46 protein-coding genes, 2 tRNA genes, 1 other RNA gene and 2 pseudogenes (2 of these 51 cut by a window edge) are annotated in these 57671 nt (G+C 57.3%); 39 read left to right on the forward strand and 12 right to left on the reverse strand.

Annotated features, from left to right (window positions below; translation table 11 throughout):
* The 14 genes and pseudogenes from IB266_RS24645 to IB266_RS24710 all read left to right on the forward strand — a co-directional run.
* Positions 1-2858: the 3' portion of an efflux RND transporter permease subunit gene (locus tag IB266_RS24645; protein ID WP_192263005.1), read on the forward strand. Its footprint begins 226 nt before the window's first position; 2858 of the gene's 3084 nt are visible here — the last part of the coding sequence; its start codon lies off the left edge, out of view; its stop codon occupies positions 2856-2858.
* Positions 2859-2976: 118 nt separating this feature from the next.
* Positions 2977-3442 (forward strand): annotated as a pseudogene (locus IB266_RS24650) (integrase); the annotation flags it as partial.
* 144 nt (positions 3443-3586) lie between these two features.
* Positions 3587-4024: pseudogene (locus tag IB266_RS24655) on the forward strand (asparagine synthase-related protein); the annotation flags it as partial.
* 136 nt (positions 4025-4160) lie between these two features.
* Positions 4161-5294: an MFS transporter gene (locus tag IB266_RS24660; protein WP_225613642.1), complete on the forward strand. Its 1134-nt coding sequence runs from the start codon at positions 4161-4163 to the stop codon at positions 5292-5294.
* A gap of 1127 nt (positions 5295-6421) precedes the next feature.
* Positions 6422-7507, forward strand: a complete 1086-nt coding sequence (locus IB266_RS24665; protein WP_192263009.1) for a DUF262 domain-containing protein — start codon at positions 6422-6424, stop codon at positions 7505-7507.
* Complete coding sequence (locus IB266_RS24670) at positions 7494-8462, forward strand: hypothetical protein (protein ID WP_192263011.1); 969 nt, start codon at positions 7494-7496, stop codon at positions 8460-8462. The genes IB266_RS24665 and IB266_RS24670 overlap by 14 nt, the downstream gene beginning before the upstream one ends.
* A gap of 720 nt (positions 8463-9182) precedes the next feature.
* The gene (locus IB266_RS24675) at positions 9183-10988 is read left to right on the forward strand and encodes a class I SAM-dependent DNA methyltransferase (RefSeq protein ID WP_192263013.1); all 1806 of its coding nucleotides are present in this window, start codon (positions 9183-9185) and stop codon (positions 10986-10988) included.
* The gene (locus IB266_RS24680; protein ID WP_192263015.1) at positions 10988-12076 is read left to right on the forward strand and encodes a BsuBI/PstI family type II restriction endonuclease; all 1089 of its coding nucleotides are present in this window, start codon (positions 10988-10990) and stop codon (positions 12074-12076) included. The genes IB266_RS24675 and IB266_RS24680 overlap by 1 nt, the downstream gene beginning before the upstream one ends.
* Before the next feature lie 48 nt (positions 12077-12124).
* Positions 12125-13006 (forward strand): HAD family hydrolase, encoded by an 882-nt coding sequence (locus IB266_RS24685; RefSeq protein ID WP_192263017.1) that lies wholly within the window; start codon positions 12125-12127, stop codon positions 13004-13006.
* A 2-nt stretch (positions 13007-13008) separates the two neighbouring features.
* A complete protein-coding gene (locus IB266_RS24690) occupies positions 13009-13908 on the forward strand; it encodes a hypothetical protein (protein WP_192263019.1) in 900 nt (299 codons plus the stop codon).
* Positions 13909-15230: 1322 nt separating this feature from the next.
* Positions 15231-16631: a YfjI family protein gene (locus IB266_RS24695; protein WP_192263021.1), complete on the forward strand. Its 1401-nt coding sequence runs from the start codon at positions 15231-15233 to the stop codon at positions 16629-16631.
* The gene (locus IB266_RS24700) at positions 16624-16977 is read left to right on the forward strand and encodes a hypothetical protein (RefSeq protein WP_192263023.1); all 354 of its coding nucleotides are present in this window, start codon (positions 16624-16626) and stop codon (positions 16975-16977) included. Before IB266_RS24695 ends, IB266_RS24700 begins: the two co-directional genes overlap by 8 nt.
* The gene (locus IB266_RS24705; protein ID WP_192263025.1) at positions 16961-17941 is read left to right on the forward strand and encodes an integrase domain-containing protein; all 981 of its coding nucleotides are present in this window, start codon (positions 16961-16963) and stop codon (positions 17939-17941) included. The genes IB266_RS24700 and IB266_RS24705 overlap by 17 nt, the downstream gene beginning before the upstream one ends.
* Entirely contained in the window at positions 17938-18207 is a 270-nt protein-coding gene (locus tag IB266_RS24710) for a hypothetical protein (protein ID WP_192263027.1), read from the forward strand. Before IB266_RS24705 ends, IB266_RS24710 begins: the two co-directional genes overlap by 4 nt.
* Positions 18208-18327: 120 nt before the next feature.
* Here IB266_RS24710 and IB266_RS24715 read toward each other — a convergent pair whose 3' ends face one another.
* The 8 genes from IB266_RS24715 to IB266_RS24750 form a co-directional block, all read right to left on the reverse strand.
* Positions 18328-19584: an integrase domain-containing protein gene (locus IB266_RS24715; protein WP_192263029.1), complete on the reverse strand. Its 1257-nt coding sequence runs from the start codon at positions 19582-19584 to the stop codon at positions 18328-18330.
* 187 nt (positions 19585-19771) lie between these two features.
* Positions 19772-20168: a transfer-messenger RNA gene (gene ssrA / locus IB266_RS24720) on the reverse strand.
* 94 nt (positions 20169-20262) lie between these two features.
* The gene (locus tag IB266_RS24725; RefSeq protein ID WP_192263031.1) at positions 20263-20541 is read right to left on the reverse strand and encodes a hypothetical protein; all 279 of its coding nucleotides are present in this window, start codon (positions 20539-20541) and stop codon (positions 20263-20265) included.
* Positions 20542-20667: 126 nt separating this feature from the next.
* Positions 20668-23478: an FAD-binding and (Fe-S)-binding domain-containing protein gene (locus IB266_RS24730; protein ID WP_192263033.1), complete on the reverse strand. Its 2811-nt coding sequence runs from the start codon at positions 23476-23478 to the stop codon at positions 20668-20670.
* Positions 23475-24146: a LutC/YkgG family protein gene (locus IB266_RS24735; protein WP_192263035.1), complete on the reverse strand. Its 672-nt coding sequence runs from the start codon at positions 24144-24146 to the stop codon at positions 23475-23477. Before IB266_RS24735 ends, IB266_RS24730 begins: the two co-directional genes overlap by 4 nt.
* Entirely contained in the window at positions 24143-25612 is a 1470-nt protein-coding gene (locus IB266_RS24740) for a LutB/LldF family L-lactate oxidation iron-sulfur protein (RefSeq protein ID WP_192263037.1), read from the reverse strand. The genes IB266_RS24735 and IB266_RS24740 overlap by 4 nt, the downstream gene beginning before the upstream one ends.
* Positions 25609-26433 (reverse strand): (Fe-S)-binding protein, encoded by an 825-nt coding sequence (locus IB266_RS24745; RefSeq protein ID WP_192263039.1) that lies wholly within the window; start codon positions 26431-26433, stop codon positions 25609-25611. The genes IB266_RS24740 and IB266_RS24745 overlap by 4 nt, the downstream gene beginning before the upstream one ends.
* A gap of 150 nt (positions 26434-26583) precedes the next feature.
* Positions 26584-28278, reverse strand: a complete 1695-nt coding sequence (locus IB266_RS24750; protein WP_060743082.1) for a lactate permease LctP family transporter — start codon at positions 28276-28278, stop codon at positions 26584-26586.
* 263 nt (positions 28279-28541) lie between these two features.
* On the opposite strand from IB266_RS24750, the gene IB266_RS24755 reads away from it, so the two are divergent.
* Positions 28542-29309 (forward strand): FCD domain-containing protein, encoded by a 768-nt coding sequence (locus tag IB266_RS24755; RefSeq protein WP_072411334.1) that lies wholly within the window; start codon positions 28542-28544, stop codon positions 29307-29309.
* 195 nt (positions 29310-29504) lie between these two features.
* On the opposite strand, the gene smpB is transcribed toward IB266_RS24755, so the two are convergent.
* The gene (smpB, locus tag IB266_RS24760) at positions 29505-29987 is read right to left on the reverse strand and encodes an SsrA-binding protein SmpB (RefSeq protein ID WP_042730880.1); all 483 of its coding nucleotides are present in this window, start codon (positions 29985-29987) and stop codon (positions 29505-29507) included.
* A 118-nt stretch (positions 29988-30105) separates the two neighbouring features.
* On the opposite strand from smpB, the gene IB266_RS24765 reads away from it, so the two are divergent.
* Genes IB266_RS24765 through IB266_RS24775 form a run of 3 tightly spaced genes read left to right on the forward strand, consistent with a single transcriptional unit; the run spans position 30106 to position 32259 of the window.
* Complete coding sequence (locus IB266_RS24765; RefSeq protein WP_192263041.1) at positions 30106-31509, forward strand: sodium-dependent transporter; 1404 nt, start codon at positions 30106-30108, stop codon at positions 31507-31509.
* Between the two features lie 7 nt (positions 31510-31516).
* A complete protein-coding gene (locus IB266_RS24770) occupies positions 31517-31960 on the forward strand; it encodes a type II toxin-antitoxin system RatA family toxin (RefSeq protein WP_060739231.1) in 444 nt (147 codons plus the stop codon).
* The gene (locus tag IB266_RS24775) at positions 31957-32259 is read left to right on the forward strand and encodes an RnfH family protein (protein ID WP_060739230.1); all 303 of its coding nucleotides are present in this window, start codon (positions 31957-31959) and stop codon (positions 32257-32259) included. Before IB266_RS24770 ends, IB266_RS24775 begins: the two co-directional genes overlap by 4 nt.
* 59 nt (positions 32260-32318) lie before the next feature.
* On the opposite strand, the gene IB266_RS24780 is transcribed toward IB266_RS24775, so the two are convergent.
* Positions 32319-32846 (reverse strand): outer membrane protein assembly factor BamE, encoded by a 528-nt coding sequence (locus IB266_RS24780; protein ID WP_060739229.1) that lies wholly within the window; start codon positions 32844-32846, stop codon positions 32319-32321.
* A gap of 97 nt (positions 32847-32943) precedes the next feature.
* On the opposite strand from IB266_RS24780, the gene fur reads away from it, so the two are divergent.
* Complete coding sequence (gene fur, locus IB266_RS24785) at positions 32944-33348, forward strand: ferric iron uptake transcriptional regulator (RefSeq protein WP_003197684.1); 405 nt, start codon at positions 32944-32946, stop codon at positions 33346-33348.
* Between the two features lie 75 nt (positions 33349-33423).
* On the opposite strand, the gene recN is transcribed toward fur, so the two are convergent.
* Complete coding sequence (gene recN, locus IB266_RS24790) at positions 33424-35097, reverse strand: DNA repair protein RecN (RefSeq protein WP_192263043.1); 1674 nt, start codon at positions 35095-35097, stop codon at positions 33424-33426.
* Between the two features lie 243 nt (positions 35098-35340).
* On the opposite strand from recN, the gene grpE reads away from it, so the two are divergent.
* The 8 genes from grpE to IB266_RS24830 all read left to right on the forward strand — a co-directional run bounded on the left by grpE (position 35341) and on the right by IB266_RS24830 (position 45819).
* Entirely contained in the window at positions 35341-35907 is a 567-nt protein-coding gene (gene grpE, locus IB266_RS24795) for a nucleotide exchange factor GrpE (protein ID WP_060739227.1), read from the forward strand.
* Positions 35908-36008: 101 nt separating this feature from the next.
* On the forward strand, positions 36009-37925 hold the full coding sequence (gene dnaK, locus IB266_RS24800) for a molecular chaperone DnaK (RefSeq protein WP_003177839.1): 1917 nt from the start codon (positions 36009-36011) through the stop codon (positions 37923-37925).
* A gap of 322 nt (positions 37926-38247) precedes the next feature.
* Entirely contained in the window at positions 38248-39372 is a 1125-nt protein-coding gene (gene dnaJ, locus IB266_RS24805) for a molecular chaperone DnaJ (protein ID WP_060739226.1), read from the forward strand.
* A gap of 9 nt (positions 39373-39381) precedes the next feature.
* Positions 39382-40188 (forward strand): 4-hydroxy-tetrahydrodipicolinate reductase, encoded by an 807-nt coding sequence (gene dapB, locus IB266_RS24810; RefSeq protein WP_192263045.1) that lies wholly within the window; start codon positions 39382-39384, stop codon positions 40186-40188.
* 255 nt (positions 40189-40443) lie between these two features.
* Positions 40444-41580 carry a glutamine-hydrolyzing carbamoyl-phosphate synthase small subunit gene (gene carA / locus IB266_RS24815; RefSeq protein ID WP_192263053.1) on the forward strand — a complete coding sequence of 379 codons (1137 nt, stop codon included), beginning with the start codon at positions 40444-40446 and terminating at the stop codon, positions 41578-41580.
* A gap of 105 nt (positions 41581-41685) precedes the next feature.
* A complete protein-coding gene (carB, locus tag IB266_RS24820; protein ID WP_109753481.1) occupies positions 41686-44907 on the forward strand; it encodes a carbamoyl-phosphate synthase large subunit in 3222 nt (1073 codons plus the stop codon).
* 2 nt (positions 44908-44909) lie between these two features.
* Complete coding sequence (gene greA / locus IB266_RS24825) at positions 44910-45386, forward strand: transcription elongation factor GreA (RefSeq protein ID WP_030139783.1); 477 nt, start codon at positions 44910-44912, stop codon at positions 45384-45386.
* Positions 45387-45414: 28 nt separating this feature from the next.
* A complete protein-coding gene (locus IB266_RS24830; protein WP_092328556.1) occupies positions 45415-45819 on the forward strand; it encodes an MFS transporter in 405 nt (134 codons plus the stop codon).
* 10 nt (positions 45820-45829) lie between these two features.
* Here the strand turns inward: IB266_RS24830 and IB266_RS24835 are convergent, their stop codons facing one another.
* Positions 45830-46138, reverse strand: a complete 309-nt coding sequence (locus tag IB266_RS24835) for a YhbY family RNA-binding protein (protein WP_003177852.1) — start codon at positions 46136-46138, stop codon at positions 45830-45832.
* A 106-nt stretch (positions 46139-46244) separates the two neighbouring features.
* On the opposite strand from IB266_RS24835, the gene rlmE reads away from it, so the two are divergent.
* The 12 genes from rlmE to rbfA form a co-directional block, all read left to right on the forward strand.
* Positions 46245-46895: a 23S rRNA (uridine(2552)-2'-O)-methyltransferase RlmE gene (gene rlmE, locus IB266_RS24840; protein ID WP_060739222.1), complete on the forward strand. Its 651-nt coding sequence runs from the start codon at positions 46245-46247 to the stop codon at positions 46893-46895.
* Between the two features lie 191 nt (positions 46896-47086).
* A complete protein-coding gene (gene ftsH, locus IB266_RS24845) occupies positions 47087-49000 on the forward strand; it encodes an ATP-dependent zinc metalloprotease FtsH (RefSeq protein ID WP_053118351.1) in 1914 nt (637 codons plus the stop codon).
* A gap of 8 nt (positions 49001-49008) precedes the next feature.
* Complete coding sequence (gene folP, locus IB266_RS24850; RefSeq protein ID WP_192263055.1) at positions 49009-49860, forward strand: dihydropteroate synthase; 852 nt, start codon at positions 49009-49011, stop codon at positions 49858-49860.
* A gap of 16 nt (positions 49861-49876) precedes the next feature.
* Entirely contained in the window at positions 49877-51214 is a 1338-nt protein-coding gene (gene glmM, locus IB266_RS24855) for a phosphoglucosamine mutase (protein ID WP_192263057.1), read from the forward strand.
* 66 nt (positions 51215-51280) lie between these two features.
* The gene (tpiA, locus tag IB266_RS24860; protein WP_060739219.1) at positions 51281-52036 is read left to right on the forward strand and encodes a triose-phosphate isomerase; all 756 of its coding nucleotides are present in this window, start codon (positions 51281-51283) and stop codon (positions 52034-52036) included.
* Between the two features lie 4 nt (positions 52037-52040).
* Complete coding sequence (gene secG / locus IB266_RS24865) at positions 52041-52424, forward strand: preprotein translocase subunit SecG (RefSeq protein ID WP_192263059.1); 384 nt, start codon at positions 52041-52043, stop codon at positions 52422-52424.
* Between the two features lie 21 nt (positions 52425-52445).
* Positions 52446-52531 (forward strand) — tRNA-Leu (locus IB266_RS24870).
* Positions 52532-52628: 97 nt separating this feature from the next.
* Positions 52629-52705 (forward strand) — tRNA-Met (locus tag IB266_RS24875).
* Positions 52706-52845: 140 nt separating this feature from the next.
* Positions 52846-53304 (forward strand): ribosome maturation factor RimP, encoded by a 459-nt coding sequence (rimP, locus tag IB266_RS24880; protein ID WP_053118762.1) that lies wholly within the window; start codon positions 52846-52848, stop codon positions 53302-53304.
* A 59-nt stretch (positions 53305-53363) separates the two neighbouring features.
* Positions 53364-54845, forward strand: coding sequence for a transcription termination factor NusA (gene nusA, locus IB266_RS24885; protein WP_003177868.1), 1482 nt, complete (start codon positions 53364-53366; stop codon positions 54843-54845).
* A 27-nt stretch (positions 54846-54872) separates the two neighbouring features.
* On the forward strand, positions 54873-57392 hold the full coding sequence (gene infB, locus IB266_RS24890; protein ID WP_060739218.1) for a translation initiation factor IF-2: 2520 nt from the start codon (positions 54873-54875) through the stop codon (positions 57390-57392).
* A gap of 159 nt (positions 57393-57551) precedes the next feature.
* Positions 57552-57671 carry the beginning of a 30S ribosome-binding factor RbfA gene (gene rbfA, locus IB266_RS24895; RefSeq protein ID WP_060739217.1) on the forward strand. The gene runs 282 nt beyond the window's last position, so 120 of the gene's 402 nt are visible here — the first part of the coding sequence; its start codon is at positions 57552-57554; its stop codon lies beyond the right edge, outside the window.

The raw sequence follows: 57671 nt of genomic DNA on the forward strand, positions 1-57671 counted from the left end.
GCATCAAGCACATCAGCACATCCATCGTCGACGGATTGGTCACGATTAACGTTGAGTTCATCCTCGAGAAAAAACTCTCCGATGCCCTGATTGAAACCAAAGATGCGGTGGACAAAGTTCGTTCCGATTTGCCTACCGACCTGGAGCAACCCTCGATCAGTGCGGTGCGGGTGGGCGGAGATGAAGCGACCTTGCTATACGCCGTGGCCTCTACGCGAATGGACGAAGAGGCACTGTCCTGGTTTGTGGACGACACCCTTAATAAGACCATCCTGGGCGTGCCCGGTATCGGCAAGTTCGAACGGGTCGGCGGTGTCCAGCGGCAAGTGCTGGTAGAAGTGGACCCCGCGAGCCTCGCCGCTATGGGGGCAACAGCCGCCGATGTATCACGGGCCTTGAAAACGGTTGAGCAAGAGTCCTCCGGCGGGAAAGGCCAGGTGGGTGGTACTGAGCAGGCGGTGCGCACCATCGCGACAGTACGCACGGCTGCGGAATTGAACAGCCTGCCCGTGGTGCTCGACAATGGTCGCCGCATCAACCTGGACCAGGTAGCGGTGGTTAAGGACCGCTATGCGGACCGCACCCAGATCGCCACGCTCGATGGCAAACCCGTTGTCGGATTCAGGATTTTCCGCGCCAAGGATTTTGACGAAACGCGCGTGGCAGCCGGTGTGGCCGAAGCGCTCGACAAGCTTCACAGCGCTGATCCAGGCCTCAGCTTTACCAAGGTTTCTGGAACGGTGGACTACACGCATGAGCAGTACGAAGGATCGATGCACATGCTCTACGAGGGGGCTTTATTGGCCGTCCTGGTGGTTTGGTGGTTCCTGCGCGACTGGCGTGCAACGCTGATCTCTGCCTCTGCTTTACCCTTGTCTATCCTGCCTACGTTCCTGGTCATGAGTTGGCTTGGCTATTCGCTCAACACTCTGACCCTTCTGGCGTTGGCAGTCATTGTGGGTATTTTGGTGGACGACGCTATTGTCGAGATTGAGAACATCGAGCGCCACAGTCGTATGGGCAAACCGATCAAACAGGCAGCCGGTGATGCGGTGACTGAAATTGCCTTGGCGGTGATGGCGACCACCATGACCCTGGTGGTGGTGTTTTTGCCAACCGCCATGATGAGTGGCATACCCGGACTGTTCTTCAAGCAGTTCGGCTGGACAGCGGTGGTGGCGGTGCTCTCGTCACTGCTTGTGGCCAGGGTGCTGACCCCAATGATGGCGGCCTACCTGCTCAAGACCCATAGCGGTCAAATGGAGTCCAAGGACGGTGTGCTGATGACACGCTACCTTGGCGCAGTGCGCTGGTGCCTCACCCATCGCCGCCTCACGTTGTTAGGTACGGTCCTCGTTTTCGCGGCTTCGATAGCGGTGGTGCCGCTGCTTGAGACAGGGCTGATGCCAGCCTCCGATAAGGGGTATAGCAATATCAATATTGAACTACCCCCTGGCAGTAATCTGGCTGCTACCCGAGTCACGACGGAGGCGGTGAGTCACTCAATCGGAAGGATTCCTGGCATCGAGCATGTAATGACTACCGTGGGGGTCGCTCAACCGGCGGGGCGCGGTCAGATACAAGCGGCAGAATTACGCAGGGCTACTATGACGTTGGTGCTTTCCCCTCGCGGCACGCGTCCAGCCCAGGCTGACATCGAGAACCAGATACGTGTCGCGCTGCTCGATGTGCCGGGTGCCCGGTTCTCAATGGGCTCCGGCGGTCTGGGAGAGAAACTGTCGCTCATTCTCTCCAGTGACGACAAAGCAGCGCTGAAAACTACGGCGCAGGCGCTGGAGCGGCAACTGCGCGATGTACCAGGGCTTGCCAACATCACCTCCACGGCAAGCTTGGAGCGCCCCGAGATCATCGTGCGCCCCGACGCTCAGCAGGCAGCGGAACGTGGTGTGACTACATCAACCATTGGTGAAACGGTTCGCATTGCAACCAATGGGGACTTTGACGCAAAAATGGCCAAGCTAAATCTGGACAACCGTCAGGTGGCGATTCAGGTACGCATTCCAGATACCTCAAGACAAGATCTGGACACGATAGCTAATCTTCGGGTTCGCGGCCGCGACGGCTTGATCCCGCTATCCAGCGTTGCCAGTCTGGCGGTAGAGAGTGGCCCTACGCAGATCGACCGTTATGACCGTCGCAGGTACGCCACGGTCACTGCTGACCTGGGCGGCATGCCGTTAGGACAGGCGCTGAACCTGGCTAAAGCTTTACCCGCGATCCAGGCAATGCCCACCAGCGTCAAGCTGATCGAAACCGGTGATGCGGAAATCATGGCTGAGCTGATGGGTGGATTCGGCATGGCCATTGTTATTGGGTTGTTCTGCGTGTACTGCGTCCTGGTGCTTCTATTCCGTGACTTCTTCCAGCCGCTGACCATCCTCTTCGCCATCCCGCTTTCGGTGGGTGGGGCCTTTGTCGCACTGCTCGTGACCCGAGGCATGCTAAGCCTGCCGTCCATGATAGGTCTTGTGATGTTGATGGGCATTGTGACCAAAAACTCTATCCTGCTAGTAGAGTACGCGGTGATGGGCATTCATCAGCAACGTCTATCCGTTTTCGAAGCGTTGGTTAACGCATGTCACAAACGTGTCCGGCCTATTGTCATGACGACATTGGCGATGATCGCTGGCATGCTGCCAATTGCGCTGGGTCTGGGGGCTGATGCCAGCTTCCGTCAACCCATGGCCATCGCCGTTATTGGTGGATTGATTACCTCAACGGCTCTGAGCTTACTAGTGGTACCTGTAGCGTTCACCTATATAGATGACCTGGAACGCTTACTGAGTCGCTGGTTCTCTCCCCAAGGAGATAAAGAAAAGGGCATGCCCTCCTTTTAGTCTCGTGCGCCACCCTGGAGCTTTGGTTCAAGCTGCAAACTATCTGGGAGGATTTCGTGATTTTGATCTCTCGTTTCTAATCGGCCTCCCAAACACCATCGATACTGCATCACTTACTCCTGAAGCGATCTTGGCGGACCTGCCTCGGCTGCAACGAGAGGCCCAATGGCTGGGCAAGATCAGTATCCAGGATGGCACCAAAGGTGGTCGGCCAGGCGCATCGGCACCGGGTTGGATTGCGGTCATGGATCAAGTCCGCGGTGCCTCGATAGGGCCATGGAGGTCTCACCCAAGGGCTGTCGAAATGTGTTGGCGCCGGACGAAAGCTACAAAGTCTTCATACAAAAAATCGTGCGGCCGGCACGGGACATTCTGCATGAGCAGGGATTGAAAGGCTTTCATGAACTGCGTGCGGCTTACGCCTGTGAGCGCTATGAGCAACTGACTGGTGTTACTGCCCCATTAGTGGCGGTCGTGATCACCGAGAAGATCGAGAGCTTGATCAGCATGTCCGTCAGCAGATCAGTCACGAGTTAGGGCGTAACTGCATTGATGTGGTCAGCTCCTACATCGGGGTGCGTTGATGAAGTTTGAGTTCGACATGGTGTTATTTCTGAGCCCGGTGCTCAAAGGTGCGCACGCCACGCGGCAGTGGCGCATTGCCAATGACTCTTTTAAATCATGGTGCACCTTTTTGGAATGCAATGGCTCGCATATAAATAATTTCGGTGCAGTCCCTGCTGGGCCGCAAGGGCCGTATGAGCATGGCGGTGGGGCTCGAACTTCGGGTGCCGTTCTGTGATCACCGGTTGGTGGAGTATCCCTTCAATGTTCCCTGGGAAATAGAAACCTTCGACGGCTGGGAGAAGAGTAACTTGCGTGCGGCGGCACGGGACTTGCTCCCGGATTCCATCGTGCAACGTATCAAAAACCCTTATCCAGCAACCCAGGATCCGGCCTACGAAAAAGAATTGAGTTCGGCCATGTCCAGTATTGCGGTGGACCCGAATGCACCAGTGCGCCAGCTATTGGACCTGGGCCGAGTCAAGGACACACTGGGCAGGGAGGCGGGGAAAGTCTCCCCGTTGCACGAACGAATGGGCACGGAGCGGGTGGCGGGCATGAACAGTTGGCTCGCCGAGTATGATGTGTCCGTGGATATCTAACGTAGAAGGTGTCGAACCCACCCGCGCAGCGCCGGCGACGCGAGTGGGTTCACGATGACTCAAAACTGAACAGGGATGGACATTACCGATGGTCAGCTCAGCCTTGCGGATATGGTGTGCAGTCAGTGTGCTGTGTATGGCCTCATTCACGATGGTGACGTCCGAGTTTGCCCCTATTGGTTTGTTGTCGCAGATATCATCTGACCTGGGTCAAACCCCGTCCACCGTCGGGCTGACGGTGACGTTGTACGCATGGATCGGGGCTGCCAGCGGCTTGCTATCCAACTGGCTGAACCGCTGGGTTCCCCGCAAGACGCTGCTGATCGCGTTGATGCTGATACTGGCCGTATCCAACGGCCTGGCGGCGTTATCCCCCGAATTTTCGACGCTGCTAGGCGCTCGCGCCTTCGGCGCATTGGCTCATGGTGTGTTCTGGGCAATCGTGGCTGCCACTGCCGCGCATATTGTGCCCCTGCATCGCATGGGGCTAGCCACTTCGATCGTGTTGGGCGGCATTACGATCGCCACGGTCATGGGCGTTCCGTTGATCAATCTGGTGGGCCAATACGATGGTTGGCGCACGGCCTTTGTTTGCCTGGCGTTGATGTGTGTTGCCAGCGCTGGTGCGATAGCACTGGTGCTTCCCTCCATGCAGATTCATTCGCTTGCCAGGGGGGGCGGTTTTGCAGCGGTACTGCGGCGTAAGGACCTGTTGATCACTTACGTCATCACCGGGTTGACTGCGGCTGCGCATTTTGGTGCCTACACTTTTGTCGAGCCGTTTATTGGCCAGGTACCTGGGATTACGGCGTACTTGATTGCTGTCTTGCTGTTCGCCTTCGGGGCCGCAGGTTTCCTGGGCAATCTGCTTAGTGCGCTCTTTATTGATCGCTACTTGAGCGCTTTCATTCTGATAGCGTTGATTGCGATGGCATTGGCCTTGGTTACCTTGGGTATTTACGGTCCTCTTCTGGGTATCGCGCCGGTGCTTATCTTGCTGGTGATCTGGGGGGTGGCCATTTCCGCTTTGTTTACCGGCCTGCAGACTTGGGTCTTGAGGATTGCCGGTGATCACACGGTACCGGCCACAGCAATCCATACAGCTGTACTGAATAGCGCGATCGGGCTGGGTGTGATTATCGGCGGAGGAGCGCTGAATGTGGCCGGCTTCAAGGGGGCGATGCTATCGGCCAGCGTGGTGATTGTCCCTGCCATCGTCCTGATGGTTGCCGCAGGCGTTCGCGCTCGGACAGAACCGGTGTTCTTGTGAAGCGGGAGGACGTAGTCCTTGTCTTTGGGTTTGACCGTCTTGAGCGGACGGTCCGAGAGGCGGGCAGTTTGAGCGCACATGGGATGAGCACCAGGGCGCCTTTTGGTATTCCCAGGATTAGTCCCAGGTAGCCGGAATATCACTGGGAATACCGGGATGGCTGGAACTCAAAAAACCGTTGCGGACCTAAAAAGTGGTGTAAGTCCTTGATTTAATGGATTTCAGGCACAAAAAAAGACGTCCGTGGACGTCTTTAGATGCCGGGGTAATTTGAATCAACCTTATATCTTATTGATTATTATGATGAATATCTTTTTTTTATTTTGATTGGAATACCAAAAGGAATACCTCACGAAATAGCATCCCATTGCCCCCGATTGTATTCGATCAGAACACCTTGCTTCGCACCGATGATAAGCCGTGATCTTCTTACCGCTGTCGAGATAACCCGCAGCACTCGCTCTGAATAGGAATGTGGCAACAGGCCGAAACTGGCCGAGATTGCGTAAAAACGTTTTCCTCCCCCATCGGCGCAAAGAGTCAGCTCAAAAATGTGTCCCAATTCTAGGTCTGTTACCTGAGCAAACACTGACAGATTTCACGTGGCGACGGAAATCTCAAGACCATGGATGCGTTTTTGCACACTCTGGGGCCAAAGTAGCCGTTCCGCTCAGGAGGCTGCTAAATTCGAAAAACGGGCAGTTCGCCGACGAAAGCTTAGCAGTGATATTTCATTGTAGAGTGATCTGAACGCCAGCCTAACCCCATGTCCGTCTGGCTAATGGGGCCGCTCCGATGGTGCTGTACCGTCCCCATCGGTATCCTAGTGTGATTTTTTGAAAAACCGGTTTTCTTTTCGTGAAAAAACCAAATTTATCAATAGGTTACCCTGTTTATCATGGGTGACTTATTTCGTAATCAGTACACTAGGGGCAAACGGGAAACCATCTCGATGCCGCAGCAAACGTTGCGTACACCCCACGACGCCTTCAGAGTTGGCGGAATAGACGCGCGAGTGTTGTATGGTGATGGGGTGCTTTACCGAGCAGGTGGGCAGCAGTGGAATAAATCAGCTAAAAAATTAAGCATGTAAAGTAAATTAACTATTAAATATAAAGTTGGTACTTATGAATCGAACTCTCACTACGCAAGATATTAGTTGGTTTTTGGATATTCACAGCAGAGGGCTTCTTAATTTAACTCCTCCTTATCAGCGGCGCAGCGTATGGTCTCCTAGAGATCAGAGGTTCTTCATAGACACTATATTAAACAATTATCCTGCACCGCCAATTTTTCTTCATAAAACGTTAGATACTGAAGGAAAAGCTACATATCATGTCGTCGATGGAAAGCAGCGGCTGCAGACGATATTGGATTTTACCAACAATAAAGTCAGAATTCCGGACGATTTTTCCGATATAAATATCCAAAAGCTGCGATGGAAAGATCTCGGTAAAAGCACAAAAGAACTTTTCTGGAACTATGTTCTTATTGTTGAAATGCTCCCAGATGTGAGTGACTCAGCTATCAGGAATATATTCGAGCGTATCAACCGTAATTCTAGAAAGCTGACCGCGCAAGAACTAAGGCATGCGAAGTACGACGGATGGTTCATAAATTTTGTTGAGGTCGAAGCTGCGAAAGTCGAGTGGAAAGCAACCGGGGTTGTTACGACTGCAAGAACTAAGCGTATGGCCGATGTGCAGTTCTTGTCGGAATTATTTGCAATCATATTGAGTGGGAAAATTCTTGGATTCGATCAAGATCGATTAGATGAATTATATGCTGAGTATGAAGAGGTTGACGAGTTGGCGTTGTTTGTTGAAGAGGACTTTGTCTCAGGGGTTGAACGAACCAAAAACGTTATATCAAAAATGCTCGCAATAAAACCAGACATATTGGACTTTACTAAAGTGCAAAGTCATTTTTATTCTCTGTGGGCTTATGTTTACCTAACAAATAAAAGTGACGCTGATGACTTGGTGTCGTTGGCGGAAAACTACACTGCTTTCATGTTGGCGGTGAACTCAATCGTAGCAGATAATCAAGCGAATATTACAGGGCTGGCGGGAAGCCCTATTTTAGAACACGCGACGCAATATGCGTATAATTCTAGAGGAGCAAGTACTGACCTCGCCCCGCGTACCAAACGACATGCAGCACTATTGCATGCTTTCGGAGATGCTGGAGCAGTCGAATATGAAAATAGTTAAAAATATTCGAGATTTGTATTCGGGTTGTATGCCTAGATACAAGCTGCTAGAAAATGAAGTTAATCAGATACTTAAGCCTTTGGTAGAAAATGAGGGTTGGTTTTTCATTTCCAGAGTAAAGGGCTTGGAAAGCTTTGCGCTTAAGATTGAGACCGGTCGAGTTTCATCCCCAGAATCCATGGAGGATTTTTTTGGTTGTACTGTTGTAGTTCCAACGTTAGGACATATAGAGCAGGCCGAGCTTTTGATTCTCAATAATTACGATCTTAAATATCGGAGGCCAGAGAACGATGTAACGACACATAAAGCCCCGTCTAACTTCACGTTCGACGATTTACGCGTTTATGTAGAAAGACGTCCGCTCATTAGTGGTCGGGATCCAGAGCTTGTTGGTATGTTATTTGAAGTTCAAATAAAGACAGTGTTACAGCATGCCTGGACCGTGGCAACACATGATTTGATATATAAAAGCAATACAGTAAATTGGCCGTTGGAACGTATAGCATTTCAGGTAAAAGCAATGCTTGAACATGCGGAAGTTGCTATCTCCGAGGCTAACAGATTGGCGGATGCACCCGCTGTTGCTAAGAGAGATAAAAATACTATTGGCATGCTAACGTTAATAGAGCAAATCAAGAGAATTTGGTCGGCGGAACGATTGCCTACAGATGTAAAGCGACTTGCCGATACAATTCACGCGCTTTTACAAGCATGTGATTTAATGCCGGAGGATTTTCAGGATCTGATCATGAATGAAAAATTAAGGATTGGTGTTCTGCCTACTGATCTTTCTCCGTACGCGATGACTGTGCAGGCGTTAGCTAATAAAGATGGGCTAGATCTAAGCCATAAAATCAGTCGAAGGCATATTCGGACGAAGTTAGTAATACACAGTGGTATGGATTTGCCTAAATGGATGCGTATAGCGCAACCTAAAATCGTTGATTTGGGCTAAAAAAAGGGCGGGCGGACACCAGTAAGCGCAGGCTGTTGAACTAGGTCTGTATTTCGACGAAACCATGCACTCGACTGGTGCTTTAGTCCCGTTGAAGCGATTATAAATGGTATCTGGCGGGTGTTCCGTGGATCAGATACAGCCATAGTTCGACGCAAACTGATATTGAGGACAGCGTGGCCGTCAAGTCGGCAATGGATGCATTCGAAGCCGCCTGTAAGGAATCTACGCAGGCTCATCCTCTCGCCCCCGGAGATATCGTTTTGGTCAACAACAGAATTGCCTTCATGGCCGATCTGAGGTTGGTGAGACGTATGAAGCGAAGTCCCGTTGGCTGCTCCGTATCTATGGCTTCGAAACCGCCAGCCTTGAGCCATCCCAATGGCAGTCAGGTAGCACGCAAATTCTTTTTCTATAAGTGATTGTGGCGGGGGCGTTGGTGTGAAATAGGTTTAAACCTATTTCAGGGCTAGACATTCATGGGCGGCCAGGAAGTGGATGGCACGCATCTGTGCTAGCAAATATTCCCACCTTATTGGATGAGCGCGACACACTTTGCATTTTACTGTATGTTTGTACAGTTTTTGAGCCTCTGTTATCTGCCGGGGGTATGCACAAGCTTTCAGCAAATTGATTCATTTCGGCATTTGCTTGGTGAGGTAAAGCGCCAAGTTATGAGCGCCATCGGGTAGAATCCGGCCCAACAGAGAGGAGGGGAATATGGCAAAAGGCTCGCAGGCCTCAGCAGCATTGCTTGAGGCGCACCATGCGGCAGAAACGGCTAATCAGGCGTTGGCTTCGGCAAAAGCCATGGCGCGAGCGTTTGTCAGCACTTTTCCAGAGTCGCACCAGCTAGCTGTCGCCCGCTCGTTTGGCTCCTTGCTAGTCAAATTTTGGTGGGAATCCCTGGCTGGTAGCACTTGCGAACTGACAGAGCTGCGGGAACAGATCGAGACATTCGAAACGGTAGACCTTCCAGAGACGGCTGTCTCGCTCGCGGAGGCAATCGGAAAAACTGCCGCAAGGTTTGATACGGAAACCGCAGCTTACGAAATCGGCCTGATTTACACAGGCATGCTCCCCTCGGAGCATAGAAGCAACTACGGAATATTTTATACTCCCCCAGCTCTCACCGAACGGTTAATCGACCTGGCATCTGCGTCAGGCCTAAACTGGGAATCCTGTCGCGTACTCGATCCTGCCTGCGGGGGAGGAGCTTTTTTAGCGCCAATTGCAGCTCGAATAATAAATAGTCTAAAAAACTGTAGTCCGAAGATCACGATCAGAAGTATAGCTAGTCGGCTGCGGGGTTACGAAATAGATCCATTTGCCGCCTGGCTCAGTCAGGTCACTTTAGACGCGGTCGTACTACCGGTAACAAGATTGGCAGGTACTCGTCTGCCTGTAGTTGTGACGGTCTGTGACTCCCTACGCAAGGTCGAATCAGTTGAACCATTTGACCTTGTTATTGGAAATCCGCCATATGGTAAAGCAAAGCTTGATCCAGAAATTCGAGAGTTATATAGACGCTCTCTCCATGGTCATGCAAATTTGTACGGTGTTTTTACCGATTTCGCGTTGAGGAATGTCAAGGCCGGCGGCACTATTGCATATGTAACACCTACTTCGTTTCTGTCGGGTGTCTATTTCAAGAACCTCAGGCAAGTTATGGGGAATAACGCTCCGCCTGTAGCGATCGATTTCGTTGAGGCGCGGAAAAATGTGTTCGATGATGTGCTTCAAGAAACCGCCCTCGCAATATATAAAGCAAGCAAGCACGCTATGCCAGTGCGGGTGTCTGAGATTTCTTTGTCCGTTGGCGGATTAGAAGTAACTCAAGTTGCGAGCGTAGACCTGCCTAACGATCTATCCATGCCATGGATCATGCCTAGGAATCAGACGCAAGGCGCGCTGGTCGGTAAAATGGCAAAAATGTCTTCGCGGCTGGTCGATTGGGGATATACGGTCAGCACCGGCCCCTTGGTTTGGAATAGGCACAAAAATCAACTCGTATCAGCTCCTGGGGCGAATCGATATCCGCTTATTTGGGCAGAAGCGATTACTTCAGACGGTAGGTTTGTATTTCGAGCAGAGAAAAAAAATCATGCGCCTTTCTTTAAGTTTGAAAGGGGGAATGATAGTTTGTTAGTTACTCGTCCTTGCGTGTTGCTTCAAAGAACCACCGCCAAAGAGCAAGCTCGTAGATTAATTGCGGCACTACTCCCGGCGGAGTTTATAGCTATGTATGGAGGAGTGGTTGTCGAGAATCATCTTAATATGGTTCGTCCGTTAAGTGATAATCCGGTTGTAAGCGCAGATGTTATATCTGCTTTTTTAAATAGCAGGGCTGCGGATGCAGCATTTAGATGTATTAGCGGCTCAGTGGCAGTGTCGGCATACGAGCTTGAGTCTTTGCCGCTGCCATCTCCCCGCGCTTTAGCTGAGCTGAAAAAATTAGTTGCAGCGTCTGCTTCTAAAGAGGTTGTTGATGCAGCGTGTGATAAATTATATGCAAGGAAAGCATGATGCTTCCAAAGTACGCTACGTGGGAGTTGGTGGCCGAGCGCCTGCCAACCATATTTCCTGAAGGAATAGCACAACGAAACTATTGTATTCGTGAGTTATCCGCTAAGACGATCTTTACTTTTTTGTATATAGGCGCAATCGAAGGTACAGACGTGTATCTTGGGCCTATCCATGTGTATAGAATGACCGATCGTCAGTCGAAGATGTCTTCAGATGATGAGAGGCTAGCATACCGCTCAAACATGCTTAAAAAGAGCTTTCACGTTGAGGGTGTACGGTGGTACGCCGACAACACCCGTGAGCCCATAAGAGACGAAACTCTCAGAGAGGGATTAATAATCGTAGGTGCTGTTGTAGAACGGACCGACGTTCCCACCACATCAAGCCGACCGCGATACGCGTTGAATAAAGACTTGGCTGATCTGTTTGATCCTGCTTTGACGGATTCCGCTTTAACCCAAGCGATTTTGGCTTGGCAAACCAAAAATCTTACTCCAAGCGCCCTCGCCAGAGTATCTTTACTTCGAATGGGAACCGCAGGGAAGACTGGTGTGCCTGTCCAATTTCCTAGTGGCGACACTCGAACTTTGTCGCCTGGTCCGAGCTCATTGATTTCAAAAGCAGTGGTCGAAGTTTTTGCGTCAAGGTTTTTGAAGCAGCCAGGAGTACTATGGCTTAGCGAGTCCAGCAACAAAGTCGCAGTTCAGGACGTAAAGTTGGCGACGGCAATAGGGCTTGATATTGTAGCGAAAAAAGATCTTCCTGACTTAATTCTTGTGGATCTCGGTCCAGTAGATCCGCTTATCATTTTTGTGGAGGTTGTCGCTACTGATGGCGCTATAACACCGAGACGTCAAAGAGCACTTTTTGAACTCACCGATAAAGGAGGGTTTGAGCGATCGCAAGTCGTTTTTCTCACCGCGTACGCGGATCGGGAATCACCAGGCTTCAAGAAAACGATCACAGGACTGGCGTGGGGAGCATATGTTTGGTTTATGAGTGAGCCAGACAATATTGTTCTGTTTCAGGAGGGAGGAGGATTGATTCCTAAGTCCGCTGGCGTCCTAAGTATGAATGGCGATGAATAAGAACTTTTATAATGTGTCTACCCGCCGTGATGGCGATTGGGGTTTGAAATGTCTTTGACGAAAAAGGTATTGATCACTGATTTGGATAATACGTTATTCGACTGGGTCGAGTTGTGGGTGCGGTGTTTTTCAGCAATGCTTGAAGAGCTTGTAGTCATAAGTGGCGTATCTAAAAGTCAGCTTCTACCGGAAATATCCACTGTTCACCAAAAACATGGTACGTCAGAGTACTCATTCTTAATTGAAGAACTACCGTCTCTGCAAAAGTTTCTTGCTGGACGAAATGCTCTCGAGGTATTTGCTCCGGCAGTAAACGCATTTCGGGAAAAGAGGGAGGAATATCTAGTCCTTTATCCTGGCGTCGCTGAGACTCTCCAAGAACTGAAAAATCGCGGGACTTTAATTGTAGGGTACACAGAATCTATGGCTTTCTACTCTAACTATAGGGTTAGAAAGCTAGGGCTGGATGGTGTTTTTGATTATATATTCTGTCCTGAGGATCATATTGTTCCTGATAATGTTGAGGAGACTAGGCGCTATCCTGCTGAACATTATGTATTGAAGTCCACCATCCAACATCACACGCCTAAGGGCTCAAAAAAACCTGATGTTGATGTACTGCAGTGGATAGTGTCGGATTTGAGCTTGAAAACCTCAGAGTGTGTCTACATCGGTGATAGTTTGATGAAGGACATCGCTATGGCCAATGATTGCGGAATTGATAGCGTTTGGGCGAAATACGGCGTAGCACATAAGCGTGATGAGTATAAGTTGCTCCAAGAGGTAACGCATTGGACACCAGCGGAGGTTGAACGAGAGCAGAAGATTAGGGAGCGTGAACACGTTTCGCCAAGTTTTGTCTTGGATGAGGGATTTGCGGAGCTTCTGTCGATTTTTGACTTTCAATCTTTTACTGGTGCACGGGGATAAGTATGTCAAGGGAAAGGGAGGCAGAAATTATCGAGGTCTGGAAGGCCGTTATAGACGTTCAGATTCATTTCAACGACATTGGGATGCGTATTCGTGGGATGTTTGTAACTATCATCCTAGCGCTTTTTGCTTCTCTTGGTTTTTTATTAGATAAGAAAATAGGGCTGGAGGCTGGGCGCCTAGTTATCCAATTTGCTGTGGTCGTACCTTTGTTTGGTGTGCTTGGTACTTATCTGTTCTACTTTATGGACAGATACTGGTATCACCGGCTGCTGATTGGTGCTGTTAAACAAGGAATAGTGATTGAACAGCTCGGAATTGGAACTATCCCTGAATTAAATCTCACGAAGGTTATTGGTGATGAAAGTCCGTATGAGCCTCGGGGGTTCGCTAAACTTTTTGCGGGCTGGATTGTAAGCCACCCCAAGCTTAAGACCACTGGGAAACTACACTCAGATGGTAAAATTGAGTTTTTCTATAAGTCGGTGATGGTCGCTTTGACTCTGACTGCGTTGCTCATAGCGTGCATGGGCGGTGTAGAACTAAAATCTTCATCGCCTTCTATACCAATAAAGGCTCCGGTCGTTGAATCCATCGGCAAGGTGGCGGGGAATGGAAGTTCTCAGGCAGGCGAAGGAAAGTTGAATTCGCTGAAAGAGACAGAGAACGCTATTAAAAGTACCGAGATTTTGTCAGATGCTAAGTCCAATACTGACAAATTTAAGGTTGATAAGGCTCCGGACGTTACTCAGCCATCTAAGATCGATGCTGCTGAGGGGCGTGCGGATAAAAATTCTAAAGACTTGCCACAATCAAAACATGATGCAGCTAACGATCATCATGGAAGCAGGGTAGATACTCCACCGAGTGTTCCTACGGAAGGCGCATCTGTCAGTAAGTAAAAGTCCTTTAATAAATATTGAGTTGCTTACAGTCTATGTAGATAACTTGCTGTGTCTGCTTTTTATTGTTTTTAGTATTAGGGTTTATAGGGTTTTCGTTGTTTTTACGCTTGATGTCTAGTTGCTTGGGATTGGTGTCTTTATTTGATGTTGCTATTGAGGTTTTGTATTGGGGGTCGTTTTTAGTTGGTGTGTGGTAGTGCTGTTGGGCGATGATTATGTTGCGTATTACATTCGGCTCAGTCACGTGATTTCGGGGTACTGCTTCTTCATCCGAAATTTTGTTAATTCGCCAAACCCTTCGATCCAGCGATCTCTGATCGCGCTGATCGAAGGGTTCACCTGCTTTTCCCGACTGTCCCCTCGGTTTTCCTATCACTATCCAATCCGTCCGCCGGCGCTGTCCGTCGTTTTCGGTTCGGTTCGGTGCGGCAGTAGGGCAGGCTCCACACCTGCCTGCGTCCGGTCTTCTTTTTACAGATATATAGTTAAGAAGGTGGCGACACCGGCGACACCGGCGACAAGCCAAGTCTCACGGGCCGGGAGGGTGGCGACAAAAGTGGCGACAGTCGCCACTTCTGAGGCAGTTTGCCTGGGCCACTTGACCCGTTTTTTGAGTCGGTATAACAATTACCACTCGGATCGCTGTCGTTGGCAGCACCAGCTCTGGTAGCCAGAACCTTCAAGGCTACGCCACTTATGTGGTGGTTCTCCCGAAGTGCGATTAGCATCCGGCGGCTCGCACGGTCACTCCGCAAGAGTGATGGATGCCCACTCGACTTATCTGCCCATTGCGGCAGACGATAGACCTACCTCGCTGCGCTGCGGCAACCTCACCTTTCTGCACACGTAGCTGCGCCAGACTGCGCCCGTCTCTTTCTTCTGGAAAGAGACGGGCGCTCGTACTACTGCTGCAAGCCACGTCGTACAGGGCATTGCCGCAACTCTCCTCGTGACAATCGGCCTGACAAATCCGATTCGTTGCCGTCCGCAATAACACAGGCACCGGTGCCGTAGCCTAAGGAAAGGCGGCACCTGACTGACAGTCAGGCATGCCCCAGGTGTCGATGTTGTTGCCTTCTCCCGCTCAGGATCTCCAGGTGTCGAACTCGTCAGTCGGCACAGCCTCCACCCGCCCGCATCTTCGGATGCGTCTAAGGAGGCCCGATTCATGGGTTCATGCCCTTGCTCCCGGTCGTAAGGAGCCGTTCGTTCCGCGTCAGTGAGCACCTCACAGGCCGCAGGGGCCTTGATCCCTGATAACACTCAACAACCGTGGCGGGACTACGTGAGGACAACCAGCAATGAACGAGGAGAGGGCCATGCAGCAGTTAGATCCGAAGCTTGAACTACCACGACCACCTCGACCGCTGATTGAGTCGAATCCCGTGGCCCAGCCTTATCCGGTGCAGGCACTGGGCGGGATTCTTGGGCCTGCGGTGCAGCGCATGGCCGAGGTCATCGGCGTGCCCCAGGCGCTGGCCGCGCAATCGGTGTTGGCAGCCTCGGCGCTGGCTACCCAAGGTCATGCGGGCTTACAGCTCGACGGGAGAAATTATCCTCTGTCGCTGTACCTGATCACGGTGGCCGCGTCCGGTGATCGCAAGACCGCGGCAGACCGATGTGCATTGCTGCCAGCACGGCAATGGGAGCGTGAGCAGTGGCAGCGCTACCGCGAACAACTTGCCCGCTACCGTGCCGCACAGCGAAAAGCGCAGCGGATCAACCCTGCCGATCCCGCCCCCACAAACAGTGTACCGCTCGAAGTGGAGCCTTCGGCCCCTCGGTTGATCACCACAGACCCTACGATCGAGGCCCTGATCAAGGGGCTCTGCCATGACTTGCCAAGCATGGGGCTGTTCTGTGACGAGGGCGGACAATTCCTTGGCAGCAGCACCATGAGCCGGGATAACCGTTTGAAAGCGGTCACCACCTTGTCGTCACTCTGGGACGGCAGTCCGATAGATCGCGCGCGGTCCATGGTGGGTGAAAGCTTGCGAGCTTACGATCGACGCTTAAGCCTGCACCTGATGCTGCAACCCTATCTAGCCATGCAGTTACTCAGTGATCCGTTGCTGCAGGGGCAGGGAATTCTCGGTCGCTGTCTGATGACCTGGCCCTATAGCCTGGCAGGACAACGCAGCTACCAGGCTGTCGACTTGTCGAAAGACGGCGACCTGAAGCGCTATCACTATCGCCTCTCGGCCCTGTTTCATCAGCCTTGGTCACTGTCTTCTGATGGTGCTTTGCAGTTATCGCCACTAACCCTCAGCCCGTTAGCCCGCCGTCGCTGGATTGATTTGCATGATGCTATCGAAGCTCAACTGGGTGAGTTTGGTGAGCTGGCCAGCGTGCGGCCCAGCGGTTCGAAGGCCGCCGACAACCTGTTGCGCGTCGCCGGCATTTTGGCCGTAGTGGAGGAGAGCAGTGTTGTGGAGGTCGATCACATCCAGCGGGCCTCAACCTTAGTTGGCTATTACCTCACCGAAATCCAGCGCTTGACCGAACAGGAGCCGGTGTGCCGAGTAAAAGAGGAGGCAGACCGGCTGCTGCGCTGGCTGCAGGTCAAGAATTGGAAACGCTTCAGTATTCGAGAGCTGAATCGCAACGGTCCCCGCTTTGCCCGCAAGAGCAGTCGTCATGCCGCCAAGCTGCTGGTCGAGTTGATTGATCATCAGTGGTTGATCACCGATGGCCACACCTTCGAGGTGCGCCATGTTTAATCTTGATGAAGCACTGCGCAACCATCTGGCTCAGCGTCAAAAGGAGCCCAAAGCTCGATTTGTCGCCGCTACTGTCGCCACTTTGTCGCCACGCGCAAAACCAGGCAGGACGAGGGTTGTCGCCGCTGTCGCCAGTGTCGCCACCACCCATAAAGCTATCGCCTCTACGACAGCCATTATTCAATGGTTGAAAGAGGAGGGGGCGCATCTTTACGTCACCGACAACACGCTGTGTTTTCGCCCGACTGATTGGGCGCAGATCCCCATCGTGAGCGCGCACTGGCGAGCCCTTTTTTATGAGCTCGCGGCAGTCGATCAGGAACAGAAAAATGGCTCGAGTTGGTAAGCGATCTGGGCGCAATTTCGGCTTTGGTCGCCAGCTCAGCTATGCCGGACCGCAAGCACTGAAAGATCTATTTGGCGATGGCCATTTTGCTACCGTCAAAGCCCATAGCGATCGGTGGCAGGCCTTCGTGCGTTGGTGTCTATCCGAGGAAGGGCCGAGGCTCAATGACGCGCGTCAGGTCGACCGCGAGATCCTCATGCGGTACGCCGCCTATATGAGGCAGCAGGTTGACCAGGGCAACGTCGGCATCGCCACCGCGCAGAACCGACTGTCAAGCGTGAACCGAACGATGGCTGCGCTGCGCGGTGATCAGTACGTCAAAATCCCCAGTCCGAGCAACGCGCTGGGTATGCAGCGCTCAAATGTGCGCTGGGAGGCACCGCAAGGCCAAGATCGTGCTCAGATCGAGTTGATTGCACGCGCACTGTCAGAGCGAGGTCAGCAACGAGTGACCGCAATTGTGCATCTGGCTCGGGAGACGGGTATGCGCCTGCGTGAAGCGATCTTGGCGGACCTGCCCCGACTGGAACGTGAGGCCGGGCAACTGGGCAAGATCAACATCCAAGACGGCACCAAAGGTGGTCGATCAGGCGCGTCAGCACCGCGCTGGATCGCGGTCACTGATCAAATCCGTGGCGCCTTGAATAGGGCCTGGGAGGCTTCACCCAGCGGCAGTCGGAACCTGTTGGCTGCCAACGAGAGCTACAAAGAGTTTATGCAATCAGTTGTGCGACCGGCACGGGACCTCCTGCATGAACATGGATTAAAAGGCTTTCATGAACTGCGAGCGGCTTACGCGTGTGAGCGTTATGAGCAACTGACTGGCTTTCCTGCACCCGTCAATGGCGGTCGTGTTCATCGCGAAGATCGAGAGCTTGATCTGCGCGCACGACAGCAGATCAGCCACGAGTTGGGGCATAACCGCATCGATGTGGTGAGTGCCTACATCGGAGGTCGGCGATGACGGCCGAGTTCGACATAGCGTTGTTTCTGCGCCCCGTGCTCAAAGGTGCACATGCCACGCAGCAGCGGCACATCAGGCAAGCAGAAAGGATGCACGAGGTGATTCGTGAGCGCTGGTGTTGCGCGACTCCCTGGTCCTGGAGAGAAAAGCACGTGAGATGGTTTCTGGAGCACTACCTGCGATGCTCAGCTCCAGCTACCGTCTACTACTACGAGTTAACAGCAGGGTTGATCCGCCTTAGAAAGGCAAAAGCCGTGGTTGCCTGATAGGCCTTTAAGCGTGAGCCCCTGAGTATGGGAATGCGGAGCCTTCCCATACTCAGGGGCTTGGCCGAAGAAGCGCTGGCAAGCTCCACTACACGGATAGCATGAACTGTCGCCGTGATGTCAGCGTATCGGCACCACCTTGCGGTCCCTGGTTTGATTGATGGCCGACGCTGACAGGCTGCCGGTAGCCGCTTTCTGGATATGTTCACTCCACCAGGCCATCATCGGCCGCCGACGTTCGATGTAATCCGCCCGGTTGTAGGCGCTCCGAACTTCGTCCTTGTCGACATGCGCTAGCGCGACTTCGATTAGCTCCGGATCCCATCCATGCTCGTTGAGGATTGTGCTGGCCATGGAGCGCATGCCGTGGCTGACCAAACGGTCCTGAAAGCCCATTCGTTTCAACGCCATGTTTGCTGTTTGGCTATTCGCGTGGGTGCGCGGGTTTCTATCTGACGGGAACACATATTCCCTGTGGCCGCTATGGGACTTAAGCGTCTCCAATAACGAGAGTGCATGTTCGGTAAGCGGGATTATGTGCGGACGACGCTTTTTCATTCGCTCCGCAGGGATTGTCCAGATGCGTTTGTCGAAGTCGATATCTGCCCATCGGGTGGTCGCCGCTTCGGAGGGGCGGGTCATGGTATGAAGCTGCCATTCGATCAGGCAGCGGGTGGTCCGCTTGATGCTGGCGTTCGCGATTTCCATCATGAGTTCCGGAAGCTCGTCAGGTGCTAGCGCGGCCATATTCTCTTTCTTGGGTTTCTTGAAAACCGCCCGAATGCCGCTGAGGGGGTTGGCAAAGATCATCCCGGAATTGACCCCATAGGCCATGATCTCGTTAAGGCGCTGGCTCACTCGCTTAACGGTCTCGAGGCTGCCTTTGGCCTCAATTGGGCGAAGGAGCTTAATGACCATCGGTGCATTCACTTCCGATAACGGTGTTGATTTCATGGTTGGAAATACATGCAGTGTGAGCGAGCGCCAGATGTCTTCGGCATACGCTGGCGTGACCGAGTCCTTCTTCAGTTCGAACCAAGCGGTAGCGACGTTCTCGAACGTGTGTTCCGTTTCCGCTCGTTTGGCTTCTAGCAGCTCATTGCGTTGAGCTTTGGGGTCGATGCCTTGTGCAAGCAGCTCTCTGGCCTCAACGGTTTTCTTCCTGGCTTGCGCAAGAGAAACCTCGGGATAGGATCCGAGTGCCATATTGATTCGGTTCTTGGTGACGGGATGCCGGTAGTTGAAATTCCACTGCATCGAGCGATTGACCCTGACTCGCAGCTGGAGCCCGTCGCCATCGGTGAGGACGTAATCTTTGTCTTTCGGTTTGACCGCCTTGAGCTGGCGGTCGGAGAGGCGGGTGGTTTGAGCGCACATGAGAAGTACTCCATGACACCTTTTGGTATTCCCAAGATTAGCGCCGGGTAGCCGGGAATACCATTGGGAATACCAAATCGCCTGGAACTCTAAAAACCTCGAAAGCCTCCAATAGCCATGAAACCCCCGTATTTACTGGATTTCAGGCACAAAAAAAGACGTCCGTGGACGTCTTTAGATGATGAAGTGGTGGAGCCGGGGGGATTTGAACCCCCGTCCGCCAGTACTCTGCTGTCGGTACTACATGCGTAGCCGTGTCTATTAAGTTAACCCTCAGCGACCCGACGGGCAGGGTGCTTTGGGCGAGTTGTGTAAGTTTTAGCCGCTTCGTCCACAACGTACTGCACGGCGATTCCGTTCTATATGACAATCACTTTGGGTTTACGGACATCCCCTAATGATTGCTGGACCCGAAGGTACCAGAAGCTCAGGATCTAAGGCTGCTTACGCAGCGATAGCGAATTCCTGGCCGTAGGTTTCGTCATTGGCAACTATAGAAGTTGCAACAGTGGATTTACGAGTTCTGTTACCAACTCGGCATGCACCTAAAGTTTCGCAACCGGCGTCGAATCCTAAACGGCCCCGAACCTGTCGTTCCATGAAGCTGTTGGAGCGGCAGGCATATGCAGTGTACGCCAATCCGCGTCTGAGGCCAACCCGAAGGTTGGCCGTTGGCGGTCAGGAGCTTTTACCGTCTTTGCTGACCTTCTGGATCTCCTGGATGGTCTGGGTGGTTTCGGAGATGCATTTCTCGGTGCCTTCCTTGGTATTCAGGTCTTGATGGGCCTTGGCTTGCTGGACGCTTGCCTCGACGCGGGCCTCGATATCCGAGCCCTGATACTGGGTCTTCGCGTTCTCGATGGTTTGCAGGTTGGTATCACAGAGATCGGCGGCAAACGAAGACGACGCCAGCATGGAGGCAGTAACGAACAGACCTAGCAGTACAGAGCGTTTCATATGTCTCTCCTTGAACTGAGGGCCCAAGCATCGCTGGCCATCAGGACGGCTACCAATTGAGGGAAGGTCCCGCTTTGCAGGACTTGATCAGTGGACTGTGACCGTTCGCCAGGGTTCTATTTTTCTTCAGGTCACCCTGGCCTGGGTCACGCGATCCACCAGGTAGACCAGCCCGTGGTAGTCGATTGCGCCGTGTTGTGTAAGACCGATCTCACAGGTGCGGCTGGTGGAAATCCCTTCGCTGCAATGTTGCACCGCGTCCTTCAACGAGCGCAGCGAGTGGGCGTTCAGCTCGGGTGTGGTGAAGCCCTTGTCGCCGGCGAAACCGCAGCAATGGATGCCTTCGGGGATGACCACGTTTTTACTGCACTTGCGCGCCAGGTCGATCAGCGCCTGGCTTTCGCCGAGGTGCTGTGTGCTGCAGGTGACGTGCACGGCGATGGGCGCCTCCTGGGGGAGGAAGTCGAGACGCTCCATCAAATGGGTACGGATGAAGCGCACCGGGTCATACAGATCCAGGCGCACGTCACCAAGGTCTTGGACCAAGCGCAGCGTGCAGGGGCTGGTGTCGCAGTAGATGGGGTCGAGCCCGCCGCGACTGGCGTGCAGCAAGGCACCGATCAGTTCCTGGCGCTTGTGCTCGGCCTGTTCTGTGTAGCCTTTGGAAGCAAAGGGTTGGCCGCAGCAGAGGCTGTCCACATTGTCTGGAAAGACCACCTGATAGCCGGCCTTTTCCAGCAGGCCGCGGGTCTTGTCGTACAGCGACATCTGCTCCTTGTCCGCCGCCGTCGGGCCCATGACCCGCGACACGCAAGCCGCCAGGTACACCACTCGCGGGCGTTCGTCCGACACGGTGGGGCTGAAACGGATGGTCTTTTCCGGCTGCGGCATGGCGCTGGTCCATTGTGGCACCTGGCCCTTGGACAGGCGCGTCAACGAGCCTGACAATTTCGCCAGGCGGGGGGCGCCCAGCAGCATGCGCGCACCGTTGGCGACGTGCAGGGCAAAGCGTGCGCCTTGCAGCGTGGTGGCGAAATTTCCTTCAATCCAGTTGGCGGTTTTCGTCTTCGTCGCGTCACGGCTGCGCAGTTTTTTCACCAGCTCGCCGGTATTGATGCCTACCGGGCAACGTTGCGCACACAGGCCCGTGGCGGCGCAGGTGTCGATGCCCTGGTATTGGTAGGCACGCTCCAGTTCGGTGGTGTTCGTGCCGGCGCGTTTTTTCGCTTGGATATCCCGCCAGATGACGATGCGCTGGCGCGGGCTCAAGGTCAGGTCTTTGGACGGGCACACCGGCTCGCAGAAGCCGCACTCAATGCACTTATCCACGATCTCATCGGCGGCCGGCAGCGGTTTGAGGTGCTTGAGGTGGATCTGCGGATCTTCGCTGAGCACCACGTCCGGGTTGAGGATGCCATTGGGGTCGAGCAGTCGTTTGAGCTGCCACATCAACTGGTAGGCATCACTGCCCCATTCCAGCTCGACGAACGGGGCCATGTTGCGCCCGGTGCCGTGTTCGGCTTTCAGCGAGCCGCCGAATTCAACGGCCACCAAGTGCGCCACGTCATCCATGAACGCCTGGTAGCGTGCGACTTCTTCGGCGCTGTTGAAGCCCTGGGTGAAGACGAAGTGCAGATTGCCTTCCAGCGCGTGTCCGAAAAGGATCGCTTCGTCGTAGTGATGTTTGTCGAACAACTCGATCAGGCGGTTCACGCCGAGGGCCAGTTGCTCCACCGGAAAGGTCACGTCTTCGATGATCACCGTGGTCCCGGTTTTGCGTACCGCCCCCACGGCTGGAAAGGTGTCTTTGCGGATCGCCCAGAGCCGGGCGTTTTCCCGTGGGTCTTCAGTAAAGTCGACTTGTTTTTCCACCGGGAAGCCGGCCAGGGAGGTCATGATTCGGGCCAGCTGTTCCTGTAGTAACGATGAAGAAGCCGCGCGGGATTCGATCAGCAAGGCGCAGGCATTTATCGACAGATGCTGTACGAAATCCGGCATGCCTGGTTTGTCCTGCACCGAGCGCAGGCTGCGGCGGTCCAACAGTTCCACGGCTGATACCGGTTGGCTTTTCAGCACGGTGACGGCGTTGCAGCAGGTTTCCACATCCGGGAAGACGATCAGCGCCGACGCCTTGTTCGGATGGTCGATGACGGTGTTGTAGGTCACCGCACTGATGAAGCCGAGGGTGCCTTCGGAGCCCACCAACAGGTGGCTCAAGATATCCACAGGCTCGTCGAAATCCACCAGGGCATTGAGTGACAGGCCGGTGGTATTTTTCAGACGGTATTTGTGGCGAATTCGGGCGGCCAATTCGGTGTTGGCGCGGGTTTCGCGACCGAGGGTGGCCAGGCGTTCCAGCAGTTCGCCATGGCTTGTACGAAAAGCCGCCACGCTGTTGTCGTCTTCGGTGTCCAGGCGTGTGCCATCGGCCAGTACCAGGCGGATGCCGGCCAGGGTGTGGTAGGTGTTCTGCGCGGTGCCGCAGCACATGCCGCTGGCGTTGTTGGCGACGATGCCGCCGATCTTGCAGGCGTTGATCGACGCCGGATCAGGGCCGATCTTGCGCCCGAACGGAGCCAGCCAGGCGTTGGCCTGGGCGCCGATCACGCCGGGTTGCAAACGAATCTGCGTGCCTTGTTCGCGAATCTCGCGACCGTTCCAGTTATCCCCCAGCACAATCAGTACCGAGTCGCTGATGGCTTGGCCGGACAGGCTGGTGCCGGCGGCGCGGAACGTGACCGGGACCTGGTCCCGTTGGGCCAGTTTCAGCAGGGCAATCACTTCATCTTCGGACTCGACGCGTACCACCAGTTTCGGAATCAGCCGATAGAAACTGGCGTCGGTGCCGAAGGCCAAGGTCGACAAGGGATCGTCGAAACGTCGCTTCTGTGGGATCAGCTGTTGGACGTCACGCAGGAAAGGGGCCGGAAGGGTCATTGGTCCTCCAGAATCAAGACCACCAGATCCTTCGGACCATGGGCGCCATAAGCCAGGACTTGTTCGATGTCGGCGGTTTTCGACGGGCCGGACACCAGTAGGGCATTGGTGGGCATGCCTTGGGCCCACTCGAATTCCTCTTGCACCTCATAAAAGTTGTCGCGGATCTCGCTGGCCTTGAGCAGGGCGAAATGCACCGGTGGTACCAGGCTCATCAGCCGTGGCTCTTCCCGCGTTGGCCACAGAATCAGGCTGCCGGTGGCGGCAATGGCGCCGAGGGTTCCGGTGAGGCTGGCCGGGGTGTCGTTGAACAACTCGGCTTTCCATTCCTCTATCGGTCGGTCGTAAGCCTTGAGAGTTGGCAGGTCCGGATTGTTCGCCCAGAACTGTGCGATTTTTTTCCCGTGTGCGGTGGTCGGGGCGATGAGCAGGCTCGGCAATTGACGGTCGCGCAGCAATTGCGCGAGCAGGGCCGGCCAGCCGTCCTCGGACGTCAGATGGATTTCCGTGTGCACCGCCTCCATCAGCTTGCGCAATTGCGGGATACGTTCCTCCGGCGCGTAGCGATAGGTTTGAGTCACCAGTTCGACATCGAAATTGTCGGCAACCGGCGTGGCGCCCGTCAGGCTTTTACGCAGCTTGGCGAGGATATTTTCCTTGGCGCTCATTGGCGGTCTCCCTGCTGGTTCAGGTGTTCGCGGGCCAGGTCATGCAATGAGCGGGCGGCGGGTTGGGGGGCGCTGTGGTTCTGGGTCCATGGGCCGACGTTTTTGGGTATCAGGGCGCGCAAGCGCGTGGCGAGGAACCCGAACAGTCGGTACAGCCGTGGCGAGCTGTTGAGCCAGGCCCAGGCATTCCAGATGAAGCGCTCCTTGGGCGAGTATTTGCTGCCCTGGCCGCGCATCACCTGGTTCGGGCTGTCCGGCGCCTTGACGTTTTCTTCCCGCAGTCGCCGCAGCAGCGCGGGGATCGGGATTTTCACCGGACACACTTCACCGCAGGCGCCGCACAGCGAAGAGGCGCTCGGGTGGTCCGGCACCTTGGCCAGGCCGACCATGTGCGGCGTGATGATTTTTCCGATAGGCCCCGGGTATACCTCGCCGTAGGCATGGCCGCCGATTCGGGTATAGACCGGGCAATGATTCATACAGGCGCCGCAGCGAATGCAGTTCAGCGTCTGGCGTAGTTCGCTGTCGGCAAACGCCTGGCTGCGGCCGTTATCGAGCAGGACGAGGTGGACTTCCTGGGGGCCGTCCAGCTCATCGGCCTTGCGTGGCCCGGAGATCATGTTGACGTAGGTCGTGATGGGCTGGCCGAGGGCCGAGCGGGTCAGCAGCGAGAGCAGTGGCACGACATCGCGCAGGTTCTCCACCACTTTTTCAATACCGGTCACGGCGATGTGCACCGGCGGCACGGTGGTGGACATCCGCCCATTGCCTTCGTTTTCCACCAGCAGTAGCGTGCCGGTTTCGGCGACGGCGAAGTTGACGCCGGAGACGCCGATGTCGGCTTCGAAGAATTTCTGCCGCAATACCTTGCGGCCGATCTGAATGAGTTGGTCGACGTCCTTGGTGTACTCCACGCCGAGTTTGTCGTGGAACAAGGACGCGACCTGACCGGCATTCTTGTGGATCGCCGGCATAATGATGTGTGAAGGCTTCTCGTGGTCGAGCTGGACGATGTATTCCCCCATGTCGGATTCGAGACATTCAATGTCCCGAGCCTCGAGGAAATGGTTCATCTCCATCTCTTCGCTGACCATCGATTTGCCCTTGATCACTTGCCGCGCCTCGTGAGCGCGGATGATCGAGAGGACGATGCCATTGGCTTCGTCCACCGTCTCCGCCCAGTGCACGTTCACACCGTTGCGGGTCAGGTTGGTTTCCAGTCGCTCGAGCAGGTCGGGCAGCTTGGATAACGCACGGGCGCGGACGGCATTGCCCAGCACCCGCAGGTGTTCTCTTTCGTGGGCATCGCTGAAGGACGCTGCCCGCTTGGTCATCAGTGAATCCATCGCGCTGCGAAAGTTGTTTCGCAGTTGCGTGTCGTCCAGAGCCTTGTGGGCTCGGGCACGAAAATCTTCCTGCGCCTCAACCGGTACTTCAACGGTGGGGATCAGCGTCGGCGTGCTCATGCGGCACCTCCGGTACGCTGCCAGAGGAAGCTTGCCAGGTGCTTGCCGCGCAACACCTCCTGCTGTTTTTCCAATGCGCCGTTGATGTTCATCAAGCAACCGCAGTCGGCGCTGACGACCTGATGTGCGCCGGATTCCTTCAGCGCCCGGGTCTTGTCGGCCACCATCGCGCCGGAAATATCCGGCATGCGAACACTGAACGTCCCACCAAACCCACAGCACTCGCTTTCGTGGCTGTGTTCGACTCGCTCCACATTACGCAACTGCGCCAACAACGCGCGGCCGTGCAAGTGGGTATTCATCTCACGCCGTGCCGAGCAAGACGTATGCAGCGCGACCTTCACCGGCTCGCCACTGTCGTTCAACTGCACCTTGCAGACCAACAGCAGGAACTCGGCCAGTTCATAGGTCCGGGCCGCCAGGGCCTGCACCTGTTTGAGGGTCTCCGGCTCGTCCTTGAACAGGTCGGCGTAATGCTCGCGCAACATGCCGGCGCAGGAACCCGAGGGCACCACCACCGGATAGTCTTCGGCAAACAGGGCCAGTTGCGCCCGTGCCACCGTCCGCGCCTGCTCGGTGTACCCCGAGGTGTAGGCCGGTTGTCCGCAGCAACTTTGCCCTTGCGGGTAGTCCACCCGGATCCCTTCGCGCTCCAGCAGATGAATCGCATCCATCCCGGCTTCGGGATAGAACAAGTCCACCACGCACGTCCCGAACAGGTAGACCCGACGCGGCTTCTCGCTGGGGTACTGCCGAGGCTCGCGCAAGGGCGGGGCGACACGGGTCGCGTTCGGTACGGCGTTGTAAAAAAGCTCGCTCATCAGGCGTGTCTCCGGGTGGTCCCGGTTATCCGTCCGCTGAGGCTGCTGAATATAGCCAGGAAATCTTTCAGCAGCCTTGCAGACCCGGTTGTGAATAGCAGACGCCGAATCATGGTTCGGCGTCGGTTTTTCCAGTATCGCGTGTAGGACTTAATGAACCAGCATGCCGGTAAACCAGTAGGCCTGGGCCAACGTGATCAGGCCGACAATCGTTGCAAAGAATAGGCTGTGTTTGAGGGTGAAACGGAACAGATCCGATTCCTTGCCCACCAGCCCGGTCGCCGCGCAGGCCACCGCGATCGATTGTGGCGAAATCATCTTGCCGGTCACGCCGCCGCTGGTGTTGGCTGCGACGAGCAGGGTGTCGTTGACGCCGATCTGGTGCGCCGTGGTGGCTTGCAGCGAGCTGAACAGCGCGTTGGACGAGGTATCGGAACCGGTCAGGAACACGCCCAGCCAACCCAGGAATGGCGAGAAGAACGGGAACGCTGCGCCCGTGCCGGCCAACACCAGGGCCATGGTCGACGACATGCCCGAGTAGTTGGTGACGAAGGCGAAGGCCAGCACCATGCCGATGGACAGGATCGGCCAACGCAGCTCGAAAAGCGTCTCTTTAAAAGTGGTAAGACCAGTTTTGATGTTGATCTTCAGCACCAGCATCGAGATCAACGCGGAGAAGAAAATCGCCGTGCCGGTGGCGGAAATCGGATCAAGCTTGAACACAGCCGGGATGGCGGTGGGGTTGATCACGATGGGCGCGACCTTGATCACCATCTGGTCCAGGTGCGGGATGGCGAAGTTGAACACCCAGCCGTACATCGAGCCGCCCGCGGCGAACATGGCCTTGAACGGCTTGAGGGTCCAGATCGTCACCAGTACGGTCAGGATCAGGAACGGCGACCAGGCCTTGATGATTTCCCCCAGGCTGTAGGGCGAAGCCACGGTGCTGCGGGGCTGGCCGAAACCGCCGACGCTGGCGGTGACCGTTGCGCTGGAAGTCGCGCCGGCAATCTGGGCGCCGGCGGTGCGCTTGGGCTGCCAGACTTTCAGGAACAGGGTCAGGGAAATCAGGCTGGCCAGGGCCGAGGTGATGTCCGGCAGTTCCGGGCCGATGAAGTTGGAGGTGAAGTACTGGGTGATGGCGAAACTCAAGCCGGCCACCAGCGCTGCTGGCCAGGTTTCCCGCACGCCGCGCAGGCCGTCCATCATGAACACCAGCCAGAACGGTACGAACAGCGACAACAGGGGCAGTTGACGACCGGTCATGGCGCCGATCTTGAAGGCATCGATTCCGGTGACCTGGCCGGCCACGATGATTGGAATGCCCAGGGCGCCGAACGCCACCGGGGCCGTGTTGGCGATCAGGCACAGGCCCGCGGCGTACAGAGGGTTGAAGCCCAGGCCGACCAGCAGCGCGGCGGTGATCGCCACTGGTGCACCGAAGCCGGCGGCACCTTCCAGGAATGCGCCGAAGCAGAAACCGATCAGCAACACTTGCAGGCGTTGGTCATCGGTAATCGACAGCACCGAGCTGCGAATCACCTCGAACTGGCCGCTCTTGACGGTCAGTTTGTAGAGAAACACCGCGGCGACGATGATCCAGGCGATGGGCCACAGGCCATAGGCAAAGCCATAGCCGGCGGCGGCGAAGGCCATGTCCGCGGGCATGTTGAACGCGAAAATTGCCACGGCAATCGCCAGGGCCAAGGTGATGCTGCCGGCCACATGCCCCTTGAGGCGAAACACCGCCAGGGCCAGGAAGAAAAATACGATGGGAATAACGGCCGCGAGTGCGGACAAGCCGAGGCTGCCGAGCGGGCTGTAGAGCTGTTGCCAGGTTTGCATAGTGGGTGGGCCCCTAATTGTTGTTGGTCAGGCACTGGTCAGCGGGTTTGGTTAATTGGTAATACCAATTTACAAGCGCTGTTGGCTAGGGTAAAAGCCTTGGTTGTCGTGTGTCAATTTGCCGCCCTGAAACTTTCGTCGAATAAGCGGTGCAGACGGCATCTGATCCGTTCGAACAAATGGCTTTTGGTGGGTGTAGGCACGGCCCGGATGGGCCAGAATAGAGAGCCCGGCGAGCCGTCGGGATCGTGGAGAATTGAGTTATGGGGTTTGATCAGATTCGTCAGCGCCGTTTGTCTGACGATATTGTCGAGCGGCTTGAAGGCATGATCCTTGAGGGCACGCTGAAGTCCGGCGAGCGCCTGCCGGCCGAACGGACCCTGGCCGAACAGTTCGGCGTGTCACGTCCTTCATTGCGCGAGGCGATCCAGAAACTGGCCGCCAAGGGCTTGCTCGTCAGTCGCCAGGGCGGCGGTAACTATGTCGTCGAGTCACTGGGCTCGACATTTAGCGATCCGCTGCTGCAACTGCTGGAAAGCAATCCCGAAGCGCAACGTGACTTGCTGGAGTTCCGCCACACCCTGGAGGCGTCCTGTGCGTACTACGCGGCACAGCGGGCCACGGATGTGGATCGCGAACGGCTGACGGCAGCCTTCGACGAACTGCAGGATTGTTACTCGCGCCACGACGAGGTCAGCCGGGCGGAGGAGGGCGCGGCAGATGCCCGGTTCCATCTGGCGATCGCCGAGGCCAGTCATAACGCAGTCTTGCTGCACACCATTCGCGGCTTGTTCGACCTGCTCAAGCGCAACGTCGTTACCAACATCGGCGGCATGTACAAGCAGCGCAGTGAAACCCGCGACATGCTGATCAGCCAGCACCGGGAATTGTATCAAGCCATTATGGACGGGCATGCCGAACAGGCGCGGGAAGTGTCCAGCCGACATATCTTGTATGTGCAGGAAGTCTTGGAAGAGGTGCGCCAGGAGGTGCAGAGGGTGGCGCGGGCGGAGCGGCGCAAGGGGATGTGAGCGTGCTTGCGAAGCCTGTGGGAGCGAGCTTGCTCGCGAATGCGGTCAGTCTGACCCATCAATGTTGAATGAGTCGACGCCATCGCGAGCAAGCTCGCTCCCACAATTGGATCTTCGGTGACCGCAGGGTTTGCGTATCGCCGTGATCCTGTGGGAGCGAGCTTGCTCGCGATAGCGGTCCCTAGGACAAAAGAATCAGTCTTCCTTGCCCTTGTTGCGCACCGCGCGCTGCAGCTCGCGGCCGGCGTCGCGTTCGCGCTCGGTATCGCGCTTGTCGTACTCCTTCTTGCCCTTGCCCAGGGCAATTTCGCACTTGATCAGGTGCTTGCTCCAGTACAACGACGTGCAGACGCAGGTGTAGCCCTTCTGCTGCACGGAGGCGAAGAGCTTTTCCAGCTCGCGCTTGTTGAGCAGCAGCTTGCGTGAGCGCACCGGGTCGGCAATCACGTGGGTGCTGGCGGTGGTCAGCGGCGTGATATGACTGCCCAGCAGCCAGGCCTCGCCATCCTTGAGCAGTACATAACTGTCGACCAACTGCGCCTTGCCGGCACGCAAGCTCTTTACTTCCCAGCCGGCCAGGACCATGCCAGCCTCGAAACGCTGTTCGATGAAGTAATCGTGTCGCGCCTTTTTATTTTGCGCGATGGTCCCTGTGGGGTGTTTCTTCTGTTTAGCCATAGGGGCGGCATTATAGGCAGTTGCGGGCGTGTCGGCTACGGTGAACCTGCGTGCTTGAGCACGTTGAGTGAATCCCGGACAATGCGGCCTCTTTTTTGAACGCTTGGGCGTGATCACGATGTCGACAGACAAGGTTTCTGTCCACGGCAGTTGGGCTAGCCGCTGGGTCTTCATACTCGCGGCGACCGGTTCTGCCGTGGGGCTGGGTAGTATCTGGAAGTTTCCGTACATGGTCGGCGTCTACGGTGGCGGCGCCTTCGTATTGATGTTCCTGGCGTGCATCGCGCTGATCGGCGCGCCGGTGATGCTGGCCGAGACGCTGATCGGGCGTCGGGCCCGGCAAAGCCCGGCCAATGCCCTGAAGGTACTGGCGGTAGAGGCTGGCCATTCGACCAAGTGGTCGTGGGGCGCCTTCGCCGGGATGATCACGGCGCTGTTGATCCTGTCTTTCTATAGCGTGGTCGGTGGCTGGTCCCTGGACTACATCATCGACATGGGGCGCGGGGATTTCCAAGGGGCCACGCCGGATCAGGTGGGCGCCTACTTCGGCAATGTGATCGCCGATCCCTGGAGGCTGACCCTTTGGCACACGATCTTCATGGTCCTCTCGGCGGTGGTGATTGCCCGGGGCGTGGTGGCCGGGCTCGAGCGCAGCCTGCGGATCATGATGCCGTTGCTGTTCGTGATGATCCTGGTGCTGCTGGGCTACAGCATGACCACCGGGCATTTCATGGAAGGCGTGCATTTCATGTTCGACTTCCAGCCGGAGAAAGTCCTGGACGGCCTGCTGCCGGCCATGGGACATGCGTTTTTCTCCCTGAGCGTCGGGGTCGGTTCGATCATGATCTACGGCGCCTACATGCCCAAGAACGCCTCCCTGACCCGAACCGTCTTTGGCGTCGCGCTGCTGGACACTTTCGTGTCGCTGCTGGCGGGTGTGGCATTGTTTCCGATTGTGTTCGCCGCAGGCCTGAACCCCAGTGAGGGGCCAGGGTTGATGTTTGTCAGCCTGCCTTTCGCCTTCGGCAGCATGGCTTTCGGCCAAGTGATGGGCGTGGTGTTTTTTGTGCTGGTGGCCATCGCGGCCTGGAGTTCGGCCATTTCCCTGTTGGAGCCGATGGTGGCTTACTTGGTTGAGCGGACCCGCATCAGCCGCGCCTGGGTGACGTTCTGGCTGGCTTTCACTTGCTGGTTTGTCGGCCTGGGTACGGTGTTTTCCTTCAATATATGGAAGCAAGCGAAGTTTTTCGTGAACGAAGGTGGGCTGTTCCTTCTCTATCAGTGGGGGGCGACCGGAGGGCTGGATTTCTTCGGCGTGATTGATTTCTTCACATCACGGATCATGCTGCCATTGGGTGGTTTGTGTTTCGTGGTGTTTGCAGGATGGGTCATGGGACGTGAAGCGGTGCGTGATGAACTGTCGCTGCGCAGCCCGGTATTGTTTGCCTTGAGCCTGTTCTTGATGCGCTATGTGGCGCCCATCGGCATTCTCGTAGTGTTTGCCGCCCAGCTGTGGAAGTGACGCTTACATGACGACACATATTCAACGCTCGGCCTTGCTGCCCTACCCGGCGCAGGCGCTGTATGACCTGGTCAACGACGTGGCGAGCTACCCGGAGTTCTTGCCGTGGTGCTCATCCGCCGAGGTGCTGGAAAGCTCCGAAACCCAGATGCGCGCCAGCCTCAACATTGCCAAGAGTGGCTTGAGCCAGCGCTTCGTCACGCGTAATACGCTGGTGCCGGGGCAGTCCATCGAAATGAACCTGGAAGAGGGGCCCTTCAATCAGCTCCACGGCGTCTGGGTGTTCAAGCCGTTGGGTGAGAAGGCCTGCAAGATCAGCCTGGACCTGTCGTTCGACTACGCCGGTCCGCTGGTGCGAGCGACGTTGGGGCCGCTGTTCAATCAGGCCGCCAATACGCTGGTTGACGCGTTCTGCCAGCGGGCCAAGCAGAATGCAGAGCTCAAGCGTTGATTGAGATAGAAGTGGTGTATGCCGCGGTGGACCGTCAGGTCTTGCGCACGTGCATGGTGCAGGAAGGCACCAGTGTTCGCGCGGCACTGCTGGGCTCGGGGATTGCCGATGCATTCCCGGAGCTGGACCTGGCGACGTGCCCGGTGGGGATTTTTGGCAAGGTGGTTGCCGATCCGGCTAATCAAGTGGTGCAAGCGGCGGATCGATTGGAGATTTATCGACCTTTGTTGGCTGATCCGAAGGAAATTCGTCGCCTGCGCGCGGCCAAGGCTGCCCAGGCGCGTCAATCGGAGCAATAACCTGGCTTGAATGGCAGGCAATAAAAAACCCGGCATGCCGGGTTTTTTCATGTCGCAATTTATTGCGGCGAGGTGTCCAGCGGCTCTGGTGTCGGGACCGGTACGGTCTCGACTTTGTCCACGTCCTTCTGGATCTGGTCCAGCAACGAACCTGGCTTGACCGGTTTTTCCGGTTTCGGCTGTTCGGCGTTCTGGGTCGGATCGGTCACGGTGGTGCCGCTGTCCTTGCCCATGATGGCCTCGTCGCGGCTCACGCCAGGCATGAAATCGCCCGACAAGCTGACAAGTTGGTCGTCAGGACTGAAGATAACGCTGATGCGTTCCTGTTGGCGCTCACCGCCGCCAGGCTGCAAGCTGTACAGATAATCCCAGCGATCGGCATGGAACGTGTCGGTCAGCAGAGGGTTACCCATGATAAACCGTACTTGCCGGCGGGTCATTCCCGGGCGTAACTGGTCTATCATGTCCTGCGTGACGACATTGCCCTGCTGGATGTCGATTTTGTAAACCCCGGGGAATGAACAACCGGCGAGTGCGAGCAGTCCCACAAAGGTGAAACTGGTTAGCAAGAGCTTGGTGTTTTGCATCGGTGGGCGACTTCCACTATCTTGGCTGGGACAACGTAAACGCCGATCATACCCGCATTAAGAGAAGCTGCGAAGCAGCATCGCGAGAAAGCTGACCATGGTTGAAAATAGCGAACTACGCAAAGCCGGCCTCAAAGTGACCCTGCCACGGGTCAAGATTCTACAAATGCTCGATTCCGCAGAGCAACGCCACATGAGTGCCGAGGATGTCTACAAGGCGCTTATGGAGGCTGGTGAGGACGTCGGTCTGGCCACGGTTTACCGTGTTCTGACCCAGTTCGAGGCAGCTGGCCTTGTGGTGCGACACAACTTCGACGGAGGCCATGCGGTCTTCGAACTGGACGATGGCAAGCATCACGACCATATGGTCAACGTCGAGACCAGTGAAGTCATCGAATTCTTCGACGAAGAAATCGAGCGGCTGCAGAAAGCAATCGTCGACAAGTATGGTTTCGAGATGGTTGATCACAATCTTGTGCTGTACGTACGCAAGAAAAAGTAAGCATGTCGCGCGGACTTAAGGTTCGCGAAACGAACGAAGGCGACCCCAGGGTCGCCTTCGTGCTTTCTGTCGTTCTCAGATTTTCGCGGTAACGACCATTTTTTTCGCGTGGGCCAGGGACTCCTTGGTGAGGTCGATACCCCCGAGCATTCGCGCCACCTCTTCCACTCGCTCGTTTTTGTTGAGTTTGGACACGGCGGTGCGAGTAGCGTCCTCGCCACGCACTTTGTGCACGAATAAATGCTGGTGTCCTTGGGCGGCGACCTGGGGCAGGTGAGTGACGGTCAGCACCTGGCCGCGTTCCCCCAGTCGGCGCAGCAACTGGCCGACAATTTCCGCGGTTGGGCCACCGATGCCCACGTCCACTTCGTCGAATACCAGTGTTGGCACCCGAGAGGTCTGCGCGGTGATGACCTGGATAGCCAGGCTGATTCGCGACAACTCACCGCCGGAGGCGACTTTGGCCAGGCCCTTGAGCGGTTGCCCGGGGTTGGCGCTGACCAGCAGTTCCACCTGTTCCAGCCCATTGGGTTGGAGCTCGTCACCGGCGTTGGGGCGCAATTCGATGGTGAAGCGTCCGCCCGGCATGCCCAGGCGCTGGATCTCCTGCTCCACGGCACTGGCCAGCCCTGTCGCGGCCTGGCGCCGGAGTTCACTGAGCTCCTTGGCCTTCTCCTGGTAATGACGGGCATAAGAAGCCAGTTCGTCCCCCAGGCGCTCGATGGATTCATCGTTGGCGTTCAGGGTTTCCAGTTCTTCCAGCAGGCGCTGCTGGAGTTCGGCAACATCGGTTGGCTGGATGCGGTGCTTGCGCGCCAGTGTATAAATGGTGTCCAGGCGCTCTTCCAGGTACTGCAGGCGCGCCGGGTCGGCATCGAAATGATCGAGGAAGCGGTTCAGTTCCCCAACGGCTTCCTCGACCTGGATCTGCGCGCTCGTCAGCAGGGTGGTCGCTTCGTTCAGGGCGCCCACCGAATTATTCACGCTGGAGAGTCGGTTCAGGCTCGCTGTCAGGGCATTGAGCACATTGCCCGAGTCGCTCTCGCTGCATTGTTCGACCACCTGGCGGCAGATGCCCAGCAGGGTTTCGGCGTTGGTCAGGTTCTTGTGTTCCTGCTCCAGTTCTTCCAGTTCATTTTCGCCCAGGGACAGGTTCTCCAGTTCTTCGAGCTGGTAGCTCAATAGCTGGTGACGGGCACGCTGTTCGTCGCCGGAGTTGGAAAGGCGATCGAGCTCCTGCCGGGTCTGGCGCCAGCGTTGGGCGGCCAGTTGGACTTGCCGGGCCAGGTCGGTGGCGCCGGCGTATTCATCCAGCAGGCGACGATGGGTATCGGTCTTGAGCAGGGATTGGTGTTCATGCTGGCTGTGGATGTCGATCAACAGTTCGCCGAGGGCCTTGAGATCGCCCAGGGGGCAGGGCGTGCCGTTGATGTAGCCTCGGGAGCGGCCTTCGGCGGTGATGACCCGGCGCAGGATGCACAGGCCGTCGGTGTCCAGGTCGCGTTCGGCCAGCCAGGCGCTGGCCTCGGGGATGTCGACCAGGTCGAACGTCGCCAGGATGTCGGCCTTGTCCGCTCCGGGGCGCACCACGCCGCTGTCGGTGCGGTCGCCCAGGGTCAGGCCCAGGGCGTCGAGCATGATCGACTTGCCCGCGCCGGTTTCACCGGTGATCACGCTCATGCCTCGATCGAGTTCGAGGTCGAGATGTTCGACGATGGCGTAGTTGTGTACGGACAGGTGCACCAGCATAAGGCCGCTCCCAGGCTTTAGGTCTGGTTATTTATACAGTGTTTTGTTTCGGCCTGACAATGCCCGCGCTTAGCTCGATTTGCTTGGGAAAGTGATTTGCTTAGCGCTGCGAGGAATGATTATGCAGCTGCTTTTTGTAAGGTTAATTCGTCAGTTGGCCCTTGAAGCTGGAAAACCCGGCCCCATATACCGGGGCAGAAGCGCGAGTCGAGCTCGCGGACGAAGTTGAAAGGAGAAATCTCTATGGCTGACGAACAGACGCAGGACACGCAAAATCTAGACGCCAATCAGGCTTCCCAGGATTCCGGTGAAGACCTGGCGGCACGTGTACAAGTGCTCGAGGAGCAACTGGCTGGTGCGCAGGATCAGGCGTTGCGTGTAGCCGCCGACCTGCAGAATGTCCGCCGTCGCGCCGAGCAAGATGTAGAAAAGGCCCATAAATTCGCCCTGGAGCGTTTTGCCGGCGACCTGCTGCCGATCATCGACAGCCTGGAGCGCGGCCTGGAGCTGTCCAACCCGGACGACGAGAACATCCGTCCGATGCGCGAAGGCATCGAGCTGACCCTGAAAATGTTCCAGGACACCCTCAAGCGTTATCAGCTCGAAGCCCTTGATCCCCATGGCGAACCCTTCAACGCCGAGCATCACCAGGCCATGGCGATGCAGGAAAGTGCCGACGTCGAGCCAAACAGTGTCTTGAAGGTTTTCCAGAAGGGCTATCTGCTTAACGGCCGTCTGCTGCGCCCGGCCATGGTCGTGGTCAGCAAGGCGCCAGCACCGGTTTCGCCTTCTATTGATGAGCAGGCTTGAAATCGGGCGCAGCGGCCCCATCTATAAGTCAAGCGTTTAAGTGCTACCGCAGTTAGCCACCACTGCTGCGGCAACCAAATCCAAGTTCCGGGAGAGTTAACATGGGCAAGATTATCGGCATCGACCTGGGGACCACCAACTCGTGCGTCTCCGTGCTGGAAAACGGCAAGGCCAAGGTTATTGAAAACGCTGAAGGCGCGCGTACCACGCCGTCGATCATCGCGTACGCCAATGATGGCGAAATTCTGGTTGGCCAGTCGGCCAAGCGTCAGGCAGTGACCAATCCGCATAACACCCTGTACGCGGTGAAGCGTCTGATCGGTCGCAAGTTCGACGAAGAAGTCGTTCAGAAAGACATCAAGATGGTGCCTTACAAAATCGCCAAGGCTGACAACGGCGACGCCTGGGTTGAAGTGAACGGCCAGAAAATGGCACCGCCACAGATCTCGGCTGAAATCCTCAAGAAAATGAAGAAAACCGCCGAAGACTACCTCGGCGAAGCGGTGACCGAGGCGGTCATCACGGTTCCTGCCTATTTCAACGACAGCCAGCGCCAGGCGACCAAAGACGCCGGCCGCATCGCGGGCCTGGACGTAAAACGTATCATCAACGAACCGACCGCGGCCGCTCTGGCCTACGGTATGGACAAGGCCAAGGGCGATCACACCGTGATCGTTTACGACCTGGGTGGCGGTACCTTCGACGTTTCCGTGATCGAGATCGCTGAAGTCGACGGCGAGCACCAGTTCGAAGTACTGGCAACCAACGGTGACACGTTCCTCGGTGGTGAAGACTTCGACATCCGCCTGATCGACTACCTCGTCGACGAGTTCAAGAAAGAAAGCGGCATGAACCTCAAGGGTGACCCGCTGGCCATGCAGCGCCTGAAAGAAGCCGCTGAAAAAGCCAAGATCGAACTGTCCTCGAGCCAGTCGACCGACGTGAACCTGCCGTACATCACCGCAGACGCCACCGGTCCTAAGCACCTGAACGTAAAAATCTCCCGCGCCAAGCTCGAAGCGCTGGTGGAAGACCTGGTTCAGCGCACCATCGAGCCTTGCCGCATTGCCATGAAAGACGCCGGTATCGATGTTGGTTCGATCAACGACGTGATCCTGGTGGGCGGCCAGACCCGTATGCCGCTGGTTCAGAAGCTGGTCACCGACTTCTTCGGCAAAGAAGCCCGTAAGGACGTGAACCCGGACGAAGCCGTTGCCATGGGCGCTGCCATCCAGGGCGCTGTTCTGGCCGGTGACGTGAAGGACGTTCTGCTGCTCGACGTCAGCCCGCTGACCCTGGGTATCGAAACCATGGGCGGCGTGATGACCGCGCTGATCGAGAAAAACACCACGATTCCTACCAAGAAATCCCAGGTGTTCTCGACGGCTGACGACAACCAGGGCGCCGTGACCATCCACGTGCTGCAGGGTGAGCGCAAGCAGGCTGCCCAGAACAAATCCCTGGGCAAGTTCGACCTGGCCGAGATTCCGCCAGCGCCACGTGGCGTGCCACAAATCGAAGTGACCTTCGACATCGACGCCAACGGCATCCTGCACGTCGGCGCGAAAGACAAGGCCACCGGCAAGACTCAGTCGATCGTGATCAAGGCCAACTCCGGCCTGTCCGAGGAAGAAATTCAGCAGATGGTTCGCGATGCTGAAGTCAATGCCGAGGAAGACCGCAAGTTCGAAGAGCTGGCCAGTGCCCGTAACCAGGGCGATGCCCTGGTGCACTCGACTCGCAAGATGGTCGCTGATGCTGGCGAGAAAGTGACCGCGGAAGAGAAAACCGCCATCGAGGCGGCCGTGGTTGCCCTGGAAGCCGCTGTGAAAGGCGACGACAAGGCGGCCATCGAGGCGAAGATCGAAGAGCTGTCCAAGGTCTCCGCACCAGTGGCTCAGAAGATGTACGCCGAGCAGGCTCAGCCCGCTGAAGGCGCGGCTGCCCAGGGCGAATCGGCCGAAAAAGCCGACGACGTCGTGGATGCCGAGTTCGAAGAAGTGAAAGACCACAAGTAATCGCTTGTTGGTCGGCCGGTTGACTGCATTTGTGCGGTGGCTGGTAGGATGTCGCCGCGCGGGGGCTTGCTCCCGCGTTGGCGTGTCTGGAGCTAATGAATTTTTACAGCATGCGACAGTGTTCGGATGTTGGCGGTGCGTTCGGGAATGCTCCTGCTTTCCGGCGATGGGCACTGCGTTTTGGCCGGGGCCCTGGCTGAAATATTTAAAGACCAGGATCGTTGAATTGACGTGAGTTGGGTCCGGGCCTGTATTGGGGCTCAACGAGTTTGGCAAGGTTCAGGAGAGGTTTGCCGGACGTCCTATAAGAGTGCAAAGACTAATGGCGAAGCGTGATTTTTACGAAGTATTGGGTGTCGAGCGGGGGGCCAGCGAGGCAGAGCTGAAAAAGGCTTATCGTCGCCTGGCGATGAAGCACCACCCGGACCGTAATCCCGGCGATAAAGCGTCGGAAGAGATGTTCAAGGAAGCCAACGAGGCTTACGAGGTTCTGTCCGATTCCAGCAAGCGCGCGGCCTACGACCAGTACGGGCATGCCGGTGTCGACCCAAGCATGGGCGGCGGCGGTGCCGGTTTCGGCGGCCAGAACTTCTCCGATATTTTCGGTGACGTGTTCAGCGATTTCTTCGGCGGCGGTCGCGGCGGCGCCCGTGGTGGCGCCCAACGTGGCAGCGACTTGCGCTACACGTTGGAGCTGAACCTGGAAGAAGCGGTGCGCGGTACCACCGTCAATATCCGTGTGCCGACATTGGTCAACTGCAAGCCGTGTGATGGCTCGGGTGCAAAGAAGGGCTCCTCGCCCGTGACCTGCCCGACTTGCGGCGGCATCGGCCAGGTTCGCATGCAGCAGGGCTTCTTCTCGGTCCAGCAGACCTGTCCGCGTTGCCATGGCCAAGGCAAGATCATTTCCGACCCGTGCGACTCCTGCCATGGCGAAGGGCGTGTCGAAGAGTACAAGACGCTGTCGGTCAAAGTGCCGGCCGGTGTCGACACTGGTGACCGCATTCGTCTGTCCGGCGAAGGCGAGGCGGGTGCCCAGGGTGGTCCGACTGGCGACCTGTATGTGGTCATCAACGTGCGCGAGCATGCGATTTTCCAGCGCGACGGCAAGCACCTGTTCTGCGAAGTGCCGATCAGCTTCGTCGACGCGGCCTTGGGTGGCGAGCTCGAGATCCCGACCCTCGACGGTCGCGTCAAGCTGAAAATTCCCGAGGGCACGCAGACCGGCAAACAGTTCCGGATTCGTGGCAAAGGCGTCGCGCCAGTGCGTGGCGGTGGTGCGGGTGACCTGATGTGCCGTGTGGCGGTGGAGACACCGGTCAACCTGAGTCGGCGTCAGCGTGAGCTGTTGGAAGAGTTCCGCGGCACGCTGGCGGATGACAACAGTCACTCGCCGAAAACCACTGGTTGGTTTGAAGGCGTGAAGCGCTTCTTCGGCGACCTGTAAGGAGTTGGCATGCGACGTATAGCTGTGATGGGCGCTGCGGGGCGCATGGGCAAGGCACTGGTCGAGGCGGTGCAGCAGCGCTCGCCGCTCTCCGGCCTGACAGCGGCCATCGTGCGGCCCGACAGTACGCTGGTGGGCGCCGATGCTGGCGAGTTGGCTTCGCTGGGGCGTATCGGTGTGCCGATGTCCGGCGGCCTGGAGAAGGTGCTTGACGAGTTCGATGTGCTGATCGACTTCACCCTGCCGGACGTGATGTTGAAAAACCTCGCGATCTGCCGCAAGCATGGCAAGGCCATGGTGATTGGCACCACGGGGCTGGATGCTGCGCAAAAGCAACTGCTGGCCGAGGCGGGCAACGACATCGCAATCGTGTTCGCGGCGAACTTCAGCGTGGGCGTGAACCTGTCGCTGAAGCTGCTGGACATGGCGGCCCGGGTCTTGGGTGATGATGCCGATATCGAAATCATCGAGGCGCATCATCGGCACAAGATCGACGCACCTTCGGGAACGGCCTTGCGCATGGGTGAAGTGATTGCCGATGCGCTGGGGCGTGATCTGAAGAAGGTCGCCGTATATGGGCGTGAAGGGCATACCGGTGCCCGTGAGCGCGACACCATCGGTTTTGCCACTGTGCGCGGTGGTGATGTGGTAGGTGATCACACGGTGTTGTTCGCCACTGAAGGCGAGCGCCTGGAGATCACCCACAAGGCATCCAGCCGGATGACCTTCGCCAAGGGCGCCGTGCGTGCCGCGTTGTGGCTGGACGGCCGCGAGCCTGGCTTGTACGACATGCAGGACGTTCTCGACCTGCGTTGATGCCATTGAAGGCGGGGTTCAGGTTATACTGCGCCCCGTTTTACACCGCTTCGCGACGACCTGTCGCATTCCCCTGCCTTTAAGGCTCATTAGCGGTGGACCAAAAAAGCCTTTTTCTGTAAGCTACAGCTTTAGTGTGTCCACTAAAAGCGCGCAGAATAATTCAGTGAACAAGCGGGGTGACGTGTCCATACGTCACTCCGCTTTTTTACAACCTGCGATCGCCCTTTCAGGCTTTATTTACGGGAGGTCTTCTTGACTAAGCCAGCCATACTCGCCCTTGCTGATGGCAGCATTTTTCGCGGCGAAGCCATTGGAGCCGACGGTCAGACCGTTGGTGAGGTGGTGTTTAACACCGCAATGACCGGCTATCAGGAAATTCTTACCGATCCTTCCTACGCCCAGCAAATCGTTACCCTGACTTACCCGCACATCGGCAACACCGGCACCACGCCGGAAGACGCCGAGTCCGATCGTGTCTGGTCCGCCGGCCTGGTCATCCGTGACTTGCCGCTGGTAGCGAGCAACTGGCGTAACACGATGTCCTTGTCCGATTACCTGAAAGCCAACAACGTCGTGGCGATCGCCGGTATCGACACGCGCCGCCTGACCCGCATCCTTCGGGAAAAAGGCGCGCAGAACGGCTGCATCATGGCCGGCGACAACATTTCCGAAGAAGCCGCCATTGCCGCGGCCCAGGGCTTCCCTGGCCTCAAGGGCATGGACCTGGCGAAAGTCGTCAGCACCAAGAAACAGTACGAATGGCGTTCCTCGGTCTGGGACCTGAAGACCGACAGTCACGCGACGATCGAGGCTTCCGAGCTGCCCTACCACGTGGTGGCGTACGACTACGGCGTCAAGCTGAACATCCTGCGCATGCTGGTCGAGCGTGGCTGCCGCGTCACCGTGGTACCGGCCCAGACCCCGGCCGCCGATGTCCTGGCCCTCAAGCCCGATGGCGTGTTCCTGTCCAACGGCCCAGGTGACCCGGAGCCTTGCGACTACGCGATCCAGGCGATCAAGGACGTGCTGGAAACCGAGATCCCGGTGTTCGGTATCTGCCTCGGTCACCAGTTGCTGGCCCTCGCTTCGGGTGCCAAGACCTTGAAGATGGGCCACGGCCACCACGGTGCCAACCACCCGGTGCAGGACCTGGATACCGGCGTGGTGATGATCACCAGCCAGAACCACGGTTTTGCGGTGGATGAGGCGACCCTGCCGGCCAACGTGCGTGCGATTCACAAGTCGCTGTTCGACGGCACGCTGCAAGGTATCGAGCGTACCGACAAGAGCGCGTTCAGCTTCCAGGGCCACCCTGAAGCGAGCCCGGGCCCGAACGATGTGGCGCCGCTGTTCGATCGCTTCATCAACGAGATGGCCAAGCGACGCTGACCGCGTGAAGCCCGAGGGCGGCCCCGAGTGCGGCGGCCCCTTCGGGCGCTTCAAAGATTGTTCGACGGCCTAGCCGACTGACCTGCGGATTTGAGTGACAAACCCATGCCAAAACGTACAGACATAAAAAGCATCCTGATTCTCGGCGCTGGCCCGATCGTGATCGGCCAGGCCTGCGAGTTCGACTACTCCGGCGCCCAGGCCTGTAAGGCCCTGCGCGAAGAGGGCTACCGCGTCATCCTGGTGAACTCCAACCCGGCCACCATCATGACCGACCCGGCCATGGCCGACGCCACCTACATCGAGCCGATCAAGTGGCAGACCGTTGCCAAGATCATCGAGAAGGAGCGCCCGGACGCGCTGCTGCCGACCATGGGCGGCCAGACCGCGCTCAACTGCGCCCTGGACCTGGAACGCGAAGGCGTCCTGGAGAAGTTCGGTGTGGAAATGATCGGCGCCAACGCCGATACCATCGACAAGGCCGAAGACCGTTCGCGCTTCGACAAGGCGATGAAATCCATCGGCCTGGACTGCCCGCGCTCGGGCATCGCCCACAGCATGGAAGAGGCCAACGCCGTTCTGGAACGCCTCGGCTTCCCATGCATCATCCGTCCGTCCTTCACCATGGGCGGCACCGGTGGTGGCATCGCCTATAACCGTGAGGAATTCGAAGAAATCTGCGCCCGTGGTCTCGACTTGTCGCCGACCAAGGAACTGCTGATCGACGAATCCCTGATCGGCTGGAAAGAATACGAAATGGAAGTTGTCCGCGACAAAAAGGACAACTGCATCATCGTCTGCTCCATCGAGAACTTCGACCCGATGGGCGTGCACACCGGCGACTCGATCACCGTCGCACCGGCCCAGACCCTGACCGACAAGGAATACCAGATCCTGCGTAACGCCTCCCTGGCGGTGCTGCGCGAGATCGGCGTGGAAACCGGCGGCTCCAACGTCCAGTTCGGCATCTGCCCGAACACCGGTCGCATGGTGGTCATCGAGATGAACCCGCGGGTCTCCCGTTCGTCGGCCCTGGCGTCCAAGGCCACCGGTTTCCCGATTGCCAAGGTCGCGGCCAAGCTGGCCGTGGGCTACACCCTGGACGAGCTGTCGAACGACATCACCGGCGGCAAGACCCCGGCGTCCTTCGAACCGTCCATCGACTACGTCGTGACCAAGCTGCCACGCTTCGCCTTCGAGAAGTTCGCCAAGGCCGATGCCCGCCTGACCACCCAAATGAAGTCGGTCGGTGAAGTCATGGCCATCGGCCGGACCTTCCAGGAGTCCCTGCAGAAAGCCCTGCGCGGCCTGGAAGTGGGCGTCTGTGGCCTCGATCCGAAGCTGGACCTGAACGACCCCGAAAGCATGAGCGTGCTCAAGCGCGAGCTGACCGTGCCGGGTGCCGAGCGCATCTGGTACGTGGCCGATGCCTTCCGCGCCGGCATGACCGTCGAGCAGATCTTCGGCATGAACATGATCGACCCTTGGTTCCTGGTACAGATCGAAGATCTGATCAAGGAAGAAGAGAAGGTCAAGACCCTGGGCATGTCCAGCATCGATCGCGACACGATGTTCCGCCTCAAGCGCAAAGGTTTCTCCGACATGCGCCTGGCCAAGCTGCTGGGTGTGACCGAGAAGAGCCTGCGCGCCCATCGCCACAAGCTGGAAGTGTTCCCGGTCTACAAGCGCGTCGACACCTGCGCGGCCGAGTTCGCCACCGATACCGCCTACCTGTACTCCACGTACGAAGAAGAGTGCGAAGCCGCGCCATCGACTCGGGACAAGATCATGATCCTGGGTGGCGGTCCTAACCGGATCGGCCAGGGCATCGAGTTCGACTACTGCTGCGTACACGCGGCACTGGCCCTGCGCGACGACGGTTACGAGACCATCATGGTCAACTGCAACCCGGAAACCGTGTCCACCGACTACGACACCTCCGATCGCTTGTACTTCGAGCCAGTGACCCTGGAAGACGTGCTGGAAATCGTCCGCGTCGAGAAGCCAAAAGGCGTGATCGTCCAGTACGGCGGCCAGACCCCGTTGAAACTGGCCCGTGCCCTGGAAGCCGCCGGCGTGCCGATCATCGGTACCAGCCCGGATGCGATCGACCGCGCCGAAGACCGTGAGCGCTTCCAGCAGATGGTCGAGCGCCTGAACCTGCGTCAGCCGCCAAACGCCACCGTGCGCAGCGAAGACGAAGCGATTCGTGCCGCCGCCAAGATCGGTTACCCACTGGTGGTGCGTCCGTCCTATGTACTGGGCGGCCGTGCGATGGAAATCGTCTATCAGGAAGACGAACTCAAGCGCTACCTGCGCGAAGCGGTCCAGGTGTCCAACGACAGCCCGGTGCTGCTGGACCACTTCCTCAACTGCGCCATCGAAATGGACGTGGATGCGGTCAGCGACGGCAAGGATGTGGTGATCGGCGCGATCATGCAGCACATCGAGCAGGCCGGTGTTCACTCCGGTGACTCCGCCTGTTCGCTGCCGCCTTACTCGTTGCCGGCGCACATCCAGGACGAGATGCGCGAGCAGGTCAAGAAAATGGCCCTGGAGCTGGGCGTCGTCGGCCTGATGAACGTGCAATTGGCCCTGCAGGGCGAAGACATCTACGTCATCGAAGTCAACCCGCGCGCTTCCCGGACCGTGCCGTTCGTCTCCAAGTGCATCGGCGTTTCCCTGGCGATGATCGCGGCGCGAGTCATGGCCGGCAAGACCCTGAAAGAGCTGAACTTCACCAAAGAAATCATTCCGAACTTCTACAGCGTGAAAGAGGCAGTGTTCCCGTTCGCCAAGTTCCCAGGCGTGGACCCGATCCTCGGCCCGGAAATGAAGTCCACCGGTGAAGTGATGGGCGTGGGCGATACCTTCGGTGAGGCGTTCGCCAAGGCCCAGATGGGCGCCAGCGAAGTGTTGCCGACTGGCGGCACGGCGTTCATCAGCGTGCGTGATGACGACAAGCCACTGGTTGCAGGCGTGGCCCGTGATCTGATCAACTTGGGCTTCGAAGTGGTCGCCACTGCCGGTACTGCCAGGCTGATCGAAGCCGCTGGCCTGAAAGTGCGCCGCGTGAACAAGGTGACCGAGGGGCGTCCGCACGTGGTCGACATGATCAAGAATGACGAAGTCACGCTGATCATCAACACCACCGAAGGTCGTCAATCGATCGCCGATTCCTACTCCATTCGTCGCAATGCGCTGCAGCACAAGATCTACTGCACCACGACCATTGCGGCAGGCGAAGCGATCTGCGAAGCGCTCAAGTTCGGTCCCGAGAAGACCGTGCGTCGCTTGCAGGATCTACATGCAGGATTGAAGGCATGAGCATAACCAAGTACCCGATGACTGTTCAGGGCGCGAAGGCCCTGGAAGAAGAACACGCTTTCCTGACCAAGGTCGAGCGCCCGCGCTTGAGCCAGGCTATCGGTGAAGCGCGTGAGCTGGGCGATCTCAAGGAAAACGCCGAATACCACGCTGCCCGAGAGGAGCAGGGGATGGTCGAGGCGCGTGTCCGTGACATCGAAGGCCGCATGCAGAATGCGGTGATCATCGATGTCACGACGATTCCACATACCGGCAAAGTGATTTTCGGCACCACGGTGGAAATCGCCAACGTCGAGACTGATGAGAGCGTGACTTACCAGATCGTTGGCGAGGACGAGGCAGACATCAAGCTCGGCAAGATTTCCGTCGGTTCACCCATTGCTCGTGCCTTGATTGCCAAGGAAGAGGGCGATGTGGTGGCGGTGAAGACACCGGGTGGTGTCATCGAGTATGAGATTGTCGAAGTCCGTCACATCTGAACGAAGGCGCCCGCTGCGAGCGGGTGCCATGATCTGGCAGCTCACCCAGATGTTGTGGGTGGGCGGCGTCTGGTTGCTGCACATCGGTTTGCTGCCGGTGCTGGGTCGAGTGGGCCTGGCACCGCTGCTCATCGATGAAATCGCAGGCATGCTGACGGCGCTGCTGGTGGGTTTTTCCGCGGCGTGCGTGATGTTTCAGGCGTTGGTGCTGGTTCAGGCCGAAGGCCTTGCCAGTCTATGGCGCGACATTCGTGGGCAATTGCTGCTCATGTCGTTGTATGCGTGCGGGATGTTCTTTGCCGTGCATCTCGGCTGGCCGGATGCGAGCCAGTGGCAGGTATTCAGTTACCTGGTGCTGGGTTTTTCCGGTCTGGTACTGGTCTTGCAGCCGGTTCCGGGGTGGAGCGGCAGGGTGTGCGAAGCACACCCTTGACCCTTTGGCATCACTTGAAGCGGTGAACGTTCGACAGTTGCTTGTTGACGCTGAAATTCTTGCGATAAATCAGCGCCATCTTGCCGATGACCTGCACCAGGTCTGCCTTGCCGGTCTTGCACAATTCGGCAACGGCAGCCAGGCGGGCTTCGCGATCGAGGATGTTGAGCTTGATCTTGATCAGCTCGTGATCGCCCAGGGCGCGTTCCAGTTCGGCGAGTACACCTTCAGTCAAACCGTTGTCAGCCACAGTCAAAACCGGTTTCAGATGGTGGCCAATGGATTTGTATTGTTTCTTCTGCTCTTGAGTGAGCGGCATAATCTGACCCCTGCGTCTGATCTTGTAAAAAGCGGCGGCCAGTTTACCCGAGCAAGTCCGGGACCGCCCACTTAATCACGACCCGTTTTATTTTTAGAGGTGGCCCGTGGCCCGTTCCAAGACTAGCCAGAACTGGCTCAGAGAGCATTTCAACGATCCGTACGTCAAAATGGCGCAAAAAGACGGCTATCGCTCTCGTGCCAGCTATAAATTGCTGGAGATCCAGGAAAAGGATCGCCTGATCCGTCCAGGCATGACCGTGATCGACCTCGGTGCGGCGCCGGGCGGCTGGTCCCAGGTTACCAGTCGTCTGATTGGTGGTCAGGGCCGCTTGATCGCTTCCGACATCCTGGAAATGGACAGCATCCCTGATGTGACCTTTATCCAGGGCGATTTCACGGAAGACGCCGTACTGGCGAAAATCCTGGAAGCCGTCGGAAATACGCAAGTTGACCTTGTGATTTCCGATATGGCCCCCAATATGAGTGGATTAGCGGCTGTCGACATGCCTCGTGCCATGTTCCTCAGCGAGCTGGCCCTGGATCTTGCCGGGCGGGTTCTGCGTCCAGGCGGTGATTTTCTGATCAAGGTCTTCCAGGGTGAAGGCTTCGACGAATACCACAAGGGCATCCGCAAGTTGTTCGACAAGGTGCAGATGCGCAAGCCATTGTCGTCCCGTGACCGTTCTCGCGAGCAGTATCTGCTGGCGCGGGGGTTTCGCGGTGTTGAAGGCGCGGCCAGTGATGAGCGTCTTTGAACAGGGCGATAGTTTTTTTTGTCTCGCATTGAAAAAGCCGCGTAACCAAAATTATGCGGTCAAAGTTTCACAAAGGGTTACAGACGGCGCCTGCCAGAGTCGTAGGTAATGTAGTAAGTTAGGCCGGTGAATATCATGCGAAGCGCGCGCCAGTAGCGGAGCTTGCTTCAGAGGGTAGTTAATTGAACGATATGGCAAAGAATCTGATCCTGTGGTTGATTATCGCTGCTGTCCTGGTGACCGTGATGAACAACTTCTCCAGTCCTAACGAGCCGCAGACCCTCAACTATTCCGACTTCATCCAGCAGGTCAAGGATGGCAAGGTCGAGCGCGTAGCCGTTGATGGCTATGTGATTACCGGCAAGCGCACCGACGGCGACAGCTTCAAGACCATTCGTCCGGCAATCCAGGACAATGGCCTGATTGGCGACCTGGTGGACAACCATGTCGTGGTCGAAGGCAAGCAGCCTGAGCAGCAAAGCATCTGGACCCAGCTCCTGGTGGCCAGCTTCCCGATCCTGGTGATCATCGCCGTGTTCATGTTCTTCATGCGCCAGATGCAGGGTGGCGGTGGTGGCAAGGGCGGGCCGATGAGCTTTGGCAAGAGCAAGGCCCGGCTACTTTCCGAAGACCAGGTGAAAACCACCCTGGCCGACGTCGCAGGCTGCGACGAAGCCAAGGAAGAAGTGGGCGAACTGGTCGAGTTCCTGCGCGATCCGGGCAAGTTCCAGCGCCTGGGCGGTCGTATTCCACGCGGCGTGCTGATGGTCGGCCCGCCAGGTACCGGTAAAACCTTGCTGGCCAAGGCGATTGCCGGTGAAGCCAAGGTGCCGTTCTTCACGATTTCCGGTTCCGACTTCGTCGAAATGTTCGTCGGCGTGGGCGCCAGTCGTGTTCGCGACATGTTCGAACAGGCGAAGAAACACGCACCGTGCATCATCTTCATCGACGAAATCGACGCCGTTGGTCGCCATCGTGGCGCCGGCATGGGTGGCGGTCACGACGAGCGCGAACAGACCCTCAACCAGTTGCTGGTCGAGATGGACGGTTTCGAAATGAACGACGGCATCATCGTGATCGCCGCCACCAACCGTCCTGACGTGCTCGACCCTGCGCTGTTGCGTCCAGGTCGTTTCGACCGCCAGGTCGTGGTGGGGCTGCCGGACATTCGTGGTCGCGAGCAGATCCTCAAGGTCCATATGCGCAAGGTGCCGATGGGTGACGACGTCGCTCCGGCCGTCATCGCGCGTGGCACGCCGGGCTTTTCCGGTGCCGACCTGGCGAACCTGGTCAACGAAGCGTCGCTGTTCGCCGCTCGTACCGGCAAGCGCGTCGTGGAAATGAAGGAATTCGAGCTGGCCAAGGACAAGATCATGATGGGCGCGGAGCGCAAATCCATGGTCATGTCGGAGAAAGAAAAGCAGAACACCGCGTATCACGAGGCGGGTCACGCGATCGTTGGTCGTGTCGTGCCCGAGCATGATCCGGTCTACAAGGTCTCGATCATCCCGCGCGGTCGTGCCCTGGGCGTGACCATGTTCCTGCCGGAAGAGGATCGCTACAGCCTGTCCAAGCGTGCATTGATCAGTCAGATCTGTTCGTTGTACGGCGGTCGTATCGCTGAAGAGATGACGTTGGGCTTCGACGGTGTGACCACGGGGGCATCCAACGACATCATGCGTGCCAGTCAGATCGCTCGGAACATGGTCACCAAGTGGGGCCTGTCCGAGAAGCTGGGGCCGCTGATGTATGCCGAAGAAGAAGGGGAAGTGTTCCTCGGTCGTGGTGGCGGTGGCCAGCATGCAAGCTTCTCCGGCGAGACGGCCAAGCTGATCGATTCCGAGGTGCGCAGCATCATCGACCAGTGCTACGGCACTGCCCGGCAGATCCTCACGGACAACCGTGACAAGCTCGATGCCATGGCCGATGCCCTGATGAAGTACGAAACCATCGATGCCGAGCAGATCGACGACATCATGGCAGGTCGCGAACCTCGCGAGCCTCGTGACTGGTCGGGCGGTGGTACCGGTACTTCCGGTACACCTCCGGCGGTACAGGGTGAGCGTCCGGAAACACCGATTGGCGGTCCGGCCGCTGATGTCTAAGGCTTGAAATGACTTCTGTTCAGTCCTCGACCCGGTTGCCTTGCGGCAACCGGGTTCTTGATTTGGCCCGTGCACATGTCATGGGCATTCTCAATGTCACGCCTGATTCCTTTTCCGATGGTGGTCGATTCAGCCAGCTCGATGCTGCGCTGCGGCATGCCGAGGCCATGGTGGCCGCTGGCGCAACGCTGATCGATGTGGGTGGTGAATCGACCCGGCCGGGTGCGCGCGCGGTTTCGCCCATCGAAGAGCTGGAACGGGTGGCGCCGATTGTCGAGCGCATCCATCGCGAACTCGATGTCATTATCTCGGTCGATACGTCCACGCCTGCGGTCATGCGCGAGACTGCGCGACTGGGAGCGGGCCTGATCAATGATGTTCGGTCCTTGCAGCGCGATGGTGCCCTGGATGCCGCGGCGGCCACCGGGTTGCCGGTATGCCTGATGCATATGCTCGGCGAGCCGGGGACCATGCAGAACGACCCGCACTATGATGATGTGACCAGGGAGGTGGGTGAGTTCCTGGTGGCGCGTCTGGATCAATGTGCTGCCGTGGGTATTCCTGCCGAGCGGATCATCCTTGATCCCGGGTTCGGCTTTGCCAAGACATTGGCGCACAACCTGAGCCTGTTCAAACATATGGAAGCCTTGCACGCCTTGGGGCGGCCCCTGTTGGTTGGGGTTTCGCGAAAGAGCATGATAGGCAATGCCCTGGGGCGGCCGGTGGGAGAGCGCCTGTATGGTGGTCTCGCCCTTGCGGCCTTGGCCCTTGCCAAAGGTGCACGCATATTGCGCGTGCACGATGTAGCCGAAACGATGGATGTCGTGCGGATGATCGCAGCTGTGGATTCAGCCGAATAAGAATGACGGAGCACTTATGAGCAAGAAATACTTTGGCACCGACGGTATTCGTGGTCGGGTCGGCGAATACCCTATTACCCCTGATTTCATGCTCAAGCTCGGCTGGGCTGCAGGCATGGCGTTCCGCAAGATGGGCGCCTGCAAGGTGCTGGTCGGCAAGGACACGCGAATTTCCGGCTACATGTTCGAATCGGCGCTCGAGGCCGGCCTGACGTCGGCGGGCGCCGATGTGATGCTGCTGGGCCCGATGCCGACGCCGGCCATCGCCTACCTGACCCGTACGTTCCAGGCCCAGGCAGGCATCGTGATCAGTGCCTCGCACAATCCCCATGATGACAACGGCATCAAGTTTTTCTCCGGCCAGGGTACCAAGCTGCCGGATGACATCGAGCTGATGATCGAGGAACTGCTGGACACGCCGATGACCGTGGTCGAGTCGAGCAAGATCGGCAAGGTGTCGCGGATCAACGATGCATCGGGTCGTTACATCGAATTCTGCAAAGGCAGCGTGCCGACCGGTACGAGCTTTTCCGGCCTGAAAATTGTTGTCGATTGTGCTCACGGCGCCACCTATAAAGTCGCGCCGAGCGTCTTTCGCGAGCTGGGTGCCGACGTGGTGGTGCTTTCCGCCCAGCCCAATGGCCTGAACATCAACCACAACTGTGGTTCCACCCATACCGAGGCGTTGCAGGCTGCAGTGCTGGCCGAGCAGGCCGATCTCGGTATCGCCTTCGATGGCGACGGTGATCGGGTCCTGATGGTCGATCACACCGGTACGGTCGTCGATGGTGACGAATTGCTGTTCATCATCGCTCGTGACCTGCATGGGCGCGGCAAGCTGCAGGGCGGCGTGGTCGGCACGTTGATGAGCAACCTCGGGCTTGAACTGGCCCTGGCGGACCTGGATATCCCGTTCGTGCGTGCCAACGTGGGCGACCGCTACGTGATCTCGGAGTTGCTGGAGCGCAACTGGGTGATCGGGGGCGAGAACTCCGGCCACATCGTGTGCTTCGACCATACCACCACCGGTGATGCGATCATTGCGGCCCTGCAGGTACTGATGGCACTCAAGGCGCGCAACGAAGGGCTTGCTCAGTCGCGCCAGGCATTGCGTAAATGCCCGCAAGTGTTGATCAACGTGCGTTTCGGTGGCGGTGTAAGCCCTCTCGAACATGAGAAGGTCAAGCAGGCCAGCGAGCGTGTGACAGAGGCGATGGCGGGGCGTGGTCGCGTGTTGTTGCGCAAGTCCGGTACAGAGCCTTTGGTGCGTGTCATGGTCGAAGGCGAGGACGAAGCGCAAGTTCGCGGTTATGCCGAAGAGCTGGCAAAACTGGTTACTGAAGTTTCTGCCTGAATTCGGCTTGCCAGTCATGAATCGGTTGGGTAACATCTGCGCCCACTTTGACCGACGAGGTACAGCATGCGTCGCCCTATGGTAGCTGGTAACTGGAAGATGCACGGTACCCGCGCCAGCGTCGCTGAGCTGATCAATGGCCTTCGTCATCTGGCCTTGCCAAGCGGTGTTGATGTCGCGGTATTCCCGCCTTGCTTGTATATCAATCAAGTGATTGATGGCTTGAAAGGCAAGTCGATTTCGGTCGGCGCGCAGAACTCTGCGGTGGAATCCATGCAAGGTGCGTTGACCGGTGAGATTGCACCGAGTCAGTTGGTGGATGCAGGTTGCTCCCTGGTCCTGGTTGGACATTCCGAGCGTCGCCAGATCATGGGCGAGCAGGACAAGACCTTGATCCGCAAGTTTGCTGCGGCCCAGGCCTGTGGTCTGATTCCGGTGTTGTGTGTAGGGGAAACCCTCGCGCAGCGTGAAGCCGGCAAGACCCTTGAAGTTGTCGGGCGTCAGCTCGGCAGCATCATCGAAGACCTGGGTGTCGGTGCTTTTGCAAAGGCAGTCATTGCCTACGAGCCGGTCTGGGCCATTGGTACCGGGCTGACGGCTTCGCCGCAACAGGCGCAGGATGTGCACGCAGCCATCCGCGCGCAGTTGGCGGAAGAGAATTCTGAAGTGGCACGAGGTGTGCGGCTTCTATACGGCGGCAGCGTGAAGGCGGCCAATGCGGCCGAACTGTTCGGCATGCCGGATATCGATGGGGGGCTCATTGGTGGAGCGTCCCTGAATGCAGATGAGTTCGGTGCGATCTGTCGCGCCGCGGGAAACTGAAAAAATGCTGGAAACAGTCGTAGTCGTTTTTCATCTGCTGGGTGCACTGGGCGTAGTTGCCCTCGTATTGCTGCAGCAGGGTAAAGGTGCGGATGCTGGTGCGTCTTTCGGTGCAGGTGCTTCAAATACTGTGTTCGGAAGCCAAGGTTCCTCTACCTTTCTTAGTAAGTTTACTGCTATACTTGCCGCCGGTTTCTTCATGACCAGCTTAGGGTTAGGTTACTTTGCTAAAGAGAAAGCTCACGAGCTGACTCAAGTAGGTTTGCCAAACCCAGCGGTACTGGAAGCGCCTAAGCAACAACCGGCTTCTGATGATGTCCCGGTGCTTCAAGAGCAAAAGTCGGCCAACCAGGCGACTGACGTGCCTCCAGCTCAAGAGCAGAAGTAAGAAGGTTTCAAACGCTGTATTGCCGAGGTGGTGGAATTGGTAGACACGCAACCTTGAGGTGGTTGTGCCCATAGGGTGTAGGGGTTCGAGTCCCCTTCTCGGTACCAATTATCAGGAGAGCCCGCGATTGCGGGCTTTCTTGTAGGTGGAAGGGTTACATTGACCCTGTAAGGGATCGGTCGTATACTTCCGCCCCAGCTTTGTCGCGGGATGGAGCAGTCTGGTAGCTCGTCGGGCTCATAACCCGAAGGTCGTCGGTTCAAATCCGGCTCCCGCAACCAGTTTCAGGGGCCCCTTCCAAGGGGCTTTTTGTTAGCTGGACACTTTATAACGCCGCTATTCGACGGCGTTTCAGGGATGGGCGATTCGCCCATTTTTTTTTATTTGCACAGCATGCACAAACATGCACGAGGGGGTTCAGGTGTCGAGCAAGCTAGAACAGTTGCAGGCCTTGTTGGCCCCGGTGGTCGTGGCCCTTGGCTATGAATGCTGGGGTATTGAGTTTTCGGCTCAAGGTCGCCACTCACTGTTGCGCGTTTATATCGATAAGGAAGGCGGCGTGTTGGTGGACGATTGCGCCATCGTCAGCCGTCAGATCAGCGGTGTACTGGATGTCGAAGATCCAATCACCTCCGAATACACCCTTGAAGTTTCCTCGCCTGGCATGGAGCGCCCCCTGTTCACTCTTGAACAGTTCGCTTTGTTTGCCGGTGAACAAGTGAAGATCAAGCTGCGCTCGCCTTTCGAAGGTCGACGCAACTTCCAAGGCCTTCTGCGCGGTGTAGAAGAGCAGGACGTCGTGGTGCAGGTAGATGACCATGAGTTCCTGTTGCCGATCGATATGATCGACAAGGCCAACATTATTCCCAGTTTTGACTGATACGTGCCAGATACTGCGGATCCCGCGGATCCAATGGCTTGCGAAAGGCGAGGCGTACGATGAGCAAAGAAGTACTGCTGGTTGTTGAGTCGGTATCCAATGAAAAGGGCGTACCGGCTAACGTTATTTTTGAAGCGCTGGAGCTGGCTCTGGCCACTGCTACCAAGAAGCGGTTCGAAGACGAAGTTGATTTGCGTGTGGAAATCAATCGCCACACGGGTGCCTACGAGACTTTCCGTCGCTGGACGGTCGTCGAGGAAGCCGACCTGGACGATCCGGCTATCGAAACCTGGCCAAGCAAGGTTGCCGAAACGCATCCGGGCGCCAAGGTCGGTGATGTCGTCGAAGAAAAAATCGAATCCATTGAGTTCGGTCGCATCGCTGCACAGACTGCCAAGCAGGTCATCGTGCAGAAAGTTCGCGAAGCCGAGCGTGCACAAGTGGTCGACGCTTATCGCGAGCGCCTGGGGGAAATCATCTCCGGCACCGTGAAAAAAGTGACCCGCGACAACGTGATCGTCGACCTGGGCAACAACGCCGAAGCGTTGCTGGCCCGCGAAGACATCATCTCTCGCGAAACTTTCCGGGTTGGCGTGCGTTTGCGTGCGCTGCTCAAGGAAATCCGCACCGAGAACCGGGGCCCGCAGCTGATCCTGTCGCGTACAGCGCCGGAAATGCTGATCGAGTTGTTCCGCATCGAAGTGCCGGAAATTGCTGAAGGCCTGATCGAAGTCATGGCCGCCTCCCGTGATCCGGGTTCGCGTGCCAAGATCGCGGTCCGCTCCAAGGACAAACGCATCGACCCGCAAGGTGCCTGCATCGGCATGCGTGGTTCGCGTGTCCAGGCCGTATCCGGCGAGTTGGGCGGCGAGCGCGTGGACATCGTCCTGTGGGACGACAACCCGGCTCAGTTCGTGATCAATGCCATGTCGCCTGCTGAAGTGGCGGCAATTATCGTCGACGAAGATGCCCACGCCATGGACATCGCCGTTGGCGCAGACAATCTGGCTCAGGCCATCGGTCGCGGTGGTCAGAACGTGCGTCTGGCCAGCCAATTGACTGGCTGGACCCTGAACGTGATGACCGAATCGGACATCCAGGCTAAACAGCAAGCTGAAACCGGCGACATCCTGCGCAACTTCATCGAAGAGCTTGAAGTCGATGAAGAGCTGGCGCAGGTGCTGGTGGATGAAGGCTTTACCAGCCTGGAAGAGATTGCCTACGTACCGGTGGAGGAAATGCTCAACATCGACGGCTTTGACGAGGAAATCGTCAACGAGCTTCGCGCTCGGGCCAAGGATCGTTTGTTGACCAAAGCCATCGCTACTGAGGAAAAGCTGGCAGACGCCCATCCGGCCGAAGACCTGCTCTCGCTTGAGGGCATGGACAAGGATTTGGCGATGGAACTGGCGGTGCGCGGCGTAATTACCCGCGAAGACCTGGCCGAGCAGTCTATTGACGATCTGCTCGACATCGACGGCATTGACGATGATCGTGCCGGCAAGTTGATCATGGCCGCCCGAGCCCACTGGTTCGAGTAATTAGGCGCGGCCTGAGGAGAGAAGTGCATGACGCAAGTCACGGTGAAACAACTGGCCGATGAGGTCAAAACACCGGTAGAGCGCCTGTTGCAGCAGATGCGTGAGGCAGGTCTGCCGCACACCGCCGCCGAGGAACATGTGACCGACAGTGAGAAGCAGTCCCTGCTGACTCACTTGAAGAGCAGTCACAAGGCTAAAGTGGAAGAACCGCGCAAGATCACTCTGCAGCGTAAAACCACCAGCACCCTGCGTGTTGCCGGTAGCAAAAGCATCAGCGTTGAAGTACGCAAGAAGAAAGTCTTCGTACAACGCAGCCCGGAAGAAATCGAAGCCGAGCGCAAACGCGAACAGGAAGAACGTCGCGCAGTAGAAAATGCTGCTCGTCAGAAGGCTGAAGAAGAAGCCAAGCGTCGCGCCGAAGAAGAAGCGCGCCGCCAGCCTGCTGCTGCGCAAACCGCTCCGGTAGAAGCCGTCGAGGCTGTTGCCCCGGTCGCCGAACCTGTGCGCGAAGCGGCGCCAGTCGTGGCACCAGCGCCGGCTCCGGCCGATACTCGCAAGCGCGATGAACAGCGTCGTCCAGACAAGCCACGTGCCGACGACAACCGTCGTGGCAGTGGCGATGGCGAGCGCAAGAACGCGCCTCATCGTGCGTCGGTCAAGGAAAAGGCACCAGCACCTCGTGTTGCGCCACGTACCACCGACGAGGAAAGCGATGGCTTCCGTCGCGGCGGTCGCGGCAAGGCCAAGCTGAAGAAACGCAACGCCCACGGTTTCCAGAGCCCTACCGGCCCTGTCGTGCGTGAAGTGAAGATCGGCGAGACCATCACTGTGGGCGATCTGGCCCAGCAGATGTCGGTCAAGGCTGCTGAAATCATCAAGTTCATGTTCAAGCTGGGTACGCCAGCCACCATCAACCAGGTACTGGACCAGGAAACTGCCCAACTGGTTGCTGAAGAGCTGGGCCACAAAGTGACCCTGGTCAGCGACACCGCCCTGGAAGATTCCCTGGCCGAGTCCCTGAAGTTTGAAGGTGAGGCGGTTTCCCGTGCGCCGGTCGTGACCGTAATGGGCCACGTCGACCACGGTAAAACCTCCCTGCTCGACTATATCCGTCGTGCGAAGGTAGCAGCAGGTGAGGCTGGCGGTATTACCCAGCACATCGGCGCCTACCACGTTGAAACCGACCGCGGCATGGTGACGTTCCTCGACACCCCAGGTCACGCCGCGTTTACCGCGATGCGTGCCCGTGGTGCCAAGGCGACCGACATCGTGATCCTGGTGGTTGCAGCGGACGACGGCGTCATGCCGCAAACCATCGAAGCCGTTCAGCATGCCCAGGCAGCTGGCGTGCCGCTGGTGGTTGCAGTGAACAAGATCGACAAGCCGGGCGCCGATCTCGATCGCATCCGCAGCGAACTGTCGGTCCACGGCGTGACCTCCGAAGAGTGGGGTGGCGACACTCCATTCGTTCCGGTCTCGGCGAAGATGGGTACCGGCGTTGACGAACTGCTCGAAGCCGTTCTGTTGCAAGCCGAGGTTCTGGAACTCACCGCTACGCCTTCGGCTCCTGGCCGTGGTGTGGTTGTTGAATCCCGTCTCGACAAGGGCCGTGGCCCGGTTGCGACTGTCCTGGTCCAGGACGGTACCTTGCGTCAAGGCGACATGGTGCTGGTCGGCTCGAACTATGGCCGCGTGCGCGCCATGCTCGACGAGAACGGCAAGTCCATCAAGGAAGCCGGTCCGGCTATCCCGGTCGAGATCCTCGGCCTGGACGGCACCCCGGATGCTGGCGACGAGATGAGCGTTGTGGCTGACGAGAAGAAAGCCCGTGAAGTGGCTCTGTTCCGTCAAGGCAAGTTCCGCGAAGTCAAACTGGCTCGTGCTCACGCCGGCAAGCTGGAAAACATCTTCGAGAACATGGGTCAGGAAGAGAAGAAGACGCTCAACATCGTCCTCAAATCCGACGTCCGTGGTTCGCTCGAAGCGTTGAACGGCGCCTTGAATGGCCTGGGTAACGACGAAGTGCAAGTGCGTGTGGTCGGCGGCGGTGTCGGTGGTATCACCGAATCCGACGCCAACCTGGCACTGGCTTCCAACGCTGTACTGTTCGGCTTCAACGTGCGTGCCGATGCCGGCGCTCGCAAGATCGTCGAGCAGGAAGGCCTGGATATGCGTTACTACAACGTGATCTACGACATCATCGAAGACGTCAAGAAAGCGTTGACCGGTATGCTGGGCAGCGACGTGCGGGAGAACATCCTGGGCGTGGCCGAAGTTCGCGACGTGTTCCGTTCGCCGAAGTTTGGCGCCATCGCCGGTTGCATGGTGATCGAGGGTGTCGTTCACCGTAACCGTCCGATCCGTGTACTGCGTGAAGACATCGTGATCTTCGAAGGCGAGCTGGAATCCCTGCGCCGCTTCAAGGATGACGCTTCCGAAGTACGTGCCGGCATGGAGTGCGGTATTGGCGTCAAGAGCTACAACGACGTCAAGGTCGGCGACAAGATCGAAGTCTTCGAGAAGGTCCAGGTTGCTCGCAGCCTCTAACTCGCGCACTTCAAGAGCCGCACCGGGCAGCCGCATGAACATGCACTGCCTGGCTGGCGGACTCTAAACGCAACGCCCGGTCTGGCTTTTGCCAGGCCGGGCGTTTGCCGCTTTCAGACCTCGCGGGTTTCACCGTGGGGCAGTAACAGGTAACAAGACATGGCAAAAGAATACAGCCGTACCCAACGAATCGGCGATCAGATGCAGCGCGAGCTGGCCCAGCTGATCCGTCGCGAAGTCAAAGACCCGCGCGTCGGCCTGGTCACCATCACCGCAGTG

The organism is Pseudomonas sp. Pdm06 (assembly GCF_014851795.1).
GTDB classification, from domain to species: domain Bacteria; phylum Pseudomonadota; class Gammaproteobacteria; order Pseudomonadales; family Pseudomonadaceae; genus Aquipseudomonas; species Aquipseudomonas fluorescens_AA.

Bases quoted from the DNA above. Each gene is read 5' to 3' on its own strand.
- IB266_RS24660 (WP_225613642.1), top strand. From the start codon at position 4,161: ATGGCCTCATTCACGATGGTGACGTCCGAGTTTGCCCCTATTGGTTTG.
- IB266_RS24665 (WP_192263009.1), top strand. From the start codon at position 6,422: ATGAATCGAACTCTCACTACGCAAGATATTAGTTGGTTTTTGGATATT.
- IB266_RS24670 (WP_192263011.1), top strand. From the start codon at position 7,494: ATGAAAATAGTTAAAAATATTCGAGATTTGTATTCGGGTTGTATGCCT.
- IB266_RS24675 (WP_192263013.1), top strand. From the start codon at position 9,183: ATGGCAAAAGGCTCGCAGGCCTCAGCAGCATTGCTTGAGGCGCACCAT.
- IB266_RS24680 (WP_192263015.1), top strand. From the start codon at position 10,988: ATGCTTCCAAAGTACGCTACGTGGGAGTTGGTGGCCGAGCGCCTGCCA.
- IB266_RS24685 (WP_192263017.1), top strand. From the start codon at position 12,125: ATGTCTTTGACGAAAAAGGTATTGATCACTGATTTGGATAATACGTTA.
- IB266_RS24690 (WP_192263019.1), top strand. From the start codon at position 13,009: ATGTCAAGGGAAAGGGAGGCAGAAATTATCGAGGTCTGGAAGGCCGTT.
- IB266_RS24695 (WP_192263021.1), top strand. From the start codon at position 15,231: ATGCAGCAGTTAGATCCGAAGCTTGAACTACCACGACCACCTCGACCG.
- IB266_RS24700 (WP_192263023.1), top strand. From the start codon at position 16,624: ATGTTTAATCTTGATGAAGCACTGCGCAACCATCTGGCTCAGCGTCAA.
- IB266_RS24705 (WP_192263025.1), top strand. From the start codon at position 16,961: ATGGCTCGAGTTGGTAAGCGATCTGGGCGCAATTTCGGCTTTGGTCGC.
- IB266_RS24710 (WP_192263027.1), top strand. From the start codon at position 17,938: ATGACGGCCGAGTTCGACATAGCGTTGTTTCTGCGCCCCGTGCTCAAA.
- IB266_RS24715 (WP_192263029.1), bottom strand. From the start codon at position 19,584: ATGTGCGCTCAAACCACCCGCCTCTCCGACCGCCAGCTCAAGGCGGTC.
- IB266_RS24725 (WP_192263031.1), bottom strand. From the start codon at position 20,541: ATGAAACGCTCTGTACTGCTAGGTCTGTTCGTTACTGCCTCCATGCTG.
- IB266_RS24730 (WP_192263033.1), bottom strand. From the start codon at position 23,478: ATGACCCTTCCGGCCCCTTTCCTGCGTGACGTCCAACAGCTGATCCCA.
- IB266_RS24735 (WP_192263035.1), bottom strand. From the start codon at position 24,146: ATGAGCGCCAAGGAAAATATCCTCGCCAAGCTGCGTAAAAGCCTGACG.
- IB266_RS24740 (WP_192263037.1), bottom strand. From the start codon at position 25,612: ATGAGCACGCCGACGCTGATCCCCACCGTTGAAGTACCGGTTGAGGCG.
- IB266_RS24745 (WP_192263039.1), bottom strand. From the start codon at position 26,433: ATGAGCGAGCTTTTTTACAACGCCGTACCGAACGCGACCCGTGTCGCC.
- IB266_RS24750 (WP_060743082.1), bottom strand. From the start codon at position 28,278: ATGCAAACCTGGCAACAGCTCTACAGCCCGCTCGGCAGCCTCGGCTTG.
- IB266_RS24755 (WP_072411334.1), top strand. From the start codon at position 28,542: ATGGGGTTTGATCAGATTCGTCAGCGCCGTTTGTCTGACGATATTGTC.
- smpB (WP_042730880.1), bottom strand. From the start codon at position 29,987: ATGGCTAAACAGAAGAAACACCCCACAGGGACCATCGCGCAAAATAAA.
- IB266_RS24765 (WP_192263041.1), top strand. From the start codon at position 30,106: ATGTCGACAGACAAGGTTTCTGTCCACGGCAGTTGGGCTAGCCGCTGG.
- IB266_RS24770 (WP_060739231.1), top strand. From the start codon at position 31,517: ATGACGACACATATTCAACGCTCGGCCTTGCTGCCCTACCCGGCGCAG.
- IB266_RS24780 (WP_060739229.1), bottom strand. From the start codon at position 32,846: ATGCAAAACACCAAGCTCTTGCTAACCAGTTTCACCTTTGTGGGACTG.
- fur (WP_003197684.1), top strand. From the start codon at position 32,944: ATGGTTGAAAATAGCGAACTACGCAAAGCCGGCCTCAAAGTGACCCTG.
- recN (WP_192263043.1), bottom strand. From the start codon at position 35,097: ATGCTGGTGCACCTGTCCGTACACAACTACGCCATCGTCGAACATCTC.
- grpE (WP_060739227.1), top strand. From the start codon at position 35,341: ATGGCTGACGAACAGACGCAGGACACGCAAAATCTAGACGCCAATCAG.
- dnaK (WP_003177839.1), top strand. From the start codon at position 36,009: ATGGGCAAGATTATCGGCATCGACCTGGGGACCACCAACTCGTGCGTC.
- dnaJ (WP_060739226.1), top strand. From the start codon at position 38,248: ATGGCGAAGCGTGATTTTTACGAAGTATTGGGTGTCGAGCGGGGGGCC.
- dapB (WP_192263045.1), top strand. From the start codon at position 39,382: ATGCGACGTATAGCTGTGATGGGCGCTGCGGGGCGCATGGGCAAGGCA.
- carB (WP_109753481.1), top strand. From the start codon at position 41,686: ATGCCAAAACGTACAGACATAAAAAGCATCCTGATTCTCGGCGCTGGC.
- IB266_RS24830 (WP_092328556.1), top strand. From the start codon at position 45,415: ATGATCTGGCAGCTCACCCAGATGTTGTGGGTGGGCGGCGTCTGGTTG.
- IB266_RS24835 (WP_003177852.1), bottom strand. From the start codon at position 46,138: ATGCCGCTCACTCAAGAGCAGAAGAAACAATACAAATCCATTGGCCAC.
- ftsH (WP_053118351.1), top strand. From the start codon at position 47,087: ATGGCAAAGAATCTGATCCTGTGGTTGATTATCGCTGCTGTCCTGGTG.
- folP (WP_192263055.1), top strand. From the start codon at position 49,009: ATGACTTCTGTTCAGTCCTCGACCCGGTTGCCTTGCGGCAACCGGGTT.
- glmM (WP_192263057.1), top strand. From the start codon at position 49,877: ATGAGCAAGAAATACTTTGGCACCGACGGTATTCGTGGTCGGGTCGGC.
- tpiA (WP_060739219.1), top strand. From the start codon at position 51,281: ATGCGTCGCCCTATGGTAGCTGGTAACTGGAAGATGCACGGTACCCGC.
- secG (WP_192263059.1), top strand. From the start codon at position 52,041: ATGCTGGAAACAGTCGTAGTCGTTTTTCATCTGCTGGGTGCACTGGGC.
- nusA (WP_003177868.1), top strand. From the start codon at position 53,364: ATGAGCAAAGAAGTACTGCTGGTTGTTGAGTCGGTATCCAATGAAAAG.
- infB (WP_060739218.1), top strand. From the start codon at position 54,873: ATGACGCAAGTCACGGTGAAACAACTGGCCGATGAGGTCAAAACACCG.